The 57,549-nt window shown below is 60.3% G+C and carries 49 protein-coding genes (2 of these 49 running past the window's edge); 21 read left to right on the forward strand and 28 right to left on the reverse strand.

Going from position 1 to position 57,549, the window contains the following annotated elements; genetic code table 11:
* Positions 1–1,395 carry the 5' portion of a maltodextrin phosphorylase gene (gene malP / locus ACJ8HH_RS20980; RefSeq protein ID WP_033649338.1) on the reverse strand. The gene continues 1,011 nt to the left of window position 1, outside the view, so 1,395 of the gene's 2,406 nt are visible here — the first part of the coding sequence; its start codon is at positions 1,393–1,395; the stop codon falls past the left edge of the window.
* A gap of 460 nt (positions 1,396–1,855) precedes the next feature.
* Between malP and malT the strand changes: the two genes are divergently transcribed.
* The gene (gene malT / locus ACJ8HH_RS20985) at positions 1,856–4,570 is read left to right on the forward strand and encodes an HTH-type transcriptional regulator MalT (protein ID WP_033649340.1); all 2,715 of its coding nucleotides are present in this window, start codon (positions 1,856–1,858) and stop codon (positions 4,568–4,570) included.
* A gap of 3 nt (positions 4,571–4,573) precedes the next feature.
* Here malT and ACJ8HH_RS20990 read toward each other — a convergent pair whose 3' ends face one another.
* Genes ACJ8HH_RS20990 through ulaA form a run of 6 tightly spaced genes read right to left on the reverse strand, consistent with a single transcriptional unit; the run spans position 4,574 to position 9,000 of the window.
* Positions 4,574–5,260: an L-ribulose-5-phosphate 4-epimerase gene (locus tag ACJ8HH_RS20990; protein ID WP_033649394.1), complete on the reverse strand. Its 687-nt coding sequence runs from the start codon at positions 5,258–5,260 to the stop codon at positions 4,574–4,576.
* Complete coding sequence (locus ACJ8HH_RS20995) at positions 5,211–6,119, reverse strand: L-ribulose-5-phosphate 3-epimerase (protein ID WP_041037036.1); 909 nt, start codon at positions 6,117–6,119, stop codon at positions 5,211–5,213. The genes ACJ8HH_RS20990 and ACJ8HH_RS20995 overlap by 50 nt, the downstream gene beginning before the upstream one ends.
* A 9-nt stretch (positions 6,120–6,128) precedes the next feature.
* Complete coding sequence (locus tag ACJ8HH_RS21000; RefSeq protein ID WP_033649343.1) at positions 6,129–6,785, reverse strand: 3-keto-L-gulonate-6-phosphate decarboxylase UlaD; 657 nt, start codon at positions 6,783–6,785, stop codon at positions 6,129–6,131.
* Positions 6,786–6,801: 16 nt separating this feature from the next.
* Positions 6,802–7,269 carry a PTS ascorbate transporter subunit IIA gene (gene ulaC, locus ACJ8HH_RS21005; protein WP_033649344.1) on the reverse strand — a complete coding sequence of 156 codons (468 nt, stop codon included), beginning with the start codon at positions 7,267–7,269 and terminating at the stop codon, positions 6,802–6,804.
* A gap of 10 nt (positions 7,270–7,279) precedes the next feature.
* Positions 7,280–7,588 carry a PTS ascorbate transporter subunit IIB gene (gene ulaB, locus ACJ8HH_RS21010; protein ID WP_033636327.1) on the reverse strand — a complete coding sequence of 103 codons (309 nt, stop codon included), beginning with the start codon at positions 7,586–7,588 and terminating at the stop codon, positions 7,280–7,282.
* A gap of 14 nt (positions 7,589–7,602) precedes the next feature.
* The gene (gene ulaA / locus ACJ8HH_RS21015; RefSeq protein ID WP_060452084.1) at positions 7,603–9,000 is read right to left on the reverse strand and encodes a PTS ascorbate transporter subunit IIC; all 1,398 of its coding nucleotides are present in this window, start codon (positions 8,998–9,000) and stop codon (positions 7,603–7,605) included.
* A gap of 354 nt (positions 9,001–9,354) precedes the next feature.
* Here ulaA and ulaG point away from each other — a divergent pair, with 354 nt between their 5' ends.
* The 6 genes from ulaG to glpD all read left to right on the forward strand — a co-directional run bounded on the left by ulaG (position 9,355) and on the right by glpD (position 15,269).
* Positions 9,355–10,419: an L-ascorbate 6-phosphate lactonase gene (gene ulaG / locus ACJ8HH_RS21020; RefSeq protein WP_060388425.1), complete on the forward strand. Its 1,065-nt coding sequence runs from the start codon at positions 9,355–9,357 to the stop codon at positions 10,417–10,419.
* Positions 10,420–10,531: 112 nt separating this feature from the next.
* Positions 10,532–11,287, forward strand: coding sequence for an HTH-type transcriptional regulator UlaR (ulaR, locus tag ACJ8HH_RS21025; protein ID WP_197766320.1), 756 nt, complete (start codon positions 10,532–10,534; stop codon positions 11,285–11,287).
* Positions 11,288–11,371: 84 nt separating this feature from the next.
* Positions 11,372–11,698, forward strand: coding sequence for a thiosulfate sulfurtransferase GlpE (gene glpE, locus ACJ8HH_RS21030; RefSeq protein WP_019455180.1), 327 nt, complete (start codon positions 11,372–11,374; stop codon positions 11,696–11,698).
* A 171-nt stretch (positions 11,699–11,869) separates the two neighbouring features.
* Positions 11,870–12,706 carry a rhomboid family intramembrane serine protease GlpG gene (gene glpG / locus ACJ8HH_RS21035; RefSeq protein ID WP_033649346.1) on the forward strand — a complete coding sequence of 279 codons (837 nt, stop codon included), beginning with the start codon at positions 11,870–11,872 and terminating at the stop codon, positions 12,704–12,706.
* 50 nt (positions 12,707–12,756) lie between these two features.
* A complete protein-coding gene (locus tag ACJ8HH_RS21040; protein ID WP_004930797.1) occupies positions 12,757–13,515 on the forward strand; it encodes a DeoR/GlpR family transcriptional regulator in 759 nt (252 codons plus the stop codon).
* Positions 13,516–13,760: 245 nt separating this feature from the next.
* Positions 13,761–15,269 (forward strand): glycerol-3-phosphate dehydrogenase, encoded by a 1,509-nt coding sequence (gene glpD / locus ACJ8HH_RS21045; protein WP_033649347.1) that lies wholly within the window; start codon positions 13,761–13,763, stop codon positions 15,267–15,269.
* A 63-nt stretch (positions 15,270–15,332) separates the two neighbouring features.
* Here the strand turns inward: glpD and glgP are convergent, their stop codons facing one another.
* The 6 genes from glgP to asd all read right to left on the reverse strand — a co-directional run bounded on the left by glgP (position 15,333) and on the right by asd (position 26,492).
* On the reverse strand, positions 15,333–17,780 hold the full coding sequence (glgP, locus tag ACJ8HH_RS21050; RefSeq protein WP_033636332.1) for a glycogen phosphorylase: 2,448 nt from the start codon (positions 17,778–17,780) through the stop codon (positions 15,333–15,335).
* 141 nt (positions 17,781–17,921) lie between these two features.
* Positions 17,922–19,352, reverse strand: coding sequence for a glycogen synthase GlgA (gene glgA, locus ACJ8HH_RS21055; protein ID WP_033636333.1), 1,431 nt, complete (start codon positions 19,350–19,352; stop codon positions 17,922–17,924).
* 135 nt (positions 19,353–19,487) lie between these two features.
* The gene (gene glgC, locus ACJ8HH_RS21060; protein WP_019455185.1) at positions 19,488–20,765 is read right to left on the reverse strand and encodes a glucose-1-phosphate adenylyltransferase; all 1,278 of its coding nucleotides are present in this window, start codon (positions 20,763–20,765) and stop codon (positions 19,488–19,490) included.
* Between the two features lie 15 nt (positions 20,766–20,780).
* Positions 20,781–22,763 (reverse strand): glycogen debranching protein GlgX, encoded by a 1,983-nt coding sequence (glgX, locus tag ACJ8HH_RS21065; RefSeq protein ID WP_060420149.1) that lies wholly within the window; start codon positions 22,761–22,763, stop codon positions 20,781–20,783.
* Positions 22,760–24,946: a 1,4-alpha-glucan branching enzyme gene (gene glgB, locus ACJ8HH_RS21070; RefSeq protein WP_049195627.1), complete on the reverse strand. Its 2,187-nt coding sequence runs from the start codon at positions 24,944–24,946 to the stop codon at positions 22,760–22,762. Before glgB ends, glgX begins: the two co-directional genes overlap by 4 nt.
* A gap of 442 nt (positions 24,947–25,388) precedes the next feature.
* Complete coding sequence (gene asd, locus ACJ8HH_RS21075; protein WP_033636337.1) at positions 25,389–26,492, reverse strand: aspartate-semialdehyde dehydrogenase; 1,104 nt, start codon at positions 26,490–26,492, stop codon at positions 25,389–25,391.
* A gap of 193 nt (positions 26,493–26,685) precedes the next feature.
* Between asd and ACJ8HH_RS21080 the strand changes: the two genes are divergently transcribed.
* Positions 26,686–27,279 carry a YhgN family NAAT transporter gene (locus ACJ8HH_RS21080; protein ID WP_004930825.1) on the forward strand — a complete coding sequence of 198 codons (594 nt, stop codon included), beginning with the start codon at positions 26,686–26,688 and terminating at the stop codon, positions 27,277–27,279.
* A gap of 30 nt (positions 27,280–27,309) precedes the next feature.
* Here ACJ8HH_RS21080 and gntK read toward each other — a convergent pair whose 3' ends face one another.
* The 4 genes from gntK to ACJ8HH_RS21100 all read right to left on the reverse strand — a co-directional run bounded on the left by gntK (position 27,310) and on the right by ACJ8HH_RS21100 (position 31,577).
* The gene (gntK, locus tag ACJ8HH_RS21085; protein WP_033649350.1) at positions 27,310–27,837 is read right to left on the reverse strand and encodes a gluconokinase; all 528 of its coding nucleotides are present in this window, start codon (positions 27,835–27,837) and stop codon (positions 27,310–27,312) included.
* A gap of 101 nt (positions 27,838–27,938) precedes the next feature.
* The gene (gntT, locus tag ACJ8HH_RS21090; protein ID WP_033636339.1) at positions 27,939–29,255 is read right to left on the reverse strand and encodes a gluconate transporter; all 1,317 of its coding nucleotides are present in this window, start codon (positions 29,253–29,255) and stop codon (positions 27,939–27,941) included.
* A 340-nt stretch (positions 29,256–29,595) separates the two neighbouring features.
* Positions 29,596–30,591: a gluconate operon transcriptional repressor GntR gene (gntR, locus tag ACJ8HH_RS21095; protein ID WP_004930833.1), complete on the reverse strand. Its 996-nt coding sequence runs from the start codon at positions 30,589–30,591 to the stop codon at positions 29,596–29,598.
* Between the two features lie 290 nt (positions 30,592–30,881).
* Positions 30,882–31,577 carry a pirin family protein gene (locus tag ACJ8HH_RS21100; RefSeq protein WP_033636340.1) on the reverse strand — a complete coding sequence of 232 codons (696 nt, stop codon included), beginning with the start codon at positions 31,575–31,577 and terminating at the stop codon, positions 30,882–30,884.
* Positions 31,578–31,966: 389 nt separating this feature from the next.
* Between ACJ8HH_RS21100 and ACJ8HH_RS21105 the strand changes: the two genes are divergently transcribed.
* Positions 31,967–32,482 carry a GNAT family N-acetyltransferase gene (locus ACJ8HH_RS21105; RefSeq protein ID WP_039569096.1) on the forward strand — a complete coding sequence of 172 codons (516 nt, stop codon included), beginning with the start codon at positions 31,967–31,969 and terminating at the stop codon, positions 32,480–32,482.
* Positions 32,475–33,656: a P1 family peptidase gene (locus ACJ8HH_RS21110; RefSeq protein ID WP_049195626.1), complete on the forward strand. Its 1,182-nt coding sequence runs from the start codon at positions 32,475–32,477 to the stop codon at positions 33,654–33,656. Before ACJ8HH_RS21105 ends, ACJ8HH_RS21110 begins: the two co-directional genes overlap by 8 nt.
* A 61-nt stretch (positions 33,657–33,717) precedes the next feature.
* Here the strand turns inward: ACJ8HH_RS21110 and iolE are convergent, their stop codons facing one another.
* Genes iolE through iolD form a run of 4 tightly spaced genes read right to left on the reverse strand, consistent with a single transcriptional unit; the run spans position 33,718 to position 38,587 of the window.
* Entirely contained in the window at positions 33,718–34,614 is an 897-nt protein-coding gene (iolE, locus tag ACJ8HH_RS21115; protein WP_019455194.1) for a myo-inosose-2 dehydratase, read from the reverse strand.
* Between the two features lie 58 nt (positions 34,615–34,672).
* Positions 34,673–35,557 carry a sugar phosphate isomerase/epimerase family protein gene (locus tag ACJ8HH_RS21120; protein ID WP_004930845.1) on the reverse strand — a complete coding sequence of 295 codons (885 nt, stop codon included), beginning with the start codon at positions 35,555–35,557 and terminating at the stop codon, positions 34,673–34,675.
* Positions 35,558–35,597: 40 nt separating this feature from the next.
* Positions 35,598–36,611, reverse strand: coding sequence for a Gfo/Idh/MocA family protein (locus ACJ8HH_RS21125; protein WP_033649354.1), 1,014 nt, complete (start codon positions 36,609–36,611; stop codon positions 35,598–35,600).
* A gap of 35 nt (positions 36,612–36,646) precedes the next feature.
* Positions 36,647–38,587, reverse strand: a complete 1,941-nt coding sequence (gene iolD, locus ACJ8HH_RS21130) for a 3D-(3,5/4)-trihydroxycyclohexane-1,2-dione acylhydrolase (decyclizing) (protein WP_033649355.1) — start codon at positions 38,585–38,587, stop codon at positions 36,647–36,649.
* 544 nt (positions 38,588–39,131) lie between these two features.
* On the opposite strand from iolD, the gene ACJ8HH_RS21135 reads away from it, so the two are divergent.
* Together ACJ8HH_RS21135 and ACJ8HH_RS21140 are read left to right on the forward strand one after the other, a co-directional pair.
* The gene (locus ACJ8HH_RS21135; RefSeq protein ID WP_039569090.1) at positions 39,132–41,063 is read left to right on the forward strand and encodes a bifunctional 5-dehydro-2-deoxygluconokinase/5-dehydro-2-deoxyphosphogluconate aldolase; all 1,932 of its coding nucleotides are present in this window, start codon (positions 39,132–39,134) and stop codon (positions 41,061–41,063) included.
* A 203-nt stretch (positions 41,064–41,266) separates the two neighbouring features.
* Positions 41,267–42,103, forward strand: a complete 837-nt coding sequence (locus ACJ8HH_RS21140; protein WP_004930856.1) for a MurR/RpiR family transcriptional regulator — start codon at positions 41,267–41,269, stop codon at positions 42,101–42,103.
* Positions 42,104–42,144: 41 nt separating this feature from the next.
* On the opposite strand, the gene ACJ8HH_RS21145 is transcribed toward ACJ8HH_RS21140, so the two are convergent.
* The 4 genes from ACJ8HH_RS21145 to ACJ8HH_RS21160 all read right to left on the reverse strand — a co-directional run bounded on the left by ACJ8HH_RS21145 (position 42,145) and on the right by ACJ8HH_RS21160 (position 45,346).
* Positions 42,145–42,483, reverse strand: a complete 339-nt coding sequence (locus tag ACJ8HH_RS21145) for a hypothetical protein (protein WP_060388431.1) — start codon at positions 42,481–42,483, stop codon at positions 42,145–42,147.
* 14 nt (positions 42,484–42,497) lie between these two features.
* Complete coding sequence (locus ACJ8HH_RS21150) at positions 42,498–42,767, reverse strand: hypothetical protein (RefSeq protein WP_033649358.1); 270 nt, start codon at positions 42,765–42,767, stop codon at positions 42,498–42,500.
* Positions 42,768–42,941: 174 nt separating this feature from the next.
* Complete coding sequence (gene iolB / locus ACJ8HH_RS21155; RefSeq protein WP_033636349.1) at positions 42,942–43,763, reverse strand: 5-deoxy-glucuronate isomerase; 822 nt, start codon at positions 43,761–43,763, stop codon at positions 42,942–42,944.
* Positions 43,764–43,840: 77 nt separating this feature from the next.
* On the reverse strand, positions 43,841–45,346 hold the full coding sequence (locus tag ACJ8HH_RS21160; protein WP_033649359.1) for a CoA-acylating methylmalonate-semialdehyde dehydrogenase: 1,506 nt from the start codon (positions 45,344–45,346) through the stop codon (positions 43,841–43,843).
* 556 nt (positions 45,347–45,902) lie between these two features.
* Between ACJ8HH_RS21160 and ACJ8HH_RS21165 the strand changes: the two genes are divergently transcribed.
* On the forward strand, positions 45,903–47,345 hold the full coding sequence (locus ACJ8HH_RS21165) for a sugar porter family MFS transporter (RefSeq protein ID WP_033636350.1): 1,443 nt from the start codon (positions 45,903–45,905) through the stop codon (positions 47,343–47,345).
* A gap of 32 nt (positions 47,346–47,377) precedes the next feature.
* Entirely contained in the window at positions 47,378–48,214 is an 837-nt protein-coding gene (locus ACJ8HH_RS21170; protein WP_041037070.1) for a TIM barrel protein, read from the forward strand.
* A gap of 36 nt (positions 48,215–48,250) precedes the next feature.
* On the opposite strand, the gene fetB is transcribed toward ACJ8HH_RS21170, so the two are convergent.
* From fetB to ACJ8HH_RS21185, 3 genes are all read right to left on the reverse strand, one after another.
* Positions 48,251–49,024 (reverse strand): iron efflux ABC transporter permease subunit FetB, encoded by a 774-nt coding sequence (gene fetB, locus ACJ8HH_RS21175; protein ID WP_004930878.1) that lies wholly within the window; start codon positions 49,022–49,024, stop codon positions 48,251–48,253.
* The gene (gene fetA, locus ACJ8HH_RS21180) at positions 49,011–49,688 is read right to left on the reverse strand and encodes an iron efflux ABC transporter ATP-binding subunit FetA (RefSeq protein WP_033636353.1); all 678 of its coding nucleotides are present in this window, start codon (positions 49,686–49,688) and stop codon (positions 49,011–49,013) included. The genes fetB and fetA overlap by 14 nt, the downstream gene beginning before the upstream one ends.
* A gap of 190 nt (positions 49,689–49,878) precedes the next feature.
* Entirely contained in the window at positions 49,879–50,166 is a 288-nt protein-coding gene (locus ACJ8HH_RS21185) for a FaeA/PapI family transcriptional regulator (protein WP_033649362.1), read from the reverse strand.
* A gap of 1,116 nt (positions 50,167–51,282) precedes the next feature.
* On the opposite strand from ACJ8HH_RS21185, the gene ACJ8HH_RS21190 reads away from it, so the two are divergent.
* From ACJ8HH_RS21190 to ACJ8HH_RS21220, 7 genes are all read left to right on the forward strand, one after another.
* Complete coding sequence (locus ACJ8HH_RS21190; RefSeq protein WP_033636355.1) at positions 51,283–51,819, forward strand: fimbrial protein; 537 nt, start codon at positions 51,283–51,285, stop codon at positions 51,817–51,819.
* Positions 51,820–51,907: 88 nt separating this feature from the next.
* Positions 51,908–52,459 carry a fimbrial protein gene (locus ACJ8HH_RS21195; protein ID WP_033649363.1) on the forward strand — a complete coding sequence of 184 codons (552 nt, stop codon included), beginning with the start codon at positions 51,908–51,910 and terminating at the stop codon, positions 52,457–52,459.
* Positions 52,460–52,538: 79 nt separating this feature from the next.
* On the forward strand, positions 52,539–55,040 hold the full coding sequence (locus ACJ8HH_RS21200) for a fimbria/pilus outer membrane usher protein (RefSeq protein WP_060438262.1): 2,502 nt from the start codon (positions 52,539–52,541) through the stop codon (positions 55,038–55,040).
* A 30-nt stretch (positions 55,041–55,070) separates the two neighbouring features.
* Positions 55,071–55,814: a fimbrial biogenesis chaperone gene (locus ACJ8HH_RS21205; RefSeq protein WP_060420137.1), complete on the forward strand. Its 744-nt coding sequence runs from the start codon at positions 55,071–55,073 to the stop codon at positions 55,812–55,814.
* 11 nt (positions 55,815–55,825) lie between these two features.
* Entirely contained in the window at positions 55,826–56,437 is a 612-nt protein-coding gene (locus tag ACJ8HH_RS21210; protein WP_060452083.1) for a fimbrial protein, read from the forward strand.
* The gene (locus ACJ8HH_RS21215) at positions 56,415–57,359 is read left to right on the forward strand and encodes a fimbrial protein (RefSeq protein ID WP_049235320.1); all 945 of its coding nucleotides are present in this window, start codon (positions 56,415–56,417) and stop codon (positions 57,357–57,359) included. Before ACJ8HH_RS21210 ends, ACJ8HH_RS21215 begins: the two co-directional genes overlap by 23 nt.
* Positions 57,359–57,549: the 5' portion of a fimbrial protein gene (locus tag ACJ8HH_RS21220; protein WP_086556970.1), read on the forward strand. 349 nt of this gene lie beyond the right edge of the window; only the first 191 of its 540 coding nucleotides appear in the window; its start codon is at positions 57,359–57,361; its stop codon lies off the right edge, out of view. The genes ACJ8HH_RS21215 and ACJ8HH_RS21220 overlap by 1 nt, the downstream gene beginning before the upstream one ends.

A 57,549-nucleotide genomic window follows, 5' to 3' on the forward strand; every position in this document is an offset into this window, starting at 1 on the left:
CTGTTTCAGCCAGCGGCGCGGCGTGATGCCGTTGGTGACGTTATGGAATTTGTTCGGCCACAGCTGGTGATATTCCGGGAACAGATCCTTCACCACCAAATCCGAGTGCAGCTGCGCCACGCCGTTGACCGCAAAGCCGCTGACCACGCACAGGTTGGCCATGCGCACCTGCTTGTTGTGGTGCACCGCCAGTTTGGCCCACACCGCCTCGTCGCCCGGCCAGTGCTTATCCACCAGCTTTTTGAACCTGGCGTTGATCTGTTTGATGATGGAGAAATGGCGCGGCAGCAGGCTGCGCACCAGTTTTTCATCCCAGCACTCCAGCGCTTCCGGCATCAGGGTGTGGTTGGTATAGGCGAAAGTGTTGCTGGTGATCGCCCAGGCCGCCTCCCACTCCAGCTGGTGTTCGTCCAGCAGAATGCGCAGCATTTCCGGAATGGCGATGGTCGGGTGGGTGTCGTTCAGCTGGATCACTTCGTACTTCGGCAGCTCTTCAATCTTGCGGCCGGCCTGATGGTGCTTGCGCAAAATGTCCGCCACCGAGCAGGCGCACTGGAAATACTGCTGCATCAGGCGCAGGCGCTTGCCGGCCTGATGGTTGTCGTTCGGGTAGAGCACCTTGGTCAGCTTGTCGGCTTCTACGCCCTGCTTCTCCGCCTGCAGGAATTTGCCGTCGTTGAAATCGCTCAGGTTGAACGGATGCTGATGGGTCGCCTGCCACAGGCGCAGCGGCTGCGCCACGCCGTTGCGATACCCCAGCACCGGCAGATCCCAGGCTTCGCCGCGCAGGGTGAAGGCCGGGCGCCACAGTTCGCGGCCGTCGGCCTGCTTTTCCAGCTTGCCGCCGATGCCCACGTCCACCGCCAGCGCGGCGTTGTGGCGGAACCACGGGTAGCTCTCGCGCTGCCAGTTATCCGGCGCCTCTTGCTGCTGCCCACCCTGGAACGACTGACGGAACAGCCCGTACTGGTAGTTCAGCCCATACCCGGTGGCCGGTTGCTCCACCGTCGCCATCGAGTCAAGGAAACAGGCCGCCAGCCGCCCCAGCCCGCCGTTGCCCAGCGCCGGATCGGTTTCCTGCTCCAGCAGATCCGCCAGCTTGACGTTCTGCTCCGCCAGCGCCTGCTCGACGGTGTCGTACCAGCCCAGGTTGATCAGGTTGTTCGCCGTCAGCCGGCCGATCAGAAACTCCATCGAGATGTAGTTCACGTGGCGCAGCGGTTTGGCGCTTTTGCGCGGCGCCGGCTGTGCGGCCAGCTGCTCGGCCAGCGCCGCACTGACGGCTTCCCACCATTGATGTTGCGTCATCTGCTGTGCGGAACTGAGGCCGAACCGTTGCCACTGACGGGCAAGCGCCGCCAGAAAAGCATCCTTCTTGAGCGTAGGCTGTGACATAAGGAAAACTCTCTATCCAGTAAGTGGGTCAAATTGCCGCTATCGTGCCGGTGAGAAAGCCTGACGGCATCATCCCGCCTGGGGATTAGCTGGGGAGGAGGATTGGGGCGTAGCTGGAATTGTGATCTCAGGCACTGTTTGACTCCCTTGCAACGATGCAAAAAAGCCCGCCAACGCGTGCGGCGAGCACTGAGAACGTTAGCCATGACGTTAGCACAAGTATTCGCACTGCTGAAGTTTTGTGCATGGCCGGAAATGCGATCTGCAACCGCAACGCCGCGCGCCGACGCCAAACGTAAAAAAGTGTGATCGATAGCAACTTAACTCCAAGCCGATGCGGAAGCTTGTTGCAATACGTTTAGGGTTGGCAGAAGTTAGGGGGAGCTATTAATTACGAACCATAAAATAATTAGCGCCACTCCAATCCCGGCGGGAACCGCGATTTATACCCTGGAATACTATGCTGATCCCATCAAAACTGAGCCGCCCGGTACGGCTGCAAAATACCGTGATCCGCGATCGCCTGCTGGCCAAACTGGCCAGCGCGGGCAACTATCGCCTGACACTGGTCAATTGCCCGGCGGGATACGGAAAAACCACGCTGATCGCCCAATGGGCGGCCGGCAAGGCCGATCTGGGCTGGTATTCGCTGGACGAGAGCGACAACCAACCGGAGCGCTTCGCCAGCTACCTGATCGCCGCGCTGCAGCAGGCCAGCGGCGGCCGCTGCGTCAAGAGCGAGGCGCTGAGCCAGAAACACCAGTACGCCAGCCTGTCGGCGCTGTTCGCCCAGCTGTTTATCGAGCTGGCCGACTGGCACCAGCCGCTGTACCTGGTGATCGACGACTACCATCTGATCACCAACGACGCCATTCACGAAGCCATGCGCTTCTTCCTGCGCCATCAGCCGGAAAACCTGACGCTGATCCTGCTCTCGCGCACCCTGCCGCCGCTCGGCATCGCCAATCTGCGGGTGCGCGATCAGCTGCTGGAAATGGGCACGCAGCAGCTAGCGTTTACCCATCAGGAAGCCAAACAATTCTTCGACTGCCGCCTGGCGGCGCCGATGGAACAGCAGGACAGCAGCCGCCTGTGCGACGAAGTCGAAGGCTGGGCCACCGCGCTGCAGCTGATCGCGCTGTCGGCCCGCCAGTCTGCCTCGTCGGCTCAGCTGTCGGCCAAGCGGCTGGCGGGGCTGAACGCCAGCCACCTGTCCGACTATCTGGTGGACGAAGTGCTGGATCACGTCGATGCCGAGGCGCGCGCCTTCCTGCTGCGCTGTTCGGTGCTGCGCTCGATGAACGACGCGCTGATCGTGCGGCTGACCGGCGAAGACAACGGCCAGCAGCGGCTGGAGGAGCTGGAGCGCCAGGGGCTGTTTATCCATCGCATGGACGACACCGGCGAATGGTTCAACTTCCATCCGCTGTTCGCTTCTTTCCTGCGCCAGCGTTGCCAGTGGGAGCTGGCGCTGGAGCTGCCGGGGTTGCACCGCGCCGCCGCCGAGGGCTGGCTGGCGCTGGGGTATCCGGCGGAGGCCATTCACCATGCGCTGGCGGCCAGCGACGTCAGCATGCTGCGCGATATCCTGCTGCAACACGCCTGGTCGCTGTTCCACCACAGCGAACTGGCCTTGCTGGAGGAGTGCCTCAACGCGCTGCCTTATGAGCGCCTGATCCAAAATCCCAAGCTGGCGCTGCTGCAGGCCTGGCTGGCGCAGAGCCAGCACCGCTACGGCGAGGTCAACACCCTGCTGGAGCGCGCCGAGCGCACCATGCGCGAGCAGAAAATCGAGATAGACCAAACGCTGCACGCCGAGTTCGACGCCTTGCGCGCCCAGGTGGCAATCAACGCCGGTAAACCGGAAGAGGCCGAGCGGCTGGCGACCGAAGCGTTGAAATTCCTGCCGCTGTCCAGCTATTACAGCCGCATCGTCGCCACCTCGGTGACCGGCGAAGTGCACCACTGCAAGGGCGAACTGGCGCGCGCGCTGCCGATGATGCAGCAAACCGAGCAGATGGCGCGTCGTCATCAGGCCAACCATTACGCGCTCTGGGCGCTGCTGCAGCAGAGCGAAATCCTCATCGCCCAGGGCTTCCTGCAGGCCGCTTACGAAACCCAGGACAAGGCGTTCGAACTGATCCGCGAGCAACACCTGGAACAGCTGCCGATGCACGAGTTCCTGCTGCGTATTCGCGCGCAGATCCTGTGGTCGTGGTCGCGGCTGGACGAGGCGGAAGACGCGGCGCGCACCGGGCTGAAAATCCTGGCGAACTACCAGCCGCAACAGCAGCTGCAGTGCATCGCCATGCTGGCCAAATGCTCGCTGGCGCGCGGCGATCTGGACAACGCCAATACCCATCTGCAGCGCTGCGAAACCCTGCTGCACGGCGCCCACTACCATCGCGACTGGCTGACCAACACCGACAAGTCGCGGGTGATCCACTGGCAGATGACCGGCGACACCGCCGCCGCCGCCCAATGGCTGCGCCACACCGAAAAGCCCGGCATGGCGGACAACCACTTCACGCAGGGCCAGTGGCGCAACATCGCGCGGGTGCAGATCCTGCTCGGCCAGTATGAAGAGGCCGGCGTGGTGCTGGATGAGCTGAACGAAAACGCCCGCCGCCTGCGGCTGGTGAGCGATCTCAACCGCAACCTGCTGCTCAGCAACCAGCTCTACTGGCTGCAAGAGCGCAAGGGCGAAGCGCAGCAGGCGCTGATCGAAGCGCTGTCGCTGGCCAACCGCACCGGCTTTATCAGCCACTTCGTCATCGAGGGCGAAGCGATGGCGCAGCAGCTGCGCCAGCTGATCCAGCTCAACACGCTGCCGGAGCTGGAACAGCATCGCGCCCAGCGCATCCTGCGCGACATCAACCAGCATCATCGGCACAAGTTCGCGCATTTTGACGAGAACTTCGTCGATAAGCTGCTGACCCATCCGCAGGTGCCGGAGCTGATCCGCACCAGCCCGCTCACCCAGCGCGAATGGCAGGTGCTGGGGCTGATCTATTCCGGCTACAGCAACGACCAGATCGCCGGCGAGTTGGACGTGGCGGCCACCACCATCAAGACGCACATCCGCAACCTGTATCAGAAACTGGGCGTGGCCCATCGCCAGGAAGCGGTGCAGCAAGCGCAGCAGCTGTTGAAGATGATGGGGTACGGCGCCTGAGAGTCAGCGCTGGCCGTAATAGGCGCCGGCGCCATGTTTGCGGCTGAAATGCTTTTCCAGCAGATAGTCATCGATCCGTTTCAGGCCGGGGTTAATATCCCGGCTGATCCACGCCATTTTCGCCACCTCCTCCAACACCACGGCGTTATGCACCGCCTCATCCGGCGTCCTTCCCCAACTGAACGGGCCATGCTGATACGCCAGGATGCCGGGAATGTGCAGCGGTTCACGCCCTTTCAGGGTTTCGATAATCACCCGACCGGTGTTCAGCTCATATTCCCGCGCCACCTCTTCCGCCGTCAGCCCACGGGTACAAGGAATGTCGCCGGAAAAATAGTCGGCGTGGGTGGTGCCGAGCGCCGGTATCGCTTCACCCGCCTGCGCCCAGGCGGTGGCATGGGTAGAGTGCGTATGCACCACACCGCCGAGTTGGGGGAACGCCCGATACAGCGCCAAATGTGTCGGCGTATCGGACGAAGGCCGCAGTTGCCCCTCGACAACCTCACCTCGCGCATTCACCACCACCATATCCTCAGCCCGCATCGTTTCATAAGGTACGCCGCTGGGTTTGATCACCACCAGCCCACTGGCCCGATCGATGCCGCTGACATTGCCCCAGGTATAGGTCACCAGCCCGTGCTCAGGCAACGCCATATTGGCTCGGTACACCTGACTTTTCAGTTGATCCAGCATGCTCCCCCCTTATTTCCAACCCGGCCTCGACCATGCGTTCAACCACCCAGGCTCGCGCCTCCCGCACCGCCCGCAGCGGATCGTCCGCTTTCTCGCTCCACATCTCGAGCAGATAGGGGCCGCGATAGCCGCTCTGCAACAGCGTTTCGAAACAGCGCACGAAATCGACCACGCCCTCGCCGAACGGCACATTCTTAAACTCCCCCGGCCGCGTATCCTTAACGTGTACCGCCACGATATGTCCGCGCCCGGCCATGAGCTCCATCGGCACATCGTTGTCCCAGGCAGACAAGTTGCCGATGTCCGGGTACAGCTGAAACCACGGGTTATTCAGGTAGTGGGCATAGCCCAGCGCCTTGCTGATCGAGTTCATCAGCGGATAGTCCATGATTTCCATCGCCAGCATGACCTGCGCACGGCTGGCCATCTCCACCGCCTGCGCCAATCCGGCACGGAACCGGGCGCGGGTCTGTGCAGTTGACTGCTGGTAATAAACGTCATACCCGGCCAGTTGGATCACCCGGATACCGGTATCCTGCGCCAGCCGAATAGCTTTTCGCACGATCTCCAGTCCCCGGTCGCGCGTGGTGTCGTCTGCACTGCCCAACGGAAAACGCCGGTGGGCGCTGAGGCATAAAGAAGGGACGCGCACACCGCTCGCCGCAACGGCGCTAACCAAGGCGAGCCGCTGTTCAGTGCTCCAGTCCAATCGCGCCAGGCGGCCGTCACTTTCATCGATCGACATTTCAACGAAATCGAATCCCAACTCACCCGCCAGTTGCAGGCGCGTCAGCCAGTCCTCGCCCGGCGGCAACGCTTTCTCATAGATGCCCAACGGCACGGATTTGTGCAACATAACCGCTCCTCAGCCCCACAGCTGGGCAATGACGGATTTAAATTCCCGCGCCGCCGCGACCGGATCGGCGGCATCGCGAATGCTGCGTCCGGCGATAAAGACATGGATGGGAATGCCCTGGAACAGAGGCAAATCCTCCAGCGCCAGTCCGCCGGTGACCGTCACCTTAAAACCCATCTCGCTCAGGCGACGCACCGCGCGGATATCGTCTTCGCTCCATGCGACCCCTGCGGCCTGCGCATCGCGGCTGCGGTGGTACACCACCTGACCCATTCCCGCTTCACGCCACGCCTGCGCCTGTTCCCAGGTCCAGAACCCCGTCAGTTCGATCTGCACGTCGCCACCGAACTCATGCGCTACCTGCAGGGCGCCCTTGACCGTATTGATGTCGGCACAGCAGATCACCGTGATCCAATCGGCATGCGCCTCGAAGCACATTCGCGCCAAAATCTGACCCGCATCGGCGATTTTTGCGTCCGCCAACACGATGCGATCCGGATACAGCGCTTTCAGATCGCGTACGGCGCGCACGCCTTCCGCCACGCACAAAATAGTGCCGACTTCGATGATGTCGACTTCGGCCGCGATCAGGCGAGTCGTATCGTAAGCCGCGGCCATGGACAGGTTATCCAGCGCCACCTGCAACATCGGTAACTGCGTGTTCATTGTTTGTCTCCTTCAATCAATTCGCCGCCGTAGACGTTTTGTCGATCAACGCCAATACCTCGCTCGCGTGGCGACAGGCCCGCAAGCGATCGAAGTTCGCCTCATCTTCAAACAGATTCACCACTTGCATGATCCCCACCTCCTGATGCGTTTTGGCGTCCACCGCCGCCAGGGTGATCAAGATGTCTATCGGATCGTTGTCCTCATCGCCGAAACACACCGGCGTTTTCAAGGTGACCAAGGCGAAGCCGGTTTTCAGCACCCCTTCCTCCGGCCGGCCGTGCGGCATCGCCAGGCCCGGCGCCAGCACGAAGTAAGGGCCGTGCCGGTCGACGCCGGCCAAAATGGCGTCGAAATAGCGCGGTTCCACCACCCCGGCAGCCACCAGCAAATCGACGCCCAACCGCACCGCCTGCCGCCAGTCAGCAGCCTCCGCCTGCAGTTGGATGGCGTTGTTTTGCGCCAACGAATCGCTCAGCTTCATCACTCGCTCCTTACTGCTTCAAATCTTGCGGAAAATGCGTGCCGATAACTTCCATCAGCTTCGGGCCGAAGTCCGCCGCCGAGAGCATATTGCGCACCCCAACCACATATTTGTTGCCGCTCACGACGATTTCGTCGGCGACATGGGTGGAAGCAATGATGATGTCGGCCCCGTTCAACTCGGATTTGTATTCCCCCACCGCACAGCTGTTGACCGAATGATTCACACCTTGCTGCGTTAAAAATTGGTCGACTTTCATTTTCATGATCATGGAACTGCCTTGCCCGCAACCGCATACCGCCAGGATTCGTACCGTCATAATCTGCACTCCTATTAACGTGACGCTGGTTCAACCGATTTTTTTTCAGCATCTTCTTCCGCACGCAGGGTGCGTCCGGCGAAGAACATGTACAGCAGGGCGACAACGATCACCACCCCCATAAACCACAGGCCCAGACTCAGCCCCTGCATCAGCGGCGGCGCCAGAATCGACCAGTCCGCCATGCCCATCCAGGCGCTTAGCCCGGTCAGTTTGATGGCCCACACGCAGCCGAAGATCTCTATCATTCCCATCACCAGACAGATCTTCATCGCCGCGCGCCAGCCGCCGAAGTGGTTAGCGAATACGCCGATGGTGGCGTTAGAAAAGAACATGGGAATGAAACCGGGAATGATCATGATGGAAGAGCCGAGCGCCAACAGTATGCCGACGGCGATCAGTTGGCCGATGGTGCCCCACATAAAACCCCACACCACGGCGTTGGGCGCGAAGCTATAAATGGCGGCGCAGTCGATGGCCAGTACCGCGCCGGGGATCAGACGTTGGGATATGCCGTTAAAGGCCTCGGTCAATTCGGCGACGAACATGCGCACGCCCTGCACGATGATGAAAATCGCCACCGCGAACATCAGCCCGGTTTGCAGGATATAAATGCTCCAGTGGGTTTTACCGGCCATCGCCTGCAGAGTGTCCAAGCCGAACGAGCACAGAATGATGCCGAAAAACAGCGTCATCACGATGGCGGTGGACACGATGTTGTCATGGAAAATGTTCAGCCACCCGGGCAGCTTCAGATCTTCCACGCTGTCCTCTTTTTTACCGAGATACGGTGCGGCCTTGTAGGCCAGCCACGAAGCGAACTGCTGTTGATGCCCGATCGAGAAGCCGCTGTTTTCCGTTACCGCCTGCGTCGGCTTGAACATCATGTTGGAGGTGATGCCCCAGTACAGTGAAGCCAATAGCGCGCTGCACAATACCGTCGTCCACATGCCGTAACCCAGAATGTAGAAAAATACCGCGATCAGCCCGACCTGCTGAAACATGATGTGGCCGGTGAGCATGATGGTACGAATCCCGGTAATACGCCGCAGCAGTACGTAGAGAATGTTCAGCGCCAATGCCAGCAATACCGCGTAGCCGACCCAGCTGTAGGCGTCCCCCATACGTTCGATGGTGGCCATCATCGAAGCATAGGTGTCCGAAATCGCCCCGTTGATGCCGTATACCTCGGACAACTTCGCCACAACGGGTTTGAACGTGCCGGTCAGGATGCCGGAGCCGGCCTGCAATAACATGAAACCGATAATGGTCTTGATGGTGCCTTTGATGATGACCGCCGCGCTTTTGCGCAGCAACGTGTAACCCAGCAGTGTAACCAGCCCCAGCAGCAGCGGTGCATTGGTCATCACCTGGTTAAAAAAGACGATGAAGATGGTGTAAAGAGTTTCCATACGGCTCTCCCGAAAAGGTTGGCATGCAGGTAACGCCTTCACCATACCAATCACAATAAATCACAAAAAGATCATAAATGATTATTTGTGAACAACCTCGCAAGTTAAAAATCAATTCCACTAACATTCAATGAATTAGACGACTTACACTTTATTACCCATTGAATTTAATAGCAGTTAATCAAACGAAAAGGGGAGAAAACGCCGGCACAGCGCGTAAATTCGGCGGCGTTTACGTGTATTTCGATCGTTGTCAGTTGAAAAAAACGGTGCTAGATTCGATCAAAACAAATCACATAAAATCCTTAAATGATTATTTGTGATTTTACTATCACCACCAACGAGGAAAGACCCATGAGTAAAGTCAACGACATCACCCGCGAGTCCTGGATATTGAACACCTTTCCCGAATGGGGCACCTGGCTGAACGAAGAGATAGAGCAGGAGAACGTCGCGCCCGGTACTTTCGCCATGTGGTGGCTGGGCTGCACCGGCATCTGGCTCAAGTCTGAAGAAGGCGCCAACCTGTGCGTCGATTTCTGGTGCGGCACCGGCAAGCAGAGTCACGGCAACCCGCTGATGAAAACCGGCCACCAAATGCAGCGCATGGCCGGGGTGCGTAAACTGCAACCGAACCTGCGCACCACCCCATTCGTGCTCGATCCGTTCGCCATTACGCAGCTCGACGCCGTCTTGGCCACTCACGATCACAATGACCATATCGATGTGAACGTCGCGGCGGCAGTGCTGCAGAACTGCGCCCCCACCGTCCCGTTTATCGGGCCGCAAAGCTGCGTAGATATCTGGATCGGCTGGGGCGTGCCGCCGGAGCGCTGCATCACCGTCAAACCTGGCGACGTGATAAAAATCAAAGACGTCGAAATTCATGCGTTGGATGCTTTCGATCGCACGGCGCTGATCACATTACCGGTGGAACAAAAGGCCGCGGGCGTACTGCCGGACGGCATGGATCTGCGTGCGGTCAACTACCTGTTCAAAACGCCGGGCGGCAACCTTTATCACAGCGGCGATTCTCACTACTCCAACTATTACGCCAAGCACGGCAACGATCACCACATTGATGTCGCCCTCGGCTCCTACGGCGAGAACCCACGCGGCATTACCGACAAGATGACCAGCGCCGACATCTTGCGCATGGCGGAATCGTTGAACGCCAAGGTCGTGATCCCCTTCCACCACGATATTTGGTCGAATTTCCAGGCAGACCCGCAGGAGATCCGCGTGTTGTGGGACATGAAAAAGGATCGGCTCAAGTACGGTTTCAAACCCTTTATCTGGCAGGTTGGCGGCAAGTTCATCTGGCCGCAGGACAAAGACAATCTGGAATATCACTATCCGCGCGGGTTCGATGATTGTTTCACCCAGGAACCCGACCTGCCCTTCAAGTCTTTCTTGTAATCAACCGGTGTTGCATACTGATGCGCGCTTTTGAACGGCAATGATTCAAATCGTCAAACGGCGCGCATATAATCGAAAGCAACGACGTTCTTCTCACCCTGATGGAGCCCGCATGATAGAGTCCCAACGCCACAATGCCATTCTCGATCTCTTGCATCGCAAGGGGCAAATCTCCGTGGCGGACGTGATCGCGGCGTTTGACATCTCTCCGGCCACCGCGCGCCGGGACATCAACAAACTGAATGAAATTGGCAAATTGCGCAAAGTGCGCAACGGCGCCGAAGCCACGCAAACCCCGCGCCCGGCCTGGACGCCGCTCAACATCCACCAAACCCAGCATCTCGACGAAAAAATGCGCATCGCGGCAGCAGCGGCGCAACTCTGTCAGCCGGGCGAAAGCGTGGTGATCAACTGCGGTTCCACCGCATTTCTGCTGGGGCGTGAAATTTGCGGCAAGCCGGTTCAGGTGATTACCAACTACCTGCCGCTGGCCAACTACCTGATCGAACAGGACCATGACAGCGTGGTAATCATGGGTGGCCAGTACAACAAGACTCAGTCGATTACCCTGGCGCCTCAGGACGGCGACGCGACGCTGTACGCCGGGCACTGGATGTTCACCAGCGGTATCGGCCTTACCGCCGAGGGTTTGTATAAAACGGATATGCTGACCGCCATGGCGGAGCAAAAGATGCTCAACTACGTCGGTAAACTGGTGGTGCTGGTCGACAGCAGCAAAGTCGGCCAACGCGCCGGCATGCTGTTCAGCCGCACCGAGCAAATCGCCATGGTGATCACCGGCCGCGCCGCCAATCCGGCGATCGTTGAACAACTGCGTCAACAGGGCGTTGAAGTGCTGCTGGTGTGACAAAACCACACCCTTGCTCTGGTCTTAAACGCCGCAGAGTTGGTTACAATAGCGGCGTCCCCCAATTACGAGGCAGTCAGCAGTATGGAACAGTTCGAAGCGATCAACGTTGAGCAAGCGTACGCCCGCTGGAAAGAGGGCAGCGCCGCCCTGGTCGACATCCGCGATCCGCAAAGTTTTGAAGCCGGGCATACGCCGGGCGCCTTTCACCTCACCAACGCCACCCTGTCGGCCTTTATGCAGCAAAACGACTTCGAGCGGCCGGTAATGGTGATGTGCTACCACGGCAACAGCAGCCGCAGCGCGGCGCAGTATCTGCTGCACCAGGGGTTCGACGCGGTCTACAGCATCGACGGCGGCTTCGAGGCCTGGGCCCGCCAGTATCCGCAAGACGTGGAAACCTCTGCCTGATCCCCGCCGCCCGCCGTGCGTCGGCGGGCTTCCCCTTCGATTTTGTGCGCGTTTTCGCGGGTTTTTCGCAGATCCGTTTGCCAGCGCTCAGGATTTCGACGTTATAATCGGCCGTCAGGGTCGCCGGCGGGCAAGCCGCGGCCAAAATCATTCACTTACGACGGAAGAGCAATGGTTAGAGTAATCGCCGTATCCAACCCGCGCCTGGCGCTGGCCTTTGTCGACTATATGGCGACCCAGGGCATCCGGCTTGAGCTGCGCAACAGCGGCGAGGCGGCGGAAATCTGGCTGGCCGACGACGTTCACCTCGAGCAGGTGCAACACGAGCTGCAGCAGTTTCTGACCGATCCGCTCAACCGCCGTTATCAGGCCGCCAGTTGGCAGACCGGCCATACCGACGCCGGCCTGCACTATCAGAGCGAATCCTATCTGCACACCCTGCGCAGCAAGGCCGGGCCGCTGACGCTCGGCGTGATGGTGCTGTGCATCGCGGTCTATATTCTGATGCAGGCGCTGGGCGACAACACCGTGATGTACTGGCTCTCCTGGCCGCAAAACAGCAGCCAATACACGCAGCTGTGGCGCTGGGTCAGCCATGCGTTCCTGCACTTCTCCCTGCTGCATATTCTGTTTAACCTGATGTGGTGGTGGTATCTCGGCGGCCAGATGGAAAAACGCCTCGGCGCCGGCAAGCTTTTCGTGCTGGCGGTGGTGTCGGCCTTCTTCAGCGGCTGGGCGCAATCGCTGTTCAGCGGCGCGCTGTTCGGCGGGCTGTCGGGCGTGGTTTATGCGCTGATGGGCTATGTGTGGCTAACGGGTGAACGGGCGCCGGAGCGCGGCCTGATGCTGCCGCGCGGCCTGATGGCGTTCTCGGTGCTGTGGCTGGTGGCCGGATATTTCGATATTTTAGGAATGTCGATCGCCAACGCGGCACACGTAGCCGGTTTAGTGTTAGGGTTATTGATGGCATTTTGGGATACGCGCCATCGCGCACACAACGAACAATAACAGCCGGGAGCTGTGCCCAGCGGGCATAGCGGGCGTTTTAGGGGATTATCGTGAAGCAAACACAGCGTCATGACGCAATTATCGAGCTGGTGCGCCTGCAGGGTTACGTCAGCACGGAAGAGCTGGTGGAACATTTTGACGTCAGCCCGCAAACGATTCGCCGCGATTTGAATGACCTGGCCGACCAGAACAAGATCCAGCGTCACCACGGCGGCGCGGCGCTGCCTTCCAGCTCGGTCAACGCTGCCTATAACGATCGCAAGGTGATGTGGTCGGAAGAGAAGGCCCGCATCGCGCAGCGCGTCGCCAGCCAGATCCCGGACGGCGCCACGCTGTTCATCGATATCGGCACCACGCCGGAAGCGGTGGCCCATGCGCTGATGAACCACAAGAACCTGCGCGTGGTCACCAACAACCTCAACGTCGCCACCCTGCTGACCGCCAAGGAAGACTTCCGTCTGATCCTGGCCGGCGGCGAAGTGCGCACCCGCGACGGCGGCATCATGGGCGAAGCCACCCTGGACTTTATCTCCCAATTCCGCCTCGATTACGGCATTCTCGGCATCAGCGGCATCGATATGGACGGTTCGCTGCTCGAATTCGACTATCACGAAGTGCGCACCAAACGCGCGATTATCGAAAATTCCCGCTGCGTAATGCTGGTCACCGACCACTCCAAATTCGGCCGCAACGCCATGGTCAACCTGGGCAACATGAATCTGATCGACTACCTGTTTACCGACCAGCTGCCGCCGCCGAGCGTGATGAAAATCATCGAGCAGTACGACGTGCAGCTGGAGCTGTGCTGATCCGCCGTTAACCCGCGGGGCGCGCCGCCGCCCCATTTCCCCCCCGACGCCCCCTTTTCGACAGCCGTTTGCCCGCCCGATCCATATCCTTATCATTTATGCGCCTATCATCACCAAACTGTTACCTTTATCACGCCTAAATGTTTTTGTTTGGTTAAGTCTTGGCTTGCTTGTTGGTTTTTGATTACAATCATGAGCGAAAACGAACATGAAAGAGCTATTTCGAACATCTGGAGGAAGATGACGTGGAAACCAAAGACTTGATCGTTATCGGTGGCGGCATCAACGGTGCCGGCATCGCGGCGGATGCTGCCGGGCGCGGGCTGTCGGTACTGCTACTGGAAGCGCAAGACTTGGCCTGTGCTACGTCTTCCGCCAGTTCCAAACTGATCCACGGTGGCCTGCGCTACCTGGAACACTACGAATTCCGTTTGGTGAGCGAAGCGCTGGCCGAACGTGAAGTGCTGCTGAAGCTGGCGCCGCACATCGCGTTCCCAATGCGTTTCCGCCTGCCGCACCAGCCGCACCTGCGCCCGGCCTGGATGATCCGTATCGGCCTGTTCCTGTACGATCACCTGGGCAAACGCACCAGCCTGCCGGGCAGCAAGGGCTTGCGCTTTGGACCAGAGTCGGTGCTGAAGCCTGAATTGAAGCGCGGTTTCGAATATTCCGACTGCTGGGTCGACGATGCTCGCCTGGTGGTGCTGAACGCGCAGGAAGTGGAAAAACGCGGCGGCGAAGTGCGCACCCGCACCAAAGTGACCCGCGCATGGCGTGAAAACGGCATGTGGATGGTGGAAGCGGTCGATATCGACAGCGGCAAAACCTTCACCTGGCGCGCCAAAGGCCTGGTGAACGCCACCGGCCCGTGGGTGAAAAACTTCTTCGACGACGGCCTGAAGCTGAAATCGCCTTACGGCATCCGCCTGATCAAAGGCAGCCACATCGTGGTGCCGCGCGTACACGATCAGCCGCAGTCTTACATTCTGCAGAACGAAGACCACCGCATCGTGTTCGTGATCCCGTGGAATGACGAGTTCTCCATCATCGGCACCACCGACGTGGAGTACAAAGGCGATCCGAAGGACGTGAAGATCGACGAGAACGAAATCGCTTATCTGCTGAAGGTGTACAACGATCACTTCAAGAAACAGCTGGGCCGCGACGACATCGTTTGGACTTACTCCGGCGTGCGTCCGCTGTGCGACGACGAATCCGATTCGCCGCAGGCGATCACCCGCGATTACACGCTGGACGTGCACGACGAACAAGGCAAGGCGCCGCTGCTGTCGGTCTTCGGCGGCAAGCTGACCACCTACCGCAAGCTGGCCGAGCACGCGATGGAAAAATTGGCCCACTACTACCCAGGCTGCGGCCCGGCGTGGACCAAGAACGCCACGCTGCCGGGCGGTGACATCGGCGGCGATCGCGACGGCTACGCGGCCAAACTGCGCCGCGCCCACGGCTGGTTGCCGGAAGCGCTGGCGCGCCGCTATGCCCGCACCTACGGTAGCCAGAGCGAGCTGATCCTGGTCGGCGCCAACGGCCTCGCCGATCTGGGCGAAGATTTCGGCCACGGTCTGTATGAAGCCGAACTGCGCTACCTGACCGAGAAAGAGTGGGTCGTAGAGCTGGCCGACGCCATCTGGCGCCGCACCAAGCTGGGCATGTGGCTGGACGAAGCGCAGCAGGCGCGAGTGAAAGCCTGGCTGGCGGAACACGCGAAAACGAAAACGCTGTCTCTGGCTTCCTGAGCCGCAGCGTAACGAAGAAAGGGCCGGTTATCCGGCCCTTTTCTTTGCTCTTCCTCGCACGCTTTACAGCTTCACCGGCTGAATGTGCCAGATTTCATCCGCATATTCCTGAATGGTGCGATCGGAGGAGAAGTAGCCCATGTTGGCGATATTCAGCACCGCGCGCCGCGTCCACTCGTCCTGATTGAGATACACCTCGTCCACCTTGTCCTGCGTGTCCACATAGCTGCGGTAATCCGCCAGCAGCTGGTAGTGATCGCCGAGGTTGACCAGCGAGTCGAACAAATTGCCATAGCGTTTCGGCTCTTCCGGGCTGAACACGCCGGTGGCGATCTGCGTCAGCGCCTGATGCAGCTCCGGGTCTTGCTCATAGTACTGGCGCGGGTTGTAACCGTTGCGGCGCAGTTCCTCCACCTGTTCGGCGGTATTGCCGAAGATAAAGATATTCTCCTCCCCCACGTGCTCGCGCATCTCGACGTTGGCGCCGTCCAGCGTACCGATGGTCAGCGCGCCGTTCAGCGCGAACTTCATGTTGCTGGTGCCCGAGGCCTCGGTGCCCGCCAGCGAGATCTGTTCCGACAGATCCGCCGCCGGGATAATGATCTGCGCCAGGCTGACGCCGTAGTTCGGAATGAACACCACCTTCAGCTGGGTATGCACGCGCGGATCGTTGTTGATCACTTTGGCCACGTCGTTGATCAAGCGGATGATCTGTTTGGCGGCATAGTAGGCCGAGGCCGCCTTGCCGGCGAAGATCACCACCCGCGGCACGCGCTCGATCTCCGGATCGTCCAGCAGACGGTTATACAGCGTGATGACGTGCAACACGTTGAGCAACTGCCGTTTGTACTCGTGGATGCGCTTGATCTGCACGTCGAACAGCGCATCCGGGTTGACCACCACGTTGAGCGTTTTGGCGATGTACAGCGCCAGCCGCTCCTTGTTCTGCCGCTTGGCGCGCTGCACCGCCTGCAGGAAACTCGGGTAATCGACGTTGGCTTTGATCTCGCTCAGCTGGCTGAGATCGGTGCGCCAGGTTTGGCCGATGCAGTCGTCCAACACCGCCGCCAGCGGCGGGTTGGCCAGCGCCAGCCAACGGCGCGGCGTCACCCCGTTGGTTTTGTTGCAGAAACGATTAGGGAACAGCCGGGCGAAGTCGGCGAACAGCGACTGCACCATCAGCTCGGAATGCAGGGCGGAAACGCCGTTGACCTTGTGGCTGGCCACCACCGCCAGCCACGCCATGCGCACCCGGCGGCCGTTGGTTTCGTCGATGATCGAGACCCGCGCCAGCAGGTCGTTGTCGCCCGGCGCCACTTCCTGCACCATCTTGAGGAAGTGATCGTTGATTTCGAAAATCAGCTGCAGGTGGCGCGGCAAGATGCGGCCAATCATGTCCAGCGGCCAGGTTTCCAGCGCCTCGCTCATCAGCGTGTGGTTGGTGTAAGAAAATACCTGCTCCACCACTTCCCAGGCGTCGAGCCACTTGAATTTGTGCTCGTCGATCAGCCGGTGCATCAGCTCGGGAATCGACAAGACCGGGTGAGTGTCGTTGAGGTGAATGGCGATCTTGTCCGCCAGGTTGTCGAAGGTTTTGTGCATCAGCCAATGGCGATTGAGGATGTCCTGCACCGTCGCCGACACCAGGAAATACTCCTGCCGCAGCCGCAGCTCGCGCCCGGAGGAGGTCGAGTCGTCCGGATACAGCACGCGCGACACGTTCTCCGAATGGTTTTTATCTTCCACCGCGGCGAAATAATCGCCCTGGTTGAACTTGCCGAGGTTGATCTCGTTACTGGCCTGCGCGCCCCACAGCCGCAGGGTGTTGGTGGCATCGGTGTCGAAACCGGGGATCACCTGATCGTAGGCGATGGCCACGACCTCTTCGGTCTCCAGCCAGCGCGCCTTGGCGCCCTCCTGCTGCACGCGGCCGCCGAAGCGCACCTTGTAGCGGGTGTTGTGGCGCGGAAACTCCCACGGATTGCCGTACTCCAGCCAGTAGTCCGGCGACTCCATCTGTTGGCCGTTGACGATGTTCTGCTTGAACATGCCGTACTCGTAGCGAATGCCGTAGCCGCGCCCCGGCAGCGCCAGCGTCGCCAGCGAATCGAGGAAGCAGGCCGCCAGGCGGCCCAGACCGCCGTTGCCGAGGCCAGGGTCGTTCTCTTCTTCCAGCAGTTCACCCAGGCTCAACCCCATTTCGTTCAGCGCGTTGTCGATATCCTGATAGATGCCCATCGACAGCAGCGCGTTCGACAGGGTGCGGCCGATCAGAAACTCCATCGACAGGTAATAGACCTGCCGCACGTCTTGAGACAGCTGGGCGCGGTTGGAACGCAGCCAGCGTTCAACCATGCGATCGCGCACCGCGAACAGCACGGCGTTCAGCCAGTCGTGCCGGTTGGCGATGGCCGGATCCTTGCCGACGATAAACATCAGCTTATAGGCGATGGAGTGTTTCAGCGCTTCCACACTGACCGTAGGTGAGGTGTAACTAAACGGTGAAGTCATGGCTTTTTAATCCCTTGTAGGGAGCCCAGCCATTCGCCGCGGAATAGCGAGCCCCGCTGAACATGGACGCGACACGCCGCGCCCCGACAATCAACCCAAACGGCTGCCCGCCGCGCGTCAACCCGAGACGCGAAACGCGGGCTACAAACGTTGATAAAGCGATAAATACTCTTTCGCCGCCACCGGCCAGCCGAAGTCCACGCTCATGGCGTGGCGCTGAACGTGGCGCCAGTGTTTCGGCCGGCTCCACAGCACCATGGCGCGGCGGATGGCGTTGCCCAGCGCGACGGCGTCGCAATCGTCGAACACGAAGCCGCTGGCGGTGCCGTCGGCCAGGTTCTCCAGCGCGCAGTCCACCACCGTGTCCGCCAGCCCGCCGGTGCGGCGCACCAGCGGCAGCGTGCCGTATTTCAGGCCGTAGAGCTGCGTCAGGCCGCAGGGCTCGAAGCGGCTCGGCACCAGAATCACGTCGGCGCCGCCGATGATGCGGTGGGAGAAGGATTCGTGATAGCCGATCTGCACCCCTACCTGCTCGGGATAATCGGCAGCTGCGGCCAGAAACGCCTGTTGCAGCACCGCATCGCCGGCGCCCAGCAGCGCCAGCTGCCCGCCCTGCGCCAGCAGTTCAGGCAGTGCCTGCAGCACCAGATCCAGGCCTTTTTGGCTGGTCAATCGGCTCACCACCGCGAACACCGGCAGCGATTCATCCACCTTCAGCCCCATGGCCTTTTGCAGATGCAGCTTGTTTTTGACCTTGCTTTTCAGATCGTCGGCGTCGTAGCGGGCGCTCAGCCGCGGGTCGCGGGCCGGATCCCAAATGTTGTCGTCCACCCCGTTGAGGATGCCGCTCAGCCTGCCCTGCCGCTGCCGCTCCTGCAGCAGCCCCTCCATGCCGTAGCCGAACTCCGGCCGGGTGATCTCGCGCGCATAGGTCGGGCTGACGGCGGTCACGTGGTCGGCATAAAACAGCCCGGCCTTGAGGAACGACATCTGGCCGTAGAACTCCAGGCCATAAACATCGTAAAACGACGCCGGCAGCCACAGCTCGGTCACGTGATGGGCAGAGAACAGCCCTTGATAGGCCAGGTTGTGCACCGTAAACACCGAGCGCGCCGGGTGGCCGTTGGCGGCCAGATAGGCGCAGCTCAGGCCGGCGTGCCAGTCGTGGGCATGCACCAGCTGCGGCCGCCAGTAGCGATCCAGCCCCTTGGCCAGCTCGCAGGCCATCCAGCCCAGCAGCGCAAAGCGGCGGTGGTTGTCGGGATAGGCGTACATGGACTGATCGTGGTACGGGCTGCCCGGCCGGTCATACAGCCAGGGCGCATCGATGAGATAGATGCCCACGCCATGGTAGGTGCCGTAACGCAGGCCGACCCGGCCGGCGAACGAGTCGATTTCCGCCACCAGCGAGGTGTCGGGGATGCCGTTGCGTACGTCAGGGAAAGCGGGCAATAGCACCCGAACATCGGCGCCTTCGGCGATTTGCGCCGCCGGCAGCGCGCCAACCACGTCTGCGAGTCCACCCGTTTTCAGCAGGGGGAACATTTCAGAACATACGTGTAAGACCTGCATTATCACTCCTGAAAGTCGGCCGAAGGCCTCTGGATAAGAAATAAAGCAGGCTTGCCGCTGTTATGCGTGCCGCGTTGCGCAAGCCATCGAACCGTTCATCAGGCGGCAGGCTATCGTTCTGCCGCCCACGTTAACTCACAATTTTGACAACATTTCGCGCGTCACCAGCACGATGCCGCCTTCCGAGCGATAAAAACGCTTGCTGTCCTCATCGGCGTTTTCCCCGATCACCATGCCTTCCGGAATGTGGCAGGCGCGGTCGATGATGCAGCGCCGCAGGCGGCAGGAACGGCCGACGTTCACGTCCGGCAACAATACGGTAGAGTCGATGGTGCAGAACGAGTTCACTCGCACGCGCGGGAACAGCACCGAATGCACCACCACCGAGCCCGAGACGATACAGCCGCCGGACACCAGCGAGTTCATGGTCATGCCGTGGCTGCCGGAGCGATCCTGCACGAACTTGGCCGGCGGCAGCGGCTCCATGTGGGTGCGGATCGGCCAGGCGCGGTCGTACATGTCCAGCTCCGGCGTCACCGACGCCAGATCGAGGTTGGCGCGCCAGTAGGCGTCCAGCGTGCCCACATCGCGCCAGTACGGCGGCAGATCGGGGTTGGAGGTCACGCAGGACAAGGTAAACGGATGCGCCCACGCCGCCTGCTGCGCGGTGATTTTCGGGATCAGATCCTTGCCGAAATCGTGGCTGGAGCCGGGGGTCGACATATCCTCTTCCAGCAGCTGGAACAGGTAGGCGGCATTAAAAATATAGATGCCCATGCTGGCCAGCGACATATCCGGGTTGCCCGGCATCGCCGGCGGATCGGCGGGCTTTTCCAGAAACTCGATGATGCGGTCGCTTTCATCCACCTTCATTACGCCGAATTCGCTGGCTTCGCTGCGCGGCACCGGCAGGCAGGCCACGGTGCACTGGGCGCCCTTCTCGACGTGGTCTATCAGCATGCGCGAGTAATCCATCTTGTAGATATGGTCGCCCGCCAGGATCACCACGTATTCGGCCTCATAGCGGCGGATGATGTCCAGGTTCTGATACACCGCGTCGGCGGTGCCTTTGTACCAATGCTCGGTGCTGAGGCGCTGCTGGGCCGGCAGCAGATCGACGAACTCGTTCATTTCCTCGTTGAGAAACGACCAGCCGCGCTGAATGTGCTGCACCAGCGTGTGCGACTGGTATTGGGTGATCACGCCGATGCGGCGAATGCCGGAGTTCAGGCAGTTCGACAGGGCGAAATCGATGATGCGGAACTTGCCGCCAAAGTGGACGGCGGGCTTGGCGCGGGTGGAGGTCAAATCTTTCAGGCGCGAGCCGCGGCCGCCGGCCAGGATCAGCGCTACGGATTTAATCGGCAGCTGGCGCGCCAACATCAGGGGGTCTTTATTTTCAAACCTAACCATAGCGGACTCCTTTTATTATTTCCGTACCAGAACGCAAAGCGAGCGCGCGGCCTGGTGCCAGGCGGGTAACACCGCCCGTGAGTCTTCCTGAGTGAACGGGGCGACAACCTGCCAATCGCCTTCCGGCAACCTCATCTCCACCGTTTGCGGCGTGGCGTTGACCAGCAGCAGCCAGCGCTGCGACAGCAGGATCTGCATGAGCAGATCGCCTTGCTCCCACTGCTGCGCGTCGAGCGGCTGCCCTTGCGCGTTCAGCCACTGCACGCTGCCGTCGTCCTGCTGCCACCAGCGGTCCTGTTGCAACGCGGGGATCTGGCGGCGCAGCGCGATCAGCGCCGCGACGTAATCGGTCAACGCGTCATCCGCCGTGGCCCAATCGAGCCAGGTGATGGCGTTGTCCTGACAATAGGCGTTGTTGTTCCCCTGCTGGCTATGTCCCTGTTCATCGCCGGCCAGCAGCATCGGCGTTCCCTGGGACAGCAACAGCGTGGCGAGCATCGCCCGCTGGCTGGCCCTACGGCGTTGCACAATGGCGTCGTCGGCGACCAGGCCTTCCACGCCGTGGTTGTTGCTGAAATTGCGATCGCTGCCGTCACGGTTGCCTTCGCCGTTCGGCTGGTTGTGTTTCTCGTTGAAGCTGACCACGTCCTGCAGGGTAAAACCGTCATGGGCGGTCAGCATGTTGACGGTGGCGTAAGGCGCCCGCCCGCGCTGGTTGTACAGATCGCTGGAGGCGGCGAAACGCCGGGCGAACTGGCCGAGCGACACGCCGCTCTGCAGCCAGAAACGGCGCATGTCGTCGCGATAATGGTCGTTCCATTCGGCGAAGCGGCCGGGGAACGCCCCCACCTGATAGCCGCCGGGGCCAACGTCCCAGGGTTCGGCGATCAGCTTGCAGCGCGACAGCACATCGTCCGCCAGCATCGCCTGGAACAGCGGCGCATCGCGATCGAACCCCGGCGTGCGGCCGAGCACGCTGCCCAGATCGAAGCGGAAACCGTCGACGTGGCACTCCCGTACCCAAAAACGCAGGCAATCCATCACCCAAGCCACGCCCTGCGGCTGATCCAATCGCAGGGTGTTGCCGCAGCCGGTGTCGTTGACGTAGTCCCCTTCCGGCGTCAGCCAGTAGTAGCTCTGGTTATCGATGCCGCTCAGCGACAGCATCGGCCCGTCCCTGTCCAGCTCGGCGCTGTGGTTGAACACCACGTCGAGGATCACCTCAATGCCGGCTTGGTGCAGCGCCTTGACCGCATCGCGAAATTCGTTCAGCGGCGTGCCGTCGGTGCTCAGGCTGGCGTAGCGGTTGTCCGGCGCATAGGGCGCCAGCACGTTATAGCCCCAGTAGTTGATCAGCCCCAGCCGCTGCAGCCGCGGTTCGGAGGTATGTTGCTGCACCGGCAGCAGTTCCAGCGCGGTGATGCCGAGGCGTTTGAAGTGGGCGATCATCACCGGGTGCCCCAGCGCGGCGAAACTGCCGCGCAGCGCCGGCGGGATCTTCGGGTGCAGCAGCGTCAGGCCGCGCACGTGCGCTTCGTAAATCACCGTCTGCCCCCAGGGCGTGGCGGGCGGGCGATCGTCCTGCCAGTCGTACTGTTCGTCCACCACCACGCATTTCGGCATCAGCTCGGCGCTGTCGTGCGGATCAGGCTGTTCGTAACCGCCGTGCAGGTGCGGGTGATCCGCCACCGGCCCCTCCACCGCGCGCGCGGCCGGATCGAGCGCCAGCTTGTTGGGGTTGAAACGCTGCCCGTTCGCCGGGTCGAACGGGCCGTAGACCCGGTAACCGTAACGTTGCCCCGGTCTGCCGCCCGGCAAGTAGCCATGCCAGATATCGCCGCTGCGCGCCGGCAGCGGCAGGCGCACTTCGCGTTGCTGGCCGTCGAACAGGCACAGCTCCACCCGCTCGGCGTGCGCCGAGTACAGGGTAAAGTTGATGCCTTCGCCGTCGTAATGCGCGCCCAGCGGCGCGGCGAGGCCGGCCGTCAGCTCCGTCATGGCGCCTCCCGCAGCAGATAAATGGTCGCCAGCGGCGGCAGCGTCACGCAGATGGAAAAGTCGCGGCCGTGGCTGCCGACCGCTTCGGAAGAGACCCGCCCCTGATTGCCGGCGTTGCTGCCGTGATAGTGGTGCGAATCGGTATTGAGGATCTCGCGATAGTCGCCGGCGCGTGAGAGGCCGATGCGGTAGCGGTAGCGCGGCACCGGGGTAAAGTTGCTGATGGCGATCAGCTCATTGCCCTGCGAATCGTAGCGCGCGAACGCGAACACCGAGTTGTCGTGATCGTCGACCACCAGCCACTCGAAGCCGTCCGGGCGGTAGTCGCGCTCATACAGCGGCGCCTGCTGCCGGTAGCAGTGGTTCAGATCGCGTACCAGCCGCTGCACGCCGTTGTGCCAGTTATCCAGCCCCTCCAGCAAATGCCAATCGAGGCTGGTATCGAAATTCCACTCGCGCCCCTGCGCGAACTCGCAGCCCATAAACAGCAGCTTTTTGCCCGGATGCGCCCACATAAACCCATAGTAGGCGCGCAGGTTGGCGAACTTTTGCCAGGCGTCGCCCGGCATGCGGTCGAGGATCGATTTTTTGCCGTGCACCACTTCATCGTGCGAGATAGGCAACACGAAGTTCTCGGTATAGGCATACAGCATCCCGAAGGTCATCTGGTTGTGGTGATACTTGCGGTGCACCGGATCGCACTTCATGTAATTGAGCGTGTCGTGCATCCAGCCGAGGTTCCACTTGTAGTGGAATCCCAGGCCGTTGGCGTCCGGCGGCAGGGTGACGCCGGGATAGTCGGTGGACTCCTCCGCCAATGTCACCGCGCCCGGCTGCGCCTGGCCGATAGTCTGGTTGGTATAACGCAGGAAGGCGATCGCCTCCAGGTTCTCGTTGCCGCCGTAGTAATTCGGCACCCACTCGCCGTCGGCGCGGCTGTAGTCGCGATAGATCATCGACGCCACCGCATCGACCCGCAGCGCATCGATACCGAAACGCTCCAGCCAATACAGCGCGTTGCCCGCCAGGTAGTTGCGCACCTCGTGGCGGCCGTAGTTGTAGATCAGCGTATTCCAGTCCTGGTGGTAGCCTTCGCGCGGATCGGCGTATTCATACAGCGCGGTGCCGTCAAAATTCGCCAGGCCGTAGGCGTCGCTCGGGAAATGCCCCGGCACCCAGTCGAGGATCACGTTGATGCCCGCCTCATGCGCCGCCGCCACGAACGCCCGGAAATCGGCCGGCGTGCCGAAGCGCCGGGTCGGCGCATACAGCCCCAGCGGCTGGTAGCCCCAGCTGCCGTCGAACGGGTGCTCGTTGATCGGCAGCAGCTCGATATGGGTGAATCCCATGTCCTTCACATAGTCGATAAGCTGCACCGCCAGCTCGCCGTAGCTGAGCCAGAAATGGTTGTCGGTGTGGCGGCGCCATGAGCCGAGATGCACCTCGTAGATGGCGATCGGCTGATCAAAATCGTTGGCGCGGCGGCGCGCCTGCGTCGACGGCACCACCTCCGGCAGCGGCGCCACCAGCGAGGCGGTGTCCGGGCGCATCTGCGCCTCGAAGGCGTAAGGATCGGCTTTCAACTGGGTATTGCCGTAGCAATCGACGATTTCATATTTGTACAGCTGGCCGGCCCGCACGCCGGGCAGGAACAGCTCCCAGATGCCGTTTTCACGCCGCAGACGCATCGGATGGCGGCGGCCGTCCCAGAAGTTGAACTCCCCCACCACCGAGACGCGCTGGGCGTTGGGCGCCCAAACGGCAAAGCTGACGCCGTCGACGTCATCCAACGTGGCGAGGTGAGATCCCAGGCGTTCATAGGGGCGCAGGTGCGTGCCCTCGGCCAATAGCCAGCTGTCGATGTCCTGCAGCAGCGGGCCGAACCGATAGGGATCGTCGACGGTCTGTTGGTGATCGCGCCAGCTGACCTGCAGCTGATAGCGGAAAGGATTTTTGCGCCGCGGCACCACGGCACTGAAGAAGCCGCGCGGATCGTCGCAGTTCAACTGCACCAGCCGCCGGCCGGTTTGCTGTTCCACCAGCCAGACTGCGCCAGCGTCCGGCAGCAGCGCGCGCACCTGCAGACCGTTATCGGTCGCATGCATGCCAAGCAGAGCAAAGGGGTCGGCGTAATGGCCGGAGATGATCTGATCAATCACGTCACGATCGGGAAGTACAGGCATAGTCTTCTTCCTTAGATTAACAGCATGATCTAAGCACGGCTTGTTGGTTATTCCTTGGCCGTTTTGGTCATCATGCAATGCATTCGGTATCCAAAGCGTGATTGCGGTCGGTTATTGACCAATCTTTACTCTGCCGACCTGAATTTCGCTCTTTATGCTTATTTTTTGAAATATTTCAGTCATGGTGAAAAATTGTTCGCCCATGCGTTAAGCATAGCCAATGTCTGTTAAAAACTGCTCAGCATTGCTCAGGAAAATTCTTCATTAAGAAAACTGCCAGCCTGGCGGCGCCGGCATGCGGCGGCCGACGAGGAGATATGCGGGGTACAGCTCATTGAAGCAGGGCTTGCGATGACGTTGCCCGACGCGGACGCGGCGAACAAAAAAGTGGAAAATAAGGCTTTAGGGGGCTGAAAGTAGCCAGCCCCCAGGAAGTGCGGGTTTACAGCAGAATACGCAGCATGCGGCGCAGCGGCTCGGCCGCGCCCCACAGCAGCTGGTCGCCCACGGTGAACGCCGACAGGTACTCCGGCCCCATATTCAGCTTGCGCAGACGGCCGACCGGCGTATTCAGCGTGCCGGTCACCGCCGCCGGCGTCAGTTCGCGCATGGTCAGCTCACGGTCGTTCGGGATCACGCGCACCCAGTCGTTGTGCGTCGCCAGCATCTGCTCGATTTCCGGCAGCGACACGTCTTTTTTCAGCTTCAGGGTGAACGCCTGGCTGTGGCAGCGCAGCGCGCCGACGCGCACGCACAGGCCATCAACCGGGATCACGCTGCCGGTGTTCAGAATCTTGTTGGTTTCCGCCTGGCCTTTCCACTCTTCGCGGCTCTGGCCGTTGTCGAGCTGCTTGTCGATCCACGGGATCAGGCTGCCGGCCAGCGGCACGCCGAAGTTATCGGTCGGCAGTTTGCCGCTGCGGGTGGCCTCGGTCACCTTGCGCTCGATATCCAGAATGGCGGAAGCCGGATCCTGCAGCTCTTTCGCCACGTCGGCATGCAGCATGCCCATCTGGGTCAACAGTTCGCGCATGTGGCGCGCGCCGCCGCCGGAGGCCGCCTGATAAGTGGCGACCGACGCCCACTCCACCAGATCGTTGGCGAACAGGCCGCCGAGCGACATCAGCATCAGGCTGACGGTGCAGTTGCCGCCGACGAAGGTTTTGATGCCGTTGTCCAGGCCCTGCTGAATCACCGCGTGGTTGACCGGATCCAGGATGATGATGGCGTCGTCCTGCATGCGCAGCGAAGAGGCCGCGTCGATCCAGTACCCCTGCCAACCGCTGGCGCGCAGCTTAGGATAAACTTCGTTGGTATAATCGCCGCCCTGACAGGTAATAATGATATCGAGCGCGCTCAGCGCGTCGATGTCATACGCATCCTGCAGCGTGCCCTGCTGGCCGCCGAAGGCCGGCGCGGCGGAACCGTGCTGCGAGGTGGAGAAAAAGACCGGGCGAATGGCATCGAAATCGCGCTCTTCCGTCATGCGTTGCATGAGAACCGAGCCGACCATTCCGCGCCAACCGATGAAACCAACGTTTTTCATAATATCTGTGTCCCGCCCGGATAAGGGCTTATGTAGGTGATAACGAGTTGTGTGCAATATCTCCTCACCTTACAAAATGTCGGCGCGGGCGCAAAGTGAATTTATTCGATGGCTGGGGATTTCTCAGCAATCCTTCTTATAGGAAAGGACGCGGCCGGAAAGGCCGAGGCGTTTTCCCGATCACGAGGTCACCATGACAGAGATGATTTCCGCTACGGTATTGCTGTTTTTAATTATGGATCCGCTGGGCAACCTGCCGATTTTCATGTCGGTGCTCAAGCATCTGGAACCGCGCCGCCGCCGGGTAGTGCTGATCCGCGAGCTGCTGATCGCCCTGCTGCTGATGCTGATCTTCCTGTTCGCCGGCGAGAAAATTCTGGCGTTCCTCAACCTGCGCACCGAAACCGTCTCCATTTCCGGCGGCATCATTCTGTTTCTGATCGCCATCAAGATGATTTTTCCCACGCAGGAGGGGAACAGCTCCGGGCTGTCCGCCGGCGAAGAACCCTTCCTGGTGCCGCTGGCGATCCCGCTGGTGGCCGGGCCGTCGATTCTGGCGGCGCTGATGCTGCTGTCGCACCAGTATCCGCACCAGCTGCCCCATCTGGTGGCGGCGCTGTTGATCGCCTGGGGCCTCTCTGCGGCCATTTTGCTGATGTCGAACCTGTTCCTGCGCCTGCTGGGCAGCAAAGGCGTCAGCGCGCTGGAACGGTTGATGGGGCTGATTCTGGTGATGCTGTCGACCCAGATGTTCCTGGACGGCGTGAGGGCTTACATGAAGCTGTAGGCGCCTGGCGGCGCCGACGACGGCCCGCGCTCAGCGGGCGGTGATGCGGTTGATGCAGGCGAGCGTGTCGGCGACCACGCCGTCCAGCGGCTGGTTGATGTCGATCGCCTGCACATCCGGCTCCTGCTCGCCCGGCTCTTCCAGCGTGGCGAACTGCGAAACCAGCATCTGCGGTTTGAAGAAGTGGCCCTTGCGCTGTTTCAGGCGCTCCTCAATCACCGTCTTGTCCCCTTTCAGGTAGAGGAAATGCAGGTTGCGATTGCCTTCGCGCAGGCGGTCGCGATAGCTTTTTTTCAGCGCCGAACACACCAGCAGCGACACCGGATTGGTGCGTTGCATGGCGAAGATGGCGTCGTTCAAGGCCGCCAGCCACGGGGCGCGATCGTTGTCGTCCAGCGCGTGCCCGGCGGCCATTTTGTTGATGTTGGCGCGCGGGTGCAGGTAATCGCCGTCCAGCATGGCGGCATCGGCCTCGCGGGCGACGGCGCTGGCCACGGCGGATTTGCCGCTGCCGGATACGCCCATCAGGATAAATACGTGATTCTGTGGATTACTCATTGTGTCATGCCCTTATGGGAACTGGCGCGAGCGCGCCAAATGCGTCCCGACTGATAAAAATACTCTGGAACGCCGACGCCCCGCAGGGCGCCGGATAAAGATTATACGACCGTCGCCAGCAGCAAGCAGCCCACCAGGCCGCACACCGAGATGATGGTTTCCAGCACCGACCAGGATTTGATGGTTTCCATGATGCTCAGGTTGAAGTACTCCTTGAACAGCCAGAAGCCCGGATCGTTAACGTGCGAGAAGATAACGCTGCCGGAACCGACCGCAATCACCATCAGCTCAGGGCTGACGCCGGTGGTGGCGATCAGCGGGGCGACGATGCCGCCGGCGGTGATCGCCGCTACGGTGGCGGAACCCAGCGCCAGACGCAGCGCGGCGGCGATCGACCAGGCCATCAGAATCGGCGAAACGTTGCTGCCTTCCATCAGGCCGGCGATGTACTGCTCGACGCCGCTGTCCACCAGCACCTGCTTGAAGGCGCCGCCGCCGCCGATGATCAACAGCATCATGGCGATGATTTTAATCGAATCGGTGATGGTGCCCATCACTTCATCCATGGTGCGGCCGCGGTTCAGGCCGAAGGTGAAGATGGCGATCAGCACGGCGATCAGGGTCGCCATCACCGGGTCGCCGAAGAACTCGGCGAAGCGCAGCAGGCTGTGGCCCTTCGGCAACACCATTTCAGCGACCGCGCGCAGCGCCATCAGGATCACCGGCACCAGCGACGTGGCGACGCTGACGCCAAAGCTCGGCATCTCCGCTTCGGTAAAGGTTTTCGGGTTGTACAGGCCTTCCGGTACCGGCTTGTCGATGCCTTTCAGGAAGCGGGCATAAACCGGGCCGGCCAGGATCACCGTCGGGATCGCCAGCAGCGTGCCGTACAGCAGGGTTTTCCCCATATCGGCATGGAAGATGGTGGCGATGGCGGTCGGGCCAGGGTGCGGCGGCAGGAAGCCGTGGGTCACCGACAGCGCGGCGGCCATCGGCACGCCGACGTACAGCAGCGGGATGCGCGCGGAAGCGGCGATGGTGAACACCAGCGGCAGCAGCAGCACGAAGCCCACTTCGTAGAACAGCGCGAAGCCGACGGTGAAGCCGGTCAGCACCACCGCCCATTGAATGTGTTTTCTGCCGAACTTGTCGATCAGCGTGGTGGCGATGCGCTGCGCGCCGCCGCAGTCCGCCAGCAGCTTGCCGAGCATGGCGCCGAAGCCCATGATCAGCGCCAGGCTGCCCAACGTGCCGCCCACGCCGGCCTTGATGGAGCCGATGACTTTATCGACCGGCATGCCCTGTGCGATCCCGACCGCCAGGGCAACCAGCACCAGAGAGATAAAGCCGTTCAGCTTGAAGCGAATCATCAGCAGCAGCAGCAGCGCTACGCCGCCTGCAACAATCACTAATGGCATAATTTTTCTCCAACCTTTTATCGCGACTCTCTTTACGATAGGCGTAAAGCGTGCGGTTGTTTTATTTTTAGGCTCTTTCCCGGTGTTTAAGAAGAGCTGTAGGTGTTGTTGAGTCAGAGGTTCAGTCTTGCAGCAAGATGACCGCACACTCGTTGTTACCGGTATCATGATACCGGTAACAACATGAGCGCCGGAACCGGGTAAGCGGCTAAAATTCGCGTTCTGGGACAGAGATCAAACTTATACCGGCAACGAGCGGCGGGCTTACAGGCGGGATAACCCGCGCGCCTCAGGGCGCGCTGCAAAAAGAAAGGGTGTTAAAACAGAACGTTAAAAGGGCTCAGATACTGCCGCCGGGGATCACGGTGAAACCGACGTCCACCATGCGCGGGCACACCGTTTCGCCGCGCAGCCGGGCCAGCAAGCGCTCGGCGCCGATCTGCCCCATGCGTTCGCGCGGCGTCAGCACGCTGGCCAACTTCGGCACCATCACCTGGCCGATATCATGGCCGTGGAAACCGGCGATCGCCATGTCCTGCGGGATCGACAGCCCCTGACGCTGGCACTCGAAGGCCGCGCCGATCGCCAGGTCATCGTTGGTGCAGAAGATACTGTCGATCTGCGGGTAGTCGCGCTGCGCCTGGCGCAGCAGCTCACCGCCGGCGGAATAGGAGGAAGAGCGTGCGGTCATGATGCTGTACGGCTCCAGGCCGGATTCGCGCATCGCCTGCTCATACCCCTGCTGTTTGATGATGGTACGTTCATCCTGTCGGGCGCCGAAATAGACCACGTGACGGTGGCCGTGCGCGATGATCTGCTGGGTCATCTGGCGCGCCGCCTCGAAGTTGTTGAAGCCCACCGCCAGATCGATGCACGGCGAGACGCAGTCCATCAGCTCCACCACCGGAATGCCCGCCACCTCGATCATTTTCAGGGTGCGTGGCGTGTGATGGCGCTCAGACAGGATCAGGCCGTCGATATTGTAAGAAAGCAGCGAGGTCAGACGCTCTTCTTCACGCTCCGGCAGGTAGCCATAGTGCGCCAGCATGGTCTGGTAGTTGTGCGCGTCGGTGACGCTTTCGATGCCGCGCAGCACTTCGGCGAACACCTGGTTGGTCAGCGACGGCAACAGCACGCCAATCGCCCGGCTGGTGGCGTTGGAGAGGATGTCCGGCGCGCGGTTGGGGATGTAACCCAGCTCATCCAGCGCGACGGCGATTTTTTGCTGCAGGGCGGCAGAAACCTGGTCGGGATTGCGCAGATAACGGCTCACCGTCATCTTGGTCACGCCCACCTTGTCCGCCACATCCTGGAGTACCGGCCGTTTTTTCTTCATTATCAATGAACTGACTAACCGTGAATGGGCAGTCATTTTAGCAAAAAAAACGGCGGGCCGATATTGTCGGTTATGCGACGGCCAACGCAAAAAGGGCTCACAGCGTGAGCCCTTCATACGGTGACAAAGGGGAAAAAGCGTGGTTTTTCCCCTTTGTGATTGTCAGCCGAAAATCAATAAATTGATTTTCCTTGTTTTTATATGCTGCCGGCTTTCAGTCGGGCAACGTCATCAGGCTTGTCGTTAACCTCAAGGGCTCACATCGTGAGCCCTTGAAATTTACCGCCTAATCACACCGGCGGCAGATCGAACAGCAGGATTTCGCTCTCTTCGTCGGCCTGAATCGTCAGACCCGATTCATCCCACACCGCAAACGCGTCGCTGATGCCGGCGGCCTGGCCGTTGACCGAGACCTTGCCGCGCACCACCTGGATCCAAATGCGACGGCCGGCGGCGATTGGGTACTCACCCTGCTCGCCTTTATTCAGCGCCCAACGCGACAACGTCATATCCTGGAACACCTTCAGCGAACCGTCGCGCGCATCCGGCGACAGCACCAGCTGACGGCCCTGCGGCGCGTCGAACATACGCTGCTCGTAGCGCGGCTCCAGCCCGACCTGATCCGGAATGATCCAAATCTGGTACAGGTGCAGCGGACGATCCTGATTGGCGTTGTACTCGGAGTGACGTACCCCGGTGCCCGCGCTCATGATCTGGAATTCGCCGGCCTGGATCTGCTCCTTGTTGCCCATGCTGTCCTGATGCTCCACCGTGCCGCTCAGCACATAGGTCAGGATTTCCATGTCCTTATGCGGGTGGGTGCCGAAACCCTGCCCGGCGTCGATCACATCTTCGTTGATCACACGCAGCGCCGAGAACCCCATAAAGTTCGGATCGTAGTAGTCGGCAAATGAGAAGGTGTGCCAGCTATCCAGCCAGCCATGATTGGCGTGGCCGCGATCTTCCGCTTTGCGTACATAAATCATATTCAACTCTCCTCAATGTTTTTTTACAGTCTAGTCCTGCGGGCAGAATAAGAAAGCGTAAAAAACTCATGCCTCTGTTCAAAAATTTCGATGGAATGAAACGGCGGATTGGCAACGGATTTGTTGAAGGCGGAAGCGGTTGAAAAAGGGCAAAAAAAAAGCCAGCACCCGAGCTGGCTAAGTAAACACTGGAAGCAATGTGAGCAATGTCGTGCCTTCGCAGCGAGAGTATCAAGGGTTGATGCCCTCCCCGGAACGCATCGCAATAATAATCATTATCATTCGCACCTGTAAAGCGTTTTTTTTGACCCGTTGAAATAATATTGACTCAAGGCAGTAAACGGATAAATTCAGAGGTTATTCAACCGGTAAGCAACAGGAGCAGCGAGATGAGCGAGATCGTGATACGCCACGTGGAAACAACGGATGCGCAGGCTCTGCATCATCTTTATTCTCTGGCGCCCGTCTACCGCGATACGCTGCAGCTACCGCTACCGTCCGTTGAGTCTTGGCAGAAGCGCCTCGCCAATCCCGAACCGGGCACGTATAACCTGGCGGCCGTTATCGACGGGCAGCTTGCCGGCCAGTTGGTTGTGATGCTGAATCAGCGGGTGCGCCGCCGCCACGTGGCTACCTTCGGCATCGGCGTCGATCCGCACTACCACGGTAAAGGCGTCGGCAGCCGCCTGATGCAGGCGATGATCGACCTGTGCGACAACTGGGCGGCCATCGAGCGCATCGAACTGGAGGTATTCACCGACAACCCGGCAGCCATCGCGCTATACCGCAAATTCGGTTTCGAGATAGAAGGCACCAGTCGCGCCTATGCCATGCGCGACGGCGTACTGGTCGATGCCTACCATATGGCGCGTTTTCGCTCCGGGCAGCCGCGCGGCGATGCGTAATCTTCCCCACCCGCAGGGGCCGCTGCGCCGGCCCCTGAACATCAACCGCCGAACCTTTTTACAAGCGCTGGCCAGCCTGACCGCCGCCGTCGGCATATTCTCTCCTCTCACCCCATTAGGTGCCGCTATGCCAACTTCCGCCGCCGGGCGCCCAGGCGCCCGCAACCTGATTACCGATGTGCCGGGCCTGAAGGTCGGCGTGGCGCAGGACAGCCGGGTGCGCACCGGCGCGACGGTTATCCTGCCGGACAGCCCGGCGATCGCCGCCGTGGACGTGCGCGGCGGCGGCCCCGCCACCCGGGAAACCGACGCGCTGGGCGAAGACAATTTGGTGCAGACCGTCGATGCGCTGACGTTCAGCGGCGGCTCGGTTTACGGTCTGGCGGCAGCGGACGGCGTCGCTGCCTGGCTGGGGCAACAGGGTAAAGGCTACGCGCTGCGCCCGGCGCCCGGCGTGCCGGTCTCCCCGATCGTGCCCACCGCCTGCCTGTACGATCTGGCCAACGGCGGCGACAAAAACTGGCAGCTCACGCCGCCGTATCGCCAGTTGGGCATCGATGCGGTCGGCAAGGCCGGGCTGAATTTTCCGCTCGGCACCGTCGGCGCCGGCTATGGCGCCATGACCGGCATGGGCAAGCTGAAAGGCGGCCTCGGCTCGGCATCTATCATTGCCGCCAACGGCGCTACCGTCGGCGCGCTGGTGGCGGTCAACAGTTTGGGTGCGGTGGTAGCGCCCGGCACCCGCGCCTTCTGGGCGACGCCCTATGAAATTGACGGTGAATTCGGCAACGGCGGCGCGGCGGCGCTGGCGCAACTGCGCGCCCAGGGCGAAGATTGGATGGAACAAGAGCCGCAGGGCGGCAGAAAGAACACCACCCTGGCCTGCATCGCCACCGATCTGGCGCTGACGCGAGTGGAGTTGAAACGGGTGGCCATCATGGCGCAAGACGGCATGGCGCGCGCTATTCGCCCGCTGCACAGCCCGTTTGACGGCGACGTGGTGTTCGCCCTGTCCACCGGGCAGCGCGAGGTTCAGGGCAGCCGCGAACTGGCGGTGCTGCAAATCGGCGCGCTGGCGGCGGACACCCTGGCCCGGGCGATCGCCCGTGGCGTGCATGCCGCCACGCCGTGGCCAGGCAGCCAGGTTGCAACCTGGCAAACGCTCGGCGGTTAACACGCCGCCATCAAAAAAGGGGCGCCGGCGGCTCCCCTCGAGCTTTATTGACCCTCGCCGCTTAAATGCCGGCGGTTTCCCGAATATAACGGCGCGCTTTCACCGCATACTCGAACGGGTTGGCCAGCGCCGGATCCTGCTCGGCCTCCACCACCATCCACCCTTTGTAACCGCGCTCGTCCAGCAGCTTGAACACCGGCCTGAAGTCGATCACGCCATCACCCGGCACGGTGAAAGTGCCCTTCTTCACGCCATCGAGGAAGCTCAGCTTGTTGGCCTTCACTTCCGCCACCACCTCATCGCGCACGTCCTTCAGATGGACGTGGTTGATGCGCGGCAGATACTTCTCCAGGATCGCCATCATCGCCTGCTGGCTGCCTTCCGAATAGTAGGCGTGGCCGGTATCGAACAGCAGGTAGACGTCGTCGTTGACCATGCTCATGTAGCGATCGATTTCGGCCGTGGTTTGAATGCCGGTGCCCATGTGGTGGTGCAGACACACCTGCATGCCTTTACCGGCGGCGATCTTCGCCAGCTCGTTGTAACCGTCGGCCACCCGCTGCCACTCTTCATCGCTGAAGTACGGTTTCTCTTCGAACACGCCTTTGGTGGTGCCCTGAATGCTCTTGCTCTGCTCGGAGCAGCCGATCACCCTGGCGCCCATGGCATGCAGGAAATTCATGTGGTTGATAAATTCATCGATGGTTTTGTCTTTCTGGCCGTCGGCGAAAAAGGTGCTGAACCAGGCGTTGCAGATCTGGATACCGCGAATGTCCAGCATCGGTTTCAGCACCGCCGGATCGCGCGGGTATTTGCTGCCCACTTCGCTGCCGGTGAAGCCGGCCAGCGCCATTTCGCTGACGCACTGCTGGAAGGTATTTTCCTTGCCCAGATCGGGCATGTCGTCGTTGGTCCAGCCGATCGGCGCAATGGCCAATTTCACGTTGTCTTTATTCATGGTCGCCTCGGTACTTGGAGGGCCGCCGGCGCAAACGCCGCCGGCGAGCCGAATAAGATTATTTACCCAACAGCTCTCTTTCGATGCGCTCTCTGGTCGCCACCGCCTGGCTCGGCATCTTTTCCGGGTAGCCGAACAGCGAAGTGCAGATGATCGATTCGCCGCCGACCTTGAAGCTGCGGTTGGCAAACTCCATGTCGCGCAGCGTCTGGAACAGGGCGTCGAAATTCACCTCGCCTTCGCCGATGCCGACGTGCTGGTGCACCGCGGCGTCAACGCCCGGCGGGTTGACGATATAACGGCAATGCTTGGTGTGGTTCATGGTGTCGGCGATCAGCACGTGGGAAAGATCGTCCCCGGCGTACTGCAGCATGCCGGCCACGTCGCCCTGCCCCTTGTCGTAGTAGAAGGTGTGCGGCACGCTGTAGAGGTATTTGACGTGATCGCTGCGCAGCGATTTCACCAGATCGGCGGTTTCGTTGCTCAGTTCGCAGAAGTCCCACGGGTGCGACTGGATCTCCATACGGATACCCTCGCGCTCGACGATCGGCAGCAACTCCTCCATCGAGCGATACCACAGCTCCTCGCAGATCTCCGGTTCGTTGGGGTTGCCCGCCAGTTCGGTGTTGATCACCTGCACGCCCATTTCCACCGCGATTTCGATCATCCGCCGCCAGTTTTTGACCGCCGCCTGGCGGCGATCCTCCCCCGGCCCGGACCAGCGATACACCACGATAAATGAGGAGATCTCCACGCCGGTCGCTTTCAGGGCGTTTTTATACTCCGCCATGATTTCGCGGCTGGCCTTCGGATGCTTGTAAAACGGGTTGATCTGCGGGTGCGGTGACTGCTCGATGTATTTGTAGCCCCAGTCCGCCACCTGTTGAACCATTTTGGTGACGCCCAAATCCCGGATAACGTCAACATCAAAAGCGATCTTCATGGTCACTCCTCTGCAATCGTGGGTAGGTGGTGCAAGCCGGTTATTTGTTGTAAAACGCCGGGCGCGCCGGCAGGGTCACCGGCACGATTTCGCCGCTGAGCTGGGCCGCCACGCAGGCGTCGGCGGTCACCGCGGCGGCGTAGCCGTCCCAGGCGGAAGGCCCGGTCAACTTGCCCGCGGCCACGTCGTTGATGAAGCCCTGTAGCTCAACGTCATAGGCGTCGATAAAACGATCCTTCCAGTCGGTCAGGATTTCGGTCGACAGGCGGGCGCCGCTGCGCATCTGCACCGAAGACGGCTCCGGCAGTTTGGCGATGCCGGTTTCCCCCACCACTTCACACTGAATATCGTAGCCGTACTGGCAGTTGACGAAGATTTCGACGTCAATGCGCGTGCCTTTGGCGGTTTCGAACAGCACAATCTGCGGATCTTTCAGGTGTGGGAACGCCTTCGGGCTCTTGCGCGGGAACACCACCTGCACCGACACATAGTCGTCGTCGAGCAGCCAGCGCAGCACGTCGATTTCGTGGATCAGGGTGTCGGTGATCGCCATATCGGTGGTGTAGGCTTCGCCGACCGTCGGGTTGCGGTGCGCGCAGTGCAGCATCAGCGGCTCGCCGATCTGGCCGCTGGTCAGCACCTGTTTCAGCGCGCGATAGCCCTGGTCATAGGGGCGCATAAAGCCGACCTGCACCAGCCGTTTGCCGTGCTTCGCTTCGGCATCGACGATGTTCTTGCAGCCCTGCGCGGTCACCGCCAGCGGCTTCTCGCAGAACACCGGTTTGCCGGCGGCGATGGCCGCCAGCACGAACTCTTCGTGGCTCGGCCCCCAGGAAGTCACCAGCACCGCCTGCACGTCGGCGGCCTTAATCAGATCGTGGCCGTTGTCATACACCCGCGCATCCAGCTGCAGATCGCTCACCACCTTGGCGGCGTTGTCGCGGTTGATGTCATTCACCGCCACCACCCGTGCGCCCTGCAACACTTTGCTGCAGCGACGGATATGATCGCGGCCGATGGCGCCGGTGCCGATAACCCCAATGTTCAATGTCATTTTCGCTACCCTCGAGATTTATGTATGAAAACGAATCAGTAATCGCGCGCCTTATCGATGTTTTCCTGCAGCTTGCGCGCCACTGCGACGATTTTCTCGCTGTCGGCCACCTGAGCGCCGCCCACGCGCCACCAGCTGAGATACTTGTGCACCATGGTCTTCGGCAGCACCTTGATATCCAGCAGCGTGGACACGGTCTGCCTGCGGGCGTCGGCCAGCGCATCGAGCAGCTGCTGCTCGGTGGTGACGCGATAGGTTTTGCAACCGTAAGCCGCCGCCAGCATGGCGAAATCGACCGGCACCAGTTTGCCGTCGAGCTTGCCGCCCTGTGGATTACGGAAGCGGAATTCGGTGGTGTAGCTGTCCATGCCGTGTTCCATCTGCAGGTTGTTGATGCAGCCGTTGGTCATGTTGTCGAACAGCATCACGTTGATCTTGCAGCCTTCCTGAATCGAAGTGACCAGTTCGGAATGCAGCATCATGAAGGCGCCGTCGCCCACCATCGCGTACACCTCGCGCTGCGGTTCGGCCAGCTTGACCCCCAAAGCGGCGTTCACCTCATACCCCATGCAGGAGTAACCGTACTCCACGTGATAACCGTGCTCGCCGCGGTTGTGCCACACCCGCTGCAGATCGCCCGGCAGGCTGCCGGCGGCGGCGACGATCACGCTGTCCGCCGGCAGCTCGCGGTTCAGCACCCCCAGCACCCGGCTCTGGGTCAGCGCGGAATCGGTCTGGGCGATAAATTCGGCGAACACCCGCTCGCGATCGAGGTGATCGTCTATCTCCGGCACAAAGCCTGCGCCGCCGTATTCCACCGCGTAAACGCGCTCGGTCTCTTCACGCTGGGCGCTGCGCGCCGCGGCGATGGCGTCGCCCCAGCCGGCGCGGTACTCGGCCTGCGCCAGCAGCGCGCCCAGTTCGCTCAGGGCCTCGCGGGCGTCCGCCAGCACCTGCACGCCGTCGAGCTTGCCGGCGTCAAAGGCGCTGACGTTGATATTGAGGAAGCTGACGTCCGGATTTTGGAACAGCCATTTGGACGAGGTGGTGAAATCGGTGTAACGGGTGCCGACGCCGATCACCAGATCGGCCTGACGAGCCAGCGTATTGGCCGCCAGGCAGCCGGTTTCGCCAATGCCGCCGAGGTTGAATTCATGGTCGCTCGGCACCGTGCCTTTGCCGGCCTGGGTTTCGGCGAACGGAATGCCGAAGCGCTCGGCGAATTCGCGCAGCGCCCGCCCGGCCTGCGAGTATTTCACGCCGCCGCCGCACACCAGCAGCGGTTTGCGTTTGGCCGCCAGCAGCGCCAACGCGTCCGCCAACATGCCGTCGGTCGCCGGGCGACGATCGAGCCGATGCACGCGTTTTTGGAAGAAATAGTCGGGATAGTCGTAGGCTTCACCCTGCACGTCCTGCGGCAGACACAGCGTCACCGCGCCGGTTTCCGCCGGATCGGTCAGCACGCGCATCGCGTTGATGCAGGCGCTCATCAGCTGTTCCGGCCGCACGATGCGATCCCAGTATTTGCTCACCGCGCGGAACGCGTCGTTGGTGCTGATGCTGAGATCGTAAGACTGCTCGATTTGCTGCAGCACCGGATCCGGCTGGCGGGATGCGTAAACGTCGCCCGGCAGCAGTAATAAAGGAATGCGGTTGGCGGTGGCGGTGGCCGCGGCGGTGATCATATTGGCGGCGCCGGGGCCGACCGATGAGGTGCAGGCGTAGATCTGCCGGCGCAGCTTCTGTTTGGCGAAGCCGATCGCCGCATGGGCCATCCCCTGCTCGTTGCGGCCCTGATGCACCCGCAGATCGCCGCTATCCTGCTCCAGCGCTTGCCCCAGCCCCAGCACGTTGCCGTGGCCGAAAATCGCAAAAATGCCCGCGACGAATTTGGTTTCCACGCCGTCGGCCAGCAGATACTGGTTATCGAGGAATCTGACGAGCGCCTGCGCCATGGTTAGCCTGATCTTGCCCATTTACTCACCCTTTAGATTGAGGGCCGCCCCGGAAAGGGCTCGCGCCGAGCCGACAATTCCGTGTTTGTGTTACGCGGCGGCAGCTATTATCTTGAGCAGGCGATGCCCGCTGCTCACGAAGTCGACAACCTGAAACGTGAAGCGATTATAAACAAATATATTTTTCATAAAATCACATTACAGAAGAAACATTTCATTTTGCGATAAAGATCGCATAATGCATGAAAAGCCCGTTTCATCTCGTGGGTCAGCCTTCACTGGCTTCGCGCCACGCACCGGCCAATAAAAGCCGTTGGCTCATGGGCTGACCGCCTTTTACCCTGTCATTTCCCCTCTTTTATGCGCGCCCCGGCCCCCTCCCGTAGCCGTTTCACCGCCTTTTCCCACGCCTCTGTCGATGTTTTAAACGCATCACATTTTTGGGGTGTAAATTTCATTCTATATTGAAATTGAAATTTTCATTCCCCATACTGTCCACATGCTTCCTGCAGGGCGCCACGCTCGGGCCGCCGCCGGAGTTTTGCTTAAACAGAAGGAAACGGGTATGGCTACACAAGAAAAACAGCTTGATGTCATTTGTCTCGGGCGCATCGCCGTCGATTTCTATGCTCAGCAGATCGGCGCGCGGCTGGAAGACGCCGGCACATTCGCCAAGTACCTCGGCGGTTCTTCCGGCAACGTGGCCTACGGCACCGCCATTCAGGGGTTAAAATCCGGCATGCTGGCGCGCGTCGGCGACGAACACATGGGCCGTTTTCTGCGCGAAGAGCTGCAGCGCGTCGGGGCCGATACCCGCTGTCTGATCACCGACAAACAGCGATTAACCGGCCTGGTGATCCTCGGCATCAAGGATCAGGAAACCTTCCCGCTGATCTTCTACCGCGAAAACTGCGCGGACATGGCGCTGACGCCGGACGATATCGACGAGGCCTACATCGCCTCCGCGCGCGCGCTGGCCATCACCGGCACGCACCTGTCGCACCCGAACACCCGCGCCGCGGTGCTGAAGGCGCTGGAATACGCGCGCCGCCACGGCCTGCGCACCGCGCTGGACATCGATTACCGCCCGGTGCTGTGGGGGCTGACGTCGCTGGGCGACGGCGAAACCCGCTTTGTGGAATCGGACCAGGTGACCCGCGAGCTGCAGGAGGTGCTGCACCATTTCGATCTGATCGTCGGCACCGAAGAAGAGTTTCATATCGCCGGCGGCAGCACCGACACGCTGACGGCGCTGAAAAACGTGCGCCGGGCCACGGCGGCCACGCTGGTGTGCAAGCGCGGCGCGCAGGGTTGCTCGGTGTTCGAGGGCGAAATCGCCGACGACTGGGAACAGGTGAAACTGCACGCTGGCGTGCGGGTTGAGGTGCTGAACGTGCTGGGGGCCGGCGACGCCTTTATGTCCGGCCTGCTGCGTGGCTACCTGAACGATGAGGGCTGGGATCAGGCCTGCCGCTACGCCAACGCCTGCGGCGCGTTGGTGGTCTCGCGCCACGGCTGCGCGCCGGCGATGCCGACCAAACGGGAGCTGGACGACTACCTGCTGCGTGAACGGCAGGTCACGCGCCCGGACCGCGATGCGCGCCTGAACCACCTGCACCGGGTCACCACCCGCAAGCAACAGTGGCCGGAACTGTGCGTCTTCGCCTTCGATCACCGCAAGCAGCTGGCGGACATGGCACGCGAAGCCGGCGTCGGCGAGGAGCGCATTCCGCGCCTGAAAACCCTGCTGCTGACCGCGGCGCAACAGGCCGCCGCGCAGGCCGGCCTGAACGGCAACAGCGGCATTCTGGCCGACACCACTTACGGGCAGGCGGCGCTGAACGAGATCACCGGCCAGGGATGGTGGATCGGCCGGCCGGTAGAGCTGCCCAGTTCGCGCCCGCTGCGCCTGGAGCATGGCAATATCGGCTCGCAATTGATCGACTGGCCGCAGGAGCACGTGGTGAAGTGCCTGGTGTTTTATCACCCGCACGACGCGGCGGAACTGCGTCGCGAGCAGGATGAGCTGATCGCCGACGTCTACCGCGGCTGCTGTAAGTCCGGCCACGAGCTGCTGCTGGAAGTGATCCTGCCGGACAACAACCCCGACAAAGACGAACGTTATTACCTGGAGATGATTGAGCACTTCTACCAGTCGGGCATTCAGCCGGACTGGTGGAAACTGCCGCCGCTGAGCGCGGAAAACTGGCGGCGGGTCGGTGCGCTGATCGATACCTACGATCCCTACTGCCGCGGCGTGCTGATCCTGGGGCTCGACTCCCCGGAAGCGGTGCTGAAGGCGGGCTTTGCCGCCGCCGCGGATGCGCGCTGGGTGAAGGGTTTCGCCGTCGGCCGCACTATCTTCGGCCAACCTTCGCGCCGCTGGCTGCAGGGGGAAATCGACGACGCCGCCCTGATCGAGCAGGTGAAACAAAAATACCTGACGCTGATCGGTTTCTGGCGCCAGTACCGCCCGCAGGCGGGCGGCGCGCACTGACAGCGAGAGCAGGTTCACGTCCCCTTAAGGCCATTTCGCCGCTTTAAGGGGATTTTTTTGCCTATTTTCTGTGAAGTCGCGCAATGTGCGATCGAATAAATCGCTTTTTGAGGAAATGAAATTTCCGCTCCGTCTGTTAAAATACCCTGTCAATATTTCAGGCGTCAGGCCAATGCGCCTTCACCCCACTGCGAGCCGAATGGATGAACAACCCAACTCAACTTTCGCTGTTACAGGACGAGATCCGCCACCGTTATGAAACGCTGAGCAAGCGTTTGAAGCAGGTGGCGCGCTATATTTTGGATAACAGTAACAGCATCGCTTTCGATACCGTTGCCTCCATCGCCGCACAGGCCAGCGTGCCGCCTTCCACCCTGATCCGTTTCGCCAACGCCTTCGGCTTCAGCGGCTTCAACGAAATGAAGCAGGTGTTCCGTCAGCATCTGATGGAAGAGACGGTGAACTATACCGAGCGCGCGCGCCTGTTCCGCCAAACCTCTACCGACGACAACGTCGCGCCGGAGAAACCGGCGGAAATTCTCAACGTATTCACCATGGTCAACGCGCAGGCGCTGCAGCAACTGGCGATGCAGATCGCCCCCGAGCAGCTGGATCGCGCCGTCGAACTGCTCAACAACGCCGAAAACATCTACGTGATCGGCCTGCGCCGTTCGTTCAGCGTCGCCTCCTATCTCACCTATGCGCTACGCCATCTGGAGCGCCGCGCGTTTCTTATCGACGGCCTGGGCGGCATGTTCACCGAACAGCTGAGCATGGTGAAACCGAAGGACGTGGTGATCGCCATCAGCTATTCGCCGTACGCCCGCGAGGCGGTGGAACTGGTGGAATTGGGCGCCAAGCGCGGCGCGCAGCAGATCGCCATCACCGACAGCCAGGTCAGCCCGCTGGCCGCCTTCAGCGACGTCTGTTTCGTGGTGCGCGAAGCGCAGGTGGACGGGTTCCGTTCGCAGGTGGCCTCGATGTGCCTGGCGCAGACGCTGGCGGTTTCGCTGGCGCTGAATAACGCCCGGGACGAGTAAGGCTGGGGGGAACGCGCCCGACAGGCTCGGGCGCGGCGGGGTTATTGCAGCAACAAATAGCGGTAGAGCGCGCTTTCCAGATCCTGCTTCATGCTGATGAAAAGCAGAATCTCCACCGTCTGGCCGCCGTAGTCATAGATGACGCGGTATTCGCTGTCGGGATCCAATCGCTCGTGCAACCGTCCCCCCATGCCCGCCAGCACGGCGTTGAAGCGGTAGCAGGCAGGATCGTCGGCAATTGCCGCGAGGGACGATAACAACAGATTGTCCACGAACACCCCGGCCGCGACTGCTCCTATCGTTCCGCTCTTATAAGACTCGATGTCTTTCAGGCTCCATTCCGCCGCCGGCGCGACGGTAAAACGTATTTCCTGGGGCATCCTGCACCTCGGGCCTATTTCCGCGCGTCACGCAGCCGCTGCAAGGTTTCTTCGGGCGACAGACCACGCTGATTTTTAATCTCTTGCTTCGCCAGCATAGTCAGTTTCAACAACGCGTTGGACTGGCGCTCCAGATTGCGTTCCCGAATTTCGGCCTCTCTCTCAGCCGCCGTTTGTACAAACAGCTCGGCAACACCATTTTTTGTGACGTAAACCCCGCCTTCAAACAGGTCGGGCGAACCTAATCCTTCGCGCGCCGCTTTTTGGGACATGGTAGTCGTCATGGTTCTTCCTCCTGTGTACCGGCAATTTCGTTGCATAACAGCGGTTCGTTAGATTCACTCAGCCAGGGAGCGATCGCGTGCGAACAGATTATCATTTGAGCAAGATGGAGGGAAAATTTAGGTCAAATTTATACCCTGATAAAGAATAAGCCCGGCAAGCCGGGCCTCAGGCGCTTATTGCGCGGCGGGATAGCCGTCGCCGTTAATCCAGGCGTGGTCTTTTTCCCAGGTGAATTTCCATTGCCGCACCGGCCCGGCCATCACGTTGAGATAATAGTTGTCGTAGCCCGCCAGGGTCGCCACCGGGTGATAACCGCGTGGCACTTTCACTACGTCCCGATTGTAGACCGGCATGCATTCGTCGAGCGTGCGATCGTCGGTATAGACGCGCTGCATGCAGAATCCCTGCTCCGGCTGAATGCGGTGATAATACGTCTCTTCCAGATAGGTTTCGTCCGGTGAGTCTTCCCGATCGTGCTTGTGGCTCGGGTAGGAACTGGTGTTGCCCTCGTCGGTGTAAACCTCCACCACCAGCAGACTGTCGGCCGGCTCGCTGTCCGGTAGAATGTTGTGCACCAACCGCTGGTTGCGCCCCTTGCCGCGCCGCTCCACGCCGATATCCGCCGGCGTAATCAGCCGTGAAGGCAGGTGGCCGCTGCCGGGCGCGCTGCACACCGCCAGCTCCAGATCGGTTTCTGCCCGCACGTCGATGCGATCGTGGTGCGGCACATACACCGCGTAAGGCGGCGTGCGCTCGAACGGGCTCATGCGTTTGCCGATATGCGGGTATTCGGCGCGCAGCGTGGCGACGGAGGCGATACCGGCCACCAGCACCAGGCACAGCTCCTTGTCACCGCACTCCAGCTGCAGCGACTGCCCGGCGGCCAGGCGATAAACGTCGAAACCGACATAGCGCCACCCGGCATTTTCCGGCGTCACGTGCTGAATACGCCCCTCGGCGTTCGGCGTCTGACATTTGGCAAGCAGTGAAGACATCTCGATTCTCCTGTTAACTCCCCGTGCAAAGGCCGTTGCCCCGAAGGAGCAACGGCCCGCTCATACTTTGCGATCGCTTAACCCAGCGTCGGCATGCTGAATTCGGACACCGTCTGCTGCCCGGCCGGCCAGCGCGCGGTGGCGGTCTTCATGCGCGTGTAGAAGCGCACGCCGTCGGTGCCGTGCACGTTAAGCGCGCCGAACACCGAGCGCTTCCAGCCGCCGAAGCTGTGGAACGCCATCGGCACCGGCACCGGCACGTTGACGCCGACCATCCCGGCCTGCACTTCCTGCACGAACTGGCGCGCGTAGTGGCCGCTGCCGGTAAAGATGGCGCTGCCGTTGCCAAACTCGTGGCCGTTCACCGTGTCGATGGCGCTGCGGTAATCCGGCACCCGCACGATGCCCAGCACCGGCCCGAAGATCTCTTCGCGGTAGATGCGCATGTTCGGCTTCACATGGTCGAACAGCGTGCCGCCGACGTAGTAGCCTTCAGGATAGCCCGGCACCTGATAATTGCGGCCGTCGGCCACCAGGGTGGCGCCTTCTTCCACGCCCAGATCGATGTAGCCCAGCACCTTTTTCTGGTGGGCGGACGACACCAGCGGCCCCATTTCATTCTCTTCACCGCCCTGCTGCAAGCCCGGCCCGACGCGCAGCTGCGCGATCAGCGGCTTCAGTTTGGCGATCAGTTTATCGGCGGTGTCGTCACCGACCACCACGGCGATCGGCAGCGCCATGCAGCGCTCGCCGGCGGAGCCGAACGCGCCGCCCATCAGCGCGTTGACCGTGGCGTCCAGATCGGCGTCCGGCATGACGATCGCCTGGTTCTTCGCCGCGCCGAAGGCCTGCACCCGCTTGCCGTGCGCGCTGGCGGTGGTGTAAATATGTTCCGCCACGGTGGAGGAGCCGACGAAGCTCACCGCCTGAATGCGCGGATCGGTGCACAGCTGCGCCGCGTCTTCATTGGCGCAGTGCACCACGTTGAACACGCCGTCCGGCAGGCCGGCTTCTTTCAGCAGTTCCGCCAGGCGCACCGAGGCGGAAGGCACCAGCGCCGGCGGCTTGAGGATGAAGGTGTTGCCGCAGGCCAGCGCGATAGGGAACATCCACATCGGCACCATCGCCGGGAAGTTGAACGGGGTAATGCCCGCCACCACGCCCAGCGGCTGCATCAGCGAGAAGCTGTCGACGCCACTGCCGACGTCCGGCGAATACTCGCCCTTGATCAGATGCGGGATGCCGCAGGCGAATTCGACCACTTCCATGCCGCGCGTCAGTTCGCCCAGCGCATCCGAGTACACCTTGCCGTGCTCGCTGACGATAAGCTCGGCCAGCTCGTCGCGGTGCTGTTCCAGCAGCGCCTTGAAATTGAACATGATGCGCGCGCGGCGCAGCGGCGTGGTGCGCGACCAATCGGCAAACGCCCGATGGGCCACGTCGATGGCCTGCTTGACTTCGGCGGCGGTGCTCTGCGTGACGCGCCGCTCAACCTGCCCGCTGGCCGGGTTGTGCACGTCGACGGTTTGATTGCTGCTGCTCAGGCACACCTGCCCGTCAATAAAGTTACCCACGGTTTTCATGTCACGCCCTCTTTTCAAGTCCGCTGTCGCCTGGCCACTCGCCGGCGGCGCGGCGTTAATCGTCCCGCTCGCCAAACCCCGTCGGCAAGCCGGCTACATCCTGACCGGATGCAGCAAACTCTATTTCATTGAAAAAAAAGTTTCAAATAAATTGTTTTGAAAAATTTGTTTTTAGTGCGTGAGGTCGCAATTTTGCGGTGTCGATCGGGTTGGCGCTTTCATTACCGCGCCAGGGAAAGCGTAACGGCGCAGGAGAAACCAGGGGCAATACACACTGACTTTGCTACAGAAAACCCGCACCGCGCCTGCCCTGTCGCCGTTACCGCCCGCCCCAGAACGCCCAAGGCGCCCGGATCGCTCGCGACGGTTTTTTTTGAACTGGATCTAAAAATCAATATTCCATTATTCACTAATTATGAAATAAATGTTCTTGTTTGTTCCAGCATTTATCGACGACATCGCCTTGATGACAGGCACGGTTCACACCCTTCCGCTCGCCCTCTTCCCGATAACCCAACCGTGCGGACGGAAGCCAGGATAAAAATCGGAGCAACACATGTCATATCAGCGTAAGCACAATACCGGCTACATATTGCGAATTTGCGGCATCGCCGCCCTGGGCGGCATTCTGTTCGGCTACGATACCGCCGTGATCTCCGGCGCGATCGAAGCGCTGAAAACCTATTTCAATCTCAGCCCGGCCGAAACCGGTTGGGCAGTCTCCAACGTGGTGATCGGCTGCGTGGTCGGCGCCTTCGCCGCCGGGCCGCTAGCGGCGCGCTGGGGCCGTAAAAAGGCGCTGATGCTGGCGGCGCTGCTGTTCACCGTTTCCGCCGTCGGCGCAGCCTTGGCCCCGACCTTCACCTGGTTCGTCATCTACCGCATCATCGGCGGGCTGGCGGTCGGCATCGCCGCCACCGTGTCGCCGATGTACATGTCGGAAGTGTCGCCAAAGGACATGCGCGGGCGCGCGCTCAGTATGCAGCAGTTCGCCATCGTGTTCGGTCAGATCGTGATTTTCTACGTCAACTTCAAAATCGCCAGCCTCGCCAGCGAAGCCTGGCTGGTGGAAATGGGCTGGCGCTGGATGTTCGCCTCGGGCGTCATCCCCTGCATTCTGTTCTGCATCCTGGTGTTCGTCATTCCTGAGTCGCCGCGCTGGAACGTGATGATGGGCCGCGACGATCAGGCGCTGGCGATGTTGACCAAGGTTTCCAACGCCGCCCACGCGCAGAATCTGCTGAAAGAAATCAAAGACTCGCTGCAGCAGGATCAACAGCAGCGGCATCGGAAGCTGAACTACGGCGATGTGCGGGTGCGTTTCATCCTGTTCGTCGGCTGCATGATCGCCATGCTGCAGCAGGTGACCGGCGTCAACGTAATGATGTATTACGCGCCGGTGGTGCTGAAAACCGTCACCGAAAACGCGCAGGAAGCGCTGTTTCAGACCATCTGGATCGGCGTGCTGCAGCTGGTCGGTTCGGTCATCGGCGCCATGCTGATGGATCGCATGGGCCGCATTCCGCTGATGCGTTACGGCACGCTGGGCGCCATCGCCGGCCTGCTGCTCACCTCGTACGCGCTCTACACTCAGGCCACCGGCTATTTCGCGCTGTTCGGCATGCTGTTCTTCATGGTGTTTTATGCGCTGTCCTGGGGCGTCGGCGCCTGGGTGCTGGTGTCGGAAATCTTCCCGAACCGCATGCGCGCGCAGGGGATGAGCATCGCCGTCGGCTGCATGTGGGTCGCTAACTTCGCGGTGTCGCAGTCGTTCCCGATGATCAACGACCACCCTTACCTGTTCTCGCATTTCCACGGCGCCTTCCCGATGTGGATCTTCGCCGCCTGCTGCCTGTTCAGCTACTGGTTCATCGGCCGCTATATTCCGGAAACCAAAGGCGTCTCGCTGGAAAAAATGGAGCAGGTAGTGCTGGCCAAACGCCACCGCCACCCCCTGCCCGACGGCAAGCCGCTGCCGCTGGAAAACGGCAAATCCTGATCTCTCAACCCTGACCGCTGGAGTAATGCCTCATGACCATTGCACTGGACCGCTTCTGCATTAACCGCAAGATCGCGCCGAATCTCGATCTGGACAGTTTTTTCCGCCTGGTGAAACGCTGCGGGCTCAGTAAGGTTGAGCTGCGCAACGATATGCCCAGCGGCAAGGTGACCGACGATCTGAGCGACGCGCAGCTCAATGCGCTCGCTGCGCAATACGGCATCGAGATCGTCACGATCAACGCCCTCGGCATGTTCAATCTGATGGACAACCCGGCGGCGCTGCAGCAGCGCGCCGAAGCGTTGCTGGCGCAGGCGCAGGCCATCCACAGCCGGGCGCTGGTGCTATGCCCGCACTGCAGCGCCGATGACACGCGCAGCGAGCAGCAAAAACGCGACGACACCCTCGCCGCGCTGCGGCTGCTGGCGCCGCTGTTTGCCCGCTATGGCGTGCAGGGGTACGTCGAGCCGCTGGGCTTCGGCATCAGCTCGCTGCGATCGTCGCTGCTGACCCAGGCGCTCATCCGCGATTCGGGCGCGCCGTACCGCATCGTGCTCGATACTTTCCACCACTATTTAAGCGGTGTGGCGCAGGCCGACTTCGACGCGCAGATCCAGGTGGCGCAGATCGGCCTGGTGCATCTGTCCGGCGTGGAGGATGGGCGGGATAAAGGCGCGCTGAGCGACGAAGAGCGCATCATGTTGAGCGAGGGCGATCGGCTGGAGAGCCGCCGCCAGGTGCAAAACCTGGAACGCCTGGGCTACACCGGCGTCTATGCCTTCGAGCCCTTCTCTTCGCAGCTGGGCAGCTGGAGCGAGGCGGATATCGAACGGGAAATCCGCCAGAGCATCGCCCTGCTGCAAGGGTAAAAAAAACGGCCTCCGCGGAGGCCGTTTTTCATGGCGTTACTTCAGGTTGCCGACCACCAGCTGGTGGCGCGCGTTGTAAAACTTACGGTAGGCCAGATAGCAGGCGATGATGGTCGACAGGCTGGCGGTGGAAAGCAGCATGAAGGTCACCATAATCTGGTATTTGATCGCTTTCACCGGATCGATGCCGGCGAAGATCAGCCCGGACATCATGCCCGGCAGGCTGACCAGCCCAACGGTTTTCGCCGAGTCCACGGTCGGGATCAGCGAAGCGCGGATGCTGTCGCGGATCAGCGCCGCCGAAGCGAACTTGGGCGTCGCCCCCAGGCTGAGCATCTCCTGAATCTTCTGCTGCTCGCTTTTGAAACGCTGGCCGAGGTTGGTGTAGCACAATCCCACCGCCACCATGGCGTTACCGGCGATCATCCCGGAGATGGGGATTACCTGCATCGGCGTAAATTCGATGGAGCCAGTCAAGACCAGCACCGCCAGCGTCAGCACCGCGCCGGTGGTGATGGCGATAAACGACGTCACGAACGCGTGTTCGACGTACTTGCTGCGTTTCTTGGCGTTGTAGGCCGCGTTAAAGCAGATGAACAGCACCATCAACACGGTGAGCACCGCGTTATCCAGATCGAAAATGTACTTCAGCACGTAGCCGACGATGATCAGCTGCACCACCGCGCGGCAGATGCTCCAGATAATGTCCTTTTCCAGCGCCAGCTTTTCCCGGTGGCTGATCAGAATGGCGACCACCACCAGCACCATCGACAAGCCTAAGGATTCGTTGGTGATGTTATGCTGATTCATGCTGTTGCTCCTGTTGCTCGGCGCCGTGCGCGCGCAGGGTGATCACCTCGTCCGCATGCGCTATCTCTTCGGTATCGTGCGTCACCCACAGCACCGCCAGCCGGTGCTCCGCCACCAGCTGATGCACTATCTCATTGACGTTGCGCTTATTTTCCTCGTCCAGCGCGCTGGTGATCTCATCGAGCAACAGCACCCGGGGCATAAACTGCAGGTTGCGGATCAGGGACACGCGCTGCTTCTCCCCGCCGGACAGCTCATTGATGCTTTTGGTCAGCATCGCCTCCGGCAGCCCGAAACGCGCCAGATCGGCCTGCATTTTTCGTTCATCCGGCGACTGTTGACGGATCTGGTAGGGCAGCGCCAGATTGTCGTAAACCGTATTGCCGAACAGCGCCGGCGTCTGGAAGCAGTAAGAAACCTGTTTGCGATACGCCTCCGGCGACATCTCGGCGATCGCTCGTCCGTCGAAATAGAGGTTTCCGCTGGTCGGATCCATTAAGGAAGAGATGATTTTCAGCAGGGTGCTTTTCCCGCAGCCGGAAGGCCCGGTGATCAGTTTGAACTCGCCTTCACCCAGCGTGAAAGAGACGGAGTCCAGGATCACCTGGTTGTCTATTTGATAATGAATATCATCCAATCTCAGTATGTCTTTCTTTTCCTTCATTACGATGCCGGCTCCCTACACCTGTTCCCGTCTGAGCGATAAGTATATGGCCGCAAAAAACATATTAGCAATGCCTGTGCGGATGGCAGCGAGCGGAGAGGAGGATTGACGGAGCAAAACGCCCCGTCAAATAATAAATTTTACTAATGATTAGCTGTAGGAATAGTCAAAAGCGACCGCCAGGGTCGAATCACTCTTTTTTTATCGCCGCCTGTTCGTCGCAGCTGTACCAGCGTAGAGAATTGTTGATGCTGCGGTGGGTGCAGCGAACCTTGCCCTCCTTTTCCAGCGCCAGCAGCAGGGTGCGGGTGGTATAAATGTTTTCGCCGCATTTATCCGCCAGCTCGCGCGTCTTCGGCCACTGCTCCGGCGGGGGATGCAGGCCCCCGGCCCCTTCCACAAGATCCCGGCACAATCCCCGCAACACATCCAGCATCAGCGATTTTCTACTTTCAAACGTTTTCGGCACCTTGGCCATAGCATTCCTCCTGAGTGGTTACTGCTGAGCCCCCGTTCATGACTGCACGTCAGTGATGCGCAGGGGCATAAATCACGGCGGCGTCCGCGCAAACGACGTTGTTCCGATAAAATAGACCTGGCGCTGTCTATCACCGCGCGAATGAATATTTATTAATGAATCCAACCTTTGCCGATAAAATGTCATGCATTGTTCCTCGGATTTTTCACTAGGATTTTTCTGTGCAATTTTTTTCATGGTTATCATGATATGAAGATGTTTAAACAATCCCATAACGAACTGTGAATACATAATTACCAACATTGTCAACGCATGCGCCTTACATCTGTTAAATGCATTAATCGCAGTAATCATTCCATCGTTCATCCTTTGATTATCACTTAGGTCATTATTATGTAATGCCTACTGCATCACCTGCCCTTTTCTGGTTAATCACAATGGGTTAAATAACATAAGCGCGTCCAAAAAATAGCATCTGATAAGAATAATCTTCCCCCTGCCTTGTTGTTATTTTTTTGTTAACGACTCTTCGACAAACCATCGACAACCCAGGAATAGGCGGTGGAACACCATAGGGACAACTAACCACACAAAATCATACAAAACAAATGCTTATGTTTTTCATTTTGTTTCATAAAGAAAATTCTTCAATGTTCGTCAAAGCGTAATATTAGCAAAGCGATATTGCGCATTGTAGGGCAACCGCTATTACAGTCGATCTAATATCTCGCATAACCCTATTTATTCAGTCATTTATTCTGGATAATATTTACATACGATCTATTGGTTTTTGATCTTATATTTAACTTTTTCCTTTTGGTTTTATATTCTGAATTTGAGTTATTTCAACAAAATCTATTTCCAAGCAATGCTATTGTTTGCAAGAATATTCCCAGCAAAACGCCATACTGATATTCGGGTTTTAAAATCAAATAAAACCGACCAAACATCACATAACCATTTCGTTATTAAAAGCAAATAACGAAAAGTGTGCGTATTGCCCAAAGCAAAAGGATCTGGCTCCCATCGCAGTGCGGCTAACAGGGCGTTGCTGCTCTGCGGGGATTTAGGTGTGCTTTTCTTTTTATTTAAATACTCTCTACAGGAACCTGAGAAATGAAACTGAATAAATTAATGCTGGCGACCGCCATTGCTTTTTCTACCGCCTCCGTTGCACATGCGGCGCCGACCCCGAACCAGGGCAGCGGCACCGTGACCTTTAGCGGTGAAATTATCGATGCGCCTTGCAGCATCACGCCGGACTCCGTCGATCAAACCGTCCCGATGGGCCAGATCAGCAGCCGCATCCTGGCCAAAGAAGGCAAATCCAGCGCCGAACCCTTCAGCATTGAGCTGAAAGACTGCGCGCTCAACACCATGAAAAACGTCAAGGTGACCTTCACCGGCACGCCGGATGCCGTCAACAGCAAATTGCTGGCGCTGAGCGGTTCCGCCAGCGGCGCGGGCATCGTGATTTACGACCAGCTGCACGCCAAGGAAGTTGAGCTGGGCACCGCAACGGACGGCCAGGGCCTGAACGAAGGCAACAACGCCCTGAAATTCGCCGCATACCTGCAAGGCAACAGCGCTTCCGGCGCCGTCGTGCCGGGCCAGTTCACCAGCGTGGCGAACTTTACCCTGGCTTATCAGTAAGCCTCGTTGGGGATGCCGGCGCGGGCATCCCCATGCTTAACGACGCCGGCTCCGGCAAAGGAACCGATCTCGACAGGGAGAAGCCAGCATGACCATCCATTGGCGAGGCGCATTGCTGATCGCGCTCAGCATCGGCAGCGCTAGCGCCACGGCGAAAACTCAGGGCCACGGCAAAGTCAGCCTGGGCGGCGAAATCGTCGAAACGCCGTGCAACATCGCCGGCGACAGTTTGGATCAAACCGTTGATTTCGGGCTGGTTTCAATGAGCGACGCCGGGCGAGATGCCCAGCCGAGCCTCATCGGCAGCCGCCGCCACTTCGCCATCAGGTTGGTGAACTGCGAACTGGCCAGCCAGATAAAGCCCGATTTTATTTATCGCGCGGCCAACCTCACCTTCAGCGGCATCGCGGATAGCCAAGATCCGCAATGGCTCGCCGTCCATGGCGAGGCGCGCGGCATGGCTATCGAGTTGCTGACCGACGCCGGCACCCCGATCCCGCTCGGCAGCACGACGGCGGATTATCTGATCGTTGCCGGCGATAACACGCTGCGCTTTGGCGCCCAGCTGCGCATTCACCCCGACAGGGCACGGGCGGGCGGTTTCAGCTCATTGGCCAAATTCACCCTGTCTTATCTGTAGCCGGTTTTCGTTAGGAACGCTGTACAGCATTACGTATTCAGGTCTTACGGGATGACCTGCTATTAGGCGCGGATTTGCCATGAGTGATCATTCTATGACGTCTTTACTGACAATAAAAAAAACGCCCATCATCGTCATTCTCTCTGTTCTCTGGGCAAAAACGGTCTTTTCCGCCACGGAATTCAATACCGACGTGTTGGATATTGGCGAACGCAGCAAAGTGGACTTATCCCGCTTTTCCGACGCCGATTACGTCATGCCGGGCACCTATCTGCTGGATATCAAAATCAACCAGAAAACGCTGCCCCAGCGCAGCATTCAGTATTTCCCGTCGCCGGATAACAAGAGCGGCAGCCAGGTGTGCCTGCCGCCTGACCTGGTGGAAAAAATGGCGCTGAAAGAAGAAGCGGCCAAAAAAGTCACCCTGTGGCGCGACAACCAGTGTGCCGACATTCGCGGCATCAAAGGCGCAGCGGTTTCCGATCGCATCAGCGGCGGCGTGCTGGCGATCACCATTCCGCAGGCCTGGATGAAATACTCCGATCCCGACTGGACGCCGCCCGAGCAGTGGGACGATGGCATCCCCGGCGTGCTGCTGGATTACAATCTCAGCGGCCAAATCGGTAAACAGCACCACGACAACGGCACCGCCGAAAGCCTCAGCAGCTACGGTACATTGGGCGCCAACCTGGGCGCCTGGCGCCTGCGCGCCGATTATCAGACCGATTTCAACCAACAATACGGCCGGCGCGACAGCAATTTCGACTGGAATCAGATCTACGCATACCGCGCGCTGCCGATGCAGGCCGCCAGGCTGACGCTGGGTGAAACCTACCTGAATTCGCCGGTGTTCGACGCCTACCGTTTTACCGGCCTCAACCTCGCCAGCGACGAGCGCATGCTGCCGCCCAACCTGCAGGGTTACGCGCCAGAAGTACGCGGCATCGCCAAAAGCAACGCGCGGATCACCGTCTCTCAGGAAGGCCGCACGCTGTATCAAACCACGGTGCCCGCCGGGCCGTTCGCCATTCAGGATCTCAGCAGCTCGGTACGCGGCAAACTGGATGTGAAAGTGGAAGAACAAGACGGCAGTGTTTCCACTTTTCAGGTAGATACCGCCAGCATTCCTTATCTGACCCGCCCCGGCTACGTGCGCTATAACGTGGCGCTGGGCAAGCCGTCTGCCTACGATCACCGCACGCAAGGGCCGGTGTTCTCCGCCGGCGATTTCTCCTGGGGCTTGAGCAACGCCTGGTCGCTGTATGGCGGCGCGCTGCTCGGCGGCGATTACAACGCCTGGGCTCTCGGCCTGGGGCGCGACCTGAACCTGTTCGGCGCCCTGTCGGTGGACGCCACGCAGTCGATCGCGCGCCTGCCCGATGAACCCAGCGCCAAAGGCATGTCATTCAAGGTCAACTACGCCAAGCGTTTCGACGAGCTCAACGGCCAAATCACCTTTGCCGGCTACCGCTTTTCGCAGCGCAAATTTATGACCATGTCGCAGTACCTGCAGGCGCGCTACGGCGACATTGACGATCGCTACAGCGGCCGACAAAAAGAGTTGTATACCGTCACCGCCAGCAAAACCTTTATGGCGGAGGACAGCGCTCAGGCGATCACCGCTTATCTGACCTACTCACACCAGACTTACTGGGACGCAGGCGCGCAAAACCGCTACGGCATGTCGACCAGCAAGCTGTTCGACTTCGGCGGGATCAGCAACATCACCGCCTCGTTGGCGGCCTATCGCACTCACTATCGGGGCCGCACCGACGATAGCGCGATGCTCAATTTCACCGTGCCTATCGGCGAGCACAACCGTCTGGGCTACGCGCTGCAGGTCAATAACCGCGACGTGACCCAAACGGCGACCTACACCGACAACAGCGACATCAACAATACCTGGCAGGTCGGCAGCGGCGTCACCCAGTCCGGCAAACCGACGGCGAGCGGTTACTACACCCATAACGCGTCGTTCGGCACGCTCAACGCCAACGCGTCTTATCAGCAGGGCAGTTACTCCTCGATAGGCGGAACTTTCCGCGGCGGCCTGACCGCTACCCGGCACGGCGTCGCCGCGCACCAGAACGCCGGCAACGGCGGCAGCCGCATGATGCTGGATACCAACGGCGTCGCCGGCGTGCCGATCAACAACGGCCGCGCTTACAGCAACCGCTTCGGATTGGCGGTGATCTCGGACATCACCAGCTACTACAACACCGATACGCGCATCGACGTCAACAAGCTGGCAGACGACGTTGAAGCCACGCGCGCGGTGGTGCAAGGCACGCTGACGGAAGGCGCCATCGGTTATCGCCACTTCGAGGTGGTGAAAGGCAGCAAGCTGTTAGCCACCATCAAACTGGCGGACGGCAGCGAACCGCCGTTCGGCGCCACGGTGCTGAGTGCAACCGGACGGGAGATCGCGGTGGTGAACGACGGCGGCTCGGTGTATCTGACCGGCGTCCAACCGGAAGAGCGGTTGGACGTCGCCTGGGAAGGCCGCCGTCAGTGCCGCATCGCCATCCCAGGCGCCGCCAAACCGCTGGACCGGCTGCTGTTGCCGTGCACCAAACCGTAATCCGCAACACATTGAGAGTAGACGCATAACATGAACAAACATTCGATAGCAGTAACCGTGGGCAGCCTGGCGTTGATGACGCTGGCTTCGACGGCCGACGCGGCGATCGCGTTGGATCGCACGCGCGCCATCTATGTGAGCGACGCCAAATCGATCAGCCTTAACATAACCAATGAGAACAAAGAGTTGCCTTTCCTTGCGCAGGCCTGGATCGAGAATGCGCAACATCAAAAGATCGTTTCGCCGCTGGTGGTATTGCCGCCATTGCAACGGGTGGAAGCCGGAGAACGCAGCGTCGTGCGCATTACCAAAACGCCGGAAGCCGAGCTATTGCCGCAAGATCGCGAATCGGTGTTTTATTTCAATTTGCGTGAAATTCCGCCCAAAAGCAGCAAAGCCAACGTGATGCAGCTGGCGCTGCAAACGCAGATCAAACTGTTCTTCCGCCCGAAGGCCATCGTCGCGCCGCAGGGTGAGATATGGCAAGAACAGCTGGTGTTCCACAAAACCGCCGACGGTTTCACCATCGAAAATCCGACGCCGTTCCACATCACGCTGACCGGCATCGCCCGTCAGACGCAGAAACAAGGCGGTGGCGCGATCGGCGATTTTCAGCCGGTGATGCTGTCCCCCAAATCCAGCGAAAAAGTGCGTTTGCGCGACCATGGGTTCGACGCCTTCGTCATCACCTATATCAATGATTTCGGCGGCCACCCCGAGTTGCGCTTCACCTGCAGCGCTAGCCTCTGCACCGCCGCACCCGGAAAAAAATAAGGAGATACGGCATGGCTGACTTCACCGGCCGCCTGCGGCCTCTGCTGATCGGCGCCTTGCTGCTCGGCAACGGCGCCGCAATGGCCTCTCCGCCGGGAGAGGTTCAGGGCACCAGCGGCACAGTCGGTTTTCAGGGCGCTCTGCTGAGCTCCCCCTGCAGCCTGGCGCCGGACAGCCGCGATCAGTCGGTCGATCTCGGTGAGATCGGTACGATCGCCTTCCGGCATGTCGGCGATCAAAGCGCGCCGGTACGTTTTCGTCTCGCCTTTACCCATTGCCTGCTGGGCGCCAAGGCGCTGGCAGACAATCCGGCCGGCATGCGCAACGGCGACGCCGGCCTGCTCTATCTGCGGGGGGAGCAGGCCGCCACGCTGGTGTTCCTCGGTGAAAGCGACCCCGACAATCCGCAGTTGCTGAGGCTGCACGGCGGCGTACAAGGCGTTGGCCTGCGGCTGAAAGATCAACGGGGCCGCGCATTGTCCCTCAACCAACCCGACGCCCCCTATGTCTTGCAGCCCGGCGGCAATACGTTGTGGTTCAGCGCTCAATTGGAATCAACCCGTCCGTTCATCGAAGCAAACCAATTCAAAGGAGTGGTGCATGTCCAGCTGGTCTATTTATAAACGCCTGGCGTTGCTGAGTTGCCTGGCGACGCCGTTCGGCGCTCAGGCGCTGGAATGCCACCTGAATACCGAGAACGGCATTACCGAAGAGAGCGAGGATATCGGCCGGTTGACCATACCGGCCACCTTACCGGTCGGCAGCCGGCTTTGGACCTCTAAACCGATGAGCCGCGACGTTATGTGCTGGGCGCACGCCAGCAAACCCAAGGGGGAATGGGTTTACTTCTATCCCAATCCGGACAACCGGCAGTTCGCCGCCGGCATCGCCATGGGGGTGATTTATAACGGCCGGGATCTCGGCTTGATCAACTCCCGAGTACAAACCGATATGTTTCGTACCCCCAAGCAACGGGAGCTCGGTCACGTCAACTATCAGGTTTATTTGCAAAAAACCGGAGAAATCACCGAAGGGGGCGCCAGTCAGATCGCCGTTTTTCAGCTCGATGGCGTAGGCGGCATCAACGTCCACCCGGGAAAAAATTACCGTTTCACCCTAACCGGGCTGGATAAAATCAAGGTGATCCAGTGCGCCGCTTCGGTGGAGCTTTCAACCCCGGAAGGCGTTGACTTCGGTGAGATCCCGACCTGGAAACCCAATGCGGGCACCGTAGCGAGCAAGGATTTCAGCATCTTGATCCGCAAAAACGGCTGCAGCGACAGCTTCGCGCTGGAGGCCAATTTCATGGTGAAAAACGGCACGCTGACCGACGCTACCGGCTTGAATATGGACAATGGTTCAACCTTGCGCATCCACGATAATTCCAACCCCAAATGGATTAAATACAATCAGTTCGACAGCTTTGCCGACATGAGTGGCCGCGATCAGGTGCAAAAATCCTACAGCGCCTCATTGCAGGCCAGCGGGGAAGGACAGGAAGGCAATTTCCGCAAGACCGTAATCTTGCTGATTAATTATATTTAATGGTGGTGATGATGAAGAGCTATCGGACAATCACCGCTCTGTGCGGCATCGGTTTTCTATTTTCCTCCGCAGTCGCGGCGGAAAATAAGGAAATAGACTTTTTCGGCTCCGTGGTAAGCAGACCCTGCAATATCGACCCGCAGTCTCTTCACCAGACCGTCGAGATGGATACGGTGTTGATCAAAACCTT

Source organism: Serratia sp. CY32780, from assembly GCF_052169135.1.
GTDB classification, from domain to species: domain Bacteria; phylum Pseudomonadota; class Gammaproteobacteria; order Enterobacterales; family Enterobacteriaceae; genus Serratia; species Serratia sarumanii.

Coding starts and splice junctions, on each gene's coding strand:
- ACJ8HH_RS21190 (WP_033636355.1), top strand. CDS start 51,283: ATGAAACTGAATAAATTAATGCTGGCGACCGCCATTGCTTTTTCTACC.
- iolD (WP_033649355.1), bottom strand. CDS start 38,587: ATGGGCAAGATCAGGCTAACCATGGCGCAGGCGCTCGTCAGATTCCTC.
- ACJ8HH_RS21100 (WP_033636340.1), bottom strand. CDS start 31,577: ATGATTTATGTACGCAAAGCGGAAGATCGCGGCCACGCCAATCATGGC.
- ACJ8HH_RS21125 (WP_033649354.1), bottom strand. CDS start 36,611: ATGACATTGAACATTGGGGTTATCGGCACCGGCGCCATCGGCCGCGAT.
- ACJ8HH_RS21120 (WP_004930845.1), bottom strand. CDS start 35,557: ATGAAGATCGCTTTTGATGTTGACGTTATCCGGGATTTGGGCGTCACC.
- ACJ8HH_RS21110 (WP_049195626.1), top strand. CDS start 32,475: ATGCGTAATCTTCCCCACCCGCAGGGGCCGCTGCGCCGGCCCCTGAAC.
- ACJ8HH_RS21200 (WP_060438262.1), top strand. CDS start 52,539: ATGAGTGATCATTCTATGACGTCTTTACTGACAATAAAAAAAACGCCC.
- ACJ8HH_RS21145 (WP_060388431.1), bottom strand. CDS start 42,483: ATGCCCCAGGAAATACGTTTTACCGTCGCGCCGGCGGCGGAATGGAGC.
- ACJ8HH_RS21215 (WP_049235320.1), top strand. CDS start 56,415: ATGTCCAGCTGGTCTATTTATAAACGCCTGGCGTTGCTGAGTTGCCTG.
- fetA (WP_033636353.1), bottom strand. CDS start 49,688: ATGAAGGAAAAGAAAGACATACTGAGATTGGATGATATTCATTATCAA.
- ACJ8HH_RS21105 (WP_039569096.1), top strand. CDS start 31,967: ATGAGCGAGATCGTGATACGCCACGTGGAAACAACGGATGCGCAGGCT.
- glgX (WP_060420149.1), bottom strand. CDS start 22,763: ATGACGGAGCTGACGGCCGGCCTCGCCGCGCCGCTGGGCGCGCATTAC.
- ACJ8HH_RS21195 (WP_033649363.1), top strand. CDS start 51,908: ATGACCATCCATTGGCGAGGCGCATTGCTGATCGCGCTCAGCATCGGC.
- ulaC (WP_033649344.1), bottom strand. CDS start 7,269: ATGAAGCTGAGCGATTCGTTGGCGCAAAACAACGCCATCCAACTGCAG.
- gntR (WP_004930833.1), bottom strand. CDS start 30,591: ATGAAGAAAAAACGGCCGGTACTCCAGGATGTGGCGGACAAGGTGGGC.
- ACJ8HH_RS21165 (WP_033636350.1), top strand. CDS start 45,903: ATGTCATATCAGCGTAAGCACAATACCGGCTACATATTGCGAATTTGC.
- asd (WP_033636337.1), bottom strand. CDS start 26,492: ATGAAAAACGTTGGTTTCATCGGTTGGCGCGGAATGGTCGGCTCGGTT.
- gntK (WP_033649350.1), bottom strand. CDS start 27,837: ATGAGTAATCCACAGAATCACGTATTTATCCTGATGGGCGTATCCGGC.
- ulaR (WP_197766320.1), top strand. CDS start 10,532: ATGATAGAGTCCCAACGCCACAATGCCATTCTCGATCTCTTGCATCGC.
- ACJ8HH_RS21210 (WP_060452083.1), top strand. CDS start 55,826: ATGGCTGACTTCACCGGCCGCCTGCGGCCTCTGCTGATCGGCGCCTTG.
- glgC (WP_019455185.1), bottom strand. CDS start 20,765: ATGGTTAGGTTTGAAAATAAAGACCCCCTGATGTTGGCGCGCCAGCTG.
- glpE (WP_019455180.1), top strand. CDS start 11,372: ATGGAACAGTTCGAAGCGATCAACGTTGAGCAAGCGTACGCCCGCTGG.
- ACJ8HH_RS20995 (WP_041037036.1), bottom strand. CDS start 6,119: ATGTTGCACAAATCCGTGCCGTTGGGCATCTATGAGAAAGCGTTGCCG.
- ACJ8HH_RS21000 (WP_033649343.1), bottom strand. CDS start 6,785: ATGAACACGCAGTTACCGATGTTGCAGGTGGCGCTGGATAACCTGTCC.
- glgP (WP_033636332.1), bottom strand. CDS start 17,780: ATGACTTCACCGTTTAGTTACACCTCACCTACGGTCAGTGTGGAAGCG.
- ACJ8HH_RS21185 (WP_033649362.1), bottom strand. CDS start 50,166: ATGGCCAAGGTGCCGAAAACGTTTGAAAGTAGAAAATCGCTGATGCTG.
- iolE (WP_019455194.1), bottom strand. CDS start 34,614: ATGAATAAAGACAACGTGAAATTGGCCATTGCGCCGATCGGCTGGACC.
- ulaB (WP_033636327.1), bottom strand. CDS start 7,588: ATGACGGTACGAATCCTGGCGGTATGCGGTTGCGGGCAAGGCAGTTCC.
- glgA (WP_033636333.1), bottom strand. CDS start 19,352: ATGCAGGTCTTACACGTATGTTCTGAAATGTTCCCCCTGCTGAAAACG.
- glpG (WP_033649346.1), top strand. CDS start 11,870: ATGGTTAGAGTAATCGCCGTATCCAACCCGCGCCTGGCGCTGGCCTTT.
- ulaA (WP_060452084.1), bottom strand. CDS start 9,000: ATGGAAACTCTTTACACCATCTTCATCGTCTTTTTTAACCAGGTGATG.
- fetB (WP_004930878.1), bottom strand. CDS start 49,024: ATGAATCAGCATAACATCACCAACGAATCCTTAGGCTTGTCGATGGTG.
- ACJ8HH_RS21150 (WP_033649358.1), bottom strand. CDS start 42,767: ATGACGACTACCATGTCCCAAAAAGCGGCGCGCGAAGGATTAGGTTCG.
- ulaG (WP_060388425.1), top strand. CDS start 9,355: ATGAGTAAAGTCAACGACATCACCCGCGAGTCCTGGATATTGAACACC.
- ACJ8HH_RS21140 (WP_004930856.1), top strand. CDS start 41,267: ATGAACAACCCAACTCAACTTTCGCTGTTACAGGACGAGATCCGCCAC.
- ACJ8HH_RS21170 (WP_041037070.1), top strand. CDS start 47,378: ATGACCATTGCACTGGACCGCTTCTGCATTAACCGCAAGATCGCGCCG.
- iolB (WP_033636349.1), bottom strand. CDS start 43,763: ATGTCTTCACTGCTTGCCAAATGTCAGACGCCGAACGCCGAGGGGCGT.
- gntT (WP_033636339.1), bottom strand. CDS start 29,255: ATGCCATTAGTGATTGTTGCAGGCGGCGTAGCGCTGCTGCTGCTGCTG.
- ACJ8HH_RS21205 (WP_060420137.1), top strand. CDS start 55,071: ATGAACAAACATTCGATAGCAGTAACCGTGGGCAGCCTGGCGTTGATG.
- glgB (WP_049195627.1), bottom strand. CDS start 24,946: ATGCCTGTACTTCCCGATCGTGACGTGATTGATCAGATCATCTCCGGC.
- ACJ8HH_RS21135 (WP_039569090.1), top strand. CDS start 39,132: ATGGCTACACAAGAAAAACAGCTTGATGTCATTTGTCTCGGGCGCATC.
- ACJ8HH_RS21160 (WP_033649359.1), bottom strand. CDS start 45,346: ATGAAAACCGTGGGTAACTTTATTGACGGGCAGGTGTGCCTGAGCAGC.
- malT (WP_033649340.1), top strand. CDS start 1,856: ATGCTGATCCCATCAAAACTGAGCCGCCCGGTACGGCTGCAAAATACC.
- ACJ8HH_RS21080 (WP_004930825.1), top strand. CDS start 26,686: ATGACAGAGATGATTTCCGCTACGGTATTGCTGTTTTTAATTATGGAT.